Origin of the sequence: Mesorhizobium sp. M0751 (assembly GCF_040320265.1) — a bacterium.
Taxonomy (GTDB): Bacteria; Pseudomonadota; Alphaproteobacteria; order Rhizobiales; family Rhizobiaceae; genus Mesorhizobium.
Genome location: NZ_JAMYPH010000020.1, coordinates 54,322 through 108,574, shown reverse-complemented (window position 1 = coordinate 108,574; position 54,253 = coordinate 54,322). Strand labels below are relative to the sequence as shown.

The window sequence follows — 54,253 nt, the reverse complement described above, 5'->3', positions numbered from 1 at the left end:
GCGATCCTCGACATCGATCTGGCCTGAGCCGGGAGTTTAGCTGGCCGGACCTGCTTGTTGCAGGCGGATCGCCTGATGGCGGAGCGCAAACCTCGGGGACTGGCTGGAGCATCCCCAACTTCGTCATCCCAGGGCGGAGCAAGGAGCGAAGCGACGAGGCGCAGACCCTGGGATCCATGCCGTTACCCCGCGGCAGTGCTCCGCTCTGACCAGAATTGAATGCTTCTTGGCACCGGCTGGGCGTCCTCTACCAACCTGTTCCGCGAAAAAGTTCGAACCACTCAGGGTTGGTCTTCTCGATCAGTTCGATCTTCCACTGGCATGGCCAGCGCTTCAGCGACTTCTCGCGCTGGATGGCGTCGCGAATGTCGAAATGTTCCTCGTACCAGACCAGACGCTGTACGCCGTAGCGGCTGGTGAAGCGCGAGCCTTCGCCAGATTTGTGCTCCGGCATGCGGCCGAGATCGTTGGTGACACCGATGTAGATCGTGCCGCGCTTCTGGCTTGCAGCCATGTAGGCATAGCCGGTCATGGTTGAAGGGTAGCTTGCGCCGGCGCCGACGCAGTGCCGTTCTGAACCGCTGCATTCCTCGGCTGAGGTAACGGCATGGATCCTAGGGTCTCCGCGACGTCGCTTCGCTCCTGCTCCGCCCTAGGATGACGAAGGCGTGGTGGGCCTACAGCTAATCGCAAACCCTGGAGATTGGTAGCCCGATTGGCGGGGCTCCAGCCCACAGCCCTTCAGGCCGGTCAAAGGATCAAGCTACCGCCCAGTCTTCAGCACACGCGCTGCCTCGTCCGAAATCGCCGCGTCGAGCGCCTGCCAGTCGCCGAGGAATTCCCGGGGGAAGCGGTAGGTGAGGCTGAGATTGTCGCCGACCAGGATGTCGCGCTCGCAGGGCGCCAGCGATTCGTCCGCGCTCGGGCCGCTCAGGCAGCGGGCGACGAACGGATCCCTGCCGGGGCGGTCGGCGACCGCCAGCACTTCGTTGAGATAGCCTGATTTTTCGCTGAAGGCGTAAAGCGTGGTGCCGCCAGGGCCGGGCGTACCCGGCTTGGCGATCAGCGCGCTGTAAATCGGCGCGAAGCGGCCGCTCATGTCGCGCGACATCATCTGCGGCTCGAACGACAGGAAGACAATGTCCTTGCTGGGTCCGGTGTGGTTGAAGTCGTTGCGGGCAGCCTCGCTGTAGCCGTCCATCTCGGGATAGCGCAGATAGAGGTCGAGCCGCGAGGCGATGCCGTCGCGCCGGGCCTGGGCAAAGCGGATGACGTTGGCCGGCACGGCGATGATGTTGTTGCCGATGACGACTTTGTGGACCGTGGTGTCGTCGGTGTACCCGGCCATGGCGATCGAGCGGCCGAACCATTTGCCGCCAAGGCTGATCGCCACCGAAAGCAGCGCCAGCGTCGCGAACGCATAAAACACCCGCTTCATCAGCGTCGAATCGACGACGCTGAGTTGCGGGCCCTCTGTGGCGGTTGCCTGCTTCATCGTGACCCTCGTTTACCGTCCCGTCGGGTGTACCTGAGCGGCACATCTCGGCGCGGCACGGCTCTTGCTTCGCAGCTTTTGCAGGCGACTGTGCGATTTCACGGTAAACGGAGGGTAAAGATGGCCGGTCGAACAAATCATATTCAGTTTTATGGCTGGGCTGACGGCTTGCGGCCTGGTCGGATCGGCGATGGAGCTGGTCGCCGGCCGCAAGCTTGCCTTCATCCAGCCCTATGTGTCGTCGAAGCACATGCTGCGCTCGCTCGCCGCGACGGCTTGCGCCGGGCCGCTGATGTTCGCCAACGAGGCGCTGGACGCTTGGCGCGAGCGTCGCATCTCGGTGCTGGGGCTGATCTCCTGCGGTTGTACTGCGACCATCTGGGCGCTGGCACTGGGCATGGTGGTGATCGCCATTGCGTCCTGGGCGGCTTCGCTTCTAGGGTCTGGCAGCTTGTCGGTGTGAGACGATCTGGAGACAGCAATGCCGATCTATGCGATTGACGGAAAAGCGCCCGCCTTCGAGGACGCCGACAGCAACTGGATCGCGCCCGACGCCACTCTGATCGGCAATATCAGGATCGGCCGCAATGCCGGCTTCTGGTTCGGTGTCGTCGTCCGCTGCGACGACGAGCCGATCGTCATCGGCGCCGACACCAACGTGCAGGAGCACACAATCATGCACACCGACGCCGGCTTTCCGCTGACCGTCGGCCAAGGCTGCACGATCGGCCACCGTGCCCTGCTGCATGGCTGCACCATCGGCGACAACAGCCTGATCGGCATGGGCGCCATCGTGCTGAACGGCGCGAAGATCGGCAACAACTCGCTGGTCGGCGCCGGTGCGCTGGTCACCGAAGGCAAGAAATTTCCCGACAATTCGCTGATCGTCGGCTCGCCCGCGCGCGTCGTCAGGATGCTCGACGAGGCCGCAATCGCCAGGCTGCGCGCCTCGGCCGCGCATTATGTGGCCAACGGCAGGCGGTTCAGGGCGGGGCTGAAGAAGGTCTAGCCGACCCAGAAATGGTGGAGCCGGGCCCAACGATACCGAAAGCATAGCCCCTTCCAAGTCAAACCGGCTGGGCGGTCGGCCGGAACAAGATCTCGTTGATATCGACGTCCTCGGGCTCGTTGATCGCGAAGGCGACCGTGCGGGCAAACGTATCTGGCCCCACGGCGATCTTGCTCACGAAGTCCCTGGTGCCCTGCTGGATATCCTGCTCGCTGATATGCTCGAGCAACTCTGTGCTGACAGCGCCCGGCGAGATCACGGTGGTGCGGATATTGTAGGGTTTGACCTCTTTCCGCAGACCCTCGGACAGCGCACGCACGGCGAACTTGGTGGCGCAATAGACCGCCGCACCCGGGTCGACCACATGGCCGTATACGGACGAGACATTGATGATGTGCCCCGATCGCTGCTCCTTCATGTACGGAAGCGCGGCCGCGATGCCGTAAAGGACGCCCTTGATGTTGACGTCGATCATCCGGTCCCATTCGTCGACCTTGAGCCGTTCGAGCGGGGCCAACGGCATGAGGCCCGCATTGTTGAGCATCACGTCGATGCGGCCGAATTCCCGGACCGCTGTGTTCACCAGGTTCTGGACCTGACCGGCGTCGGTGACGTCCGTAGTGACGGCCTTGGCTTTGAACCCAGCGGCGGTCAGTTCCTGGACAAGTGCGTCGATGCGGTGTGACCGGCGTGCACCCAGGACCACGGAAGCGCCTCGCGCGGCAAGATGGCGTGCCGTCGCTTCACCGAGGCCACTGCTGGCACCGGTGATGACGACGACCTTGTTCTCGATTCCTTCGGACATGCGATTCTCCTAGACATGAATTGAAAGAGTTCAGGTGCGGGGGCCGGCCGAGGCAGCGAGCAAGGCCGAGCCCGTGAGCAGGACGGCCGCGAGAAGGAAGGCGCTCCACCAGCCGGCCGCGTCGAACAGCAGGCCTCCTGCGATAGCGCCGCCCGCGATCGCGAGCTGGATCAGGGCAACCTGCAGTCCGCCGCCGGCCTCCAGGTCTTCAGGGATGAGCGCGGTCATCCAGGTGTTCCACGCCACCGGGATCGGAGTCGCGAACAATCCCCAAAGAACCAGCAGGCCGGCCGTCGCGCCAGCAAACGGTCCAAAGGCAATCAGCAGTAGAGCGAAGACCGCGAGTGCACTCGGCAGCCCGATCAGCACGGCTGTGAGGTGCCGCCGGAGTATGAGGCCGATGATCGACAGTCCCGCCACGCCACCAAGGCCGACGCCCAACAGAGCCATTGAGAGGGTGTTGACCTCGAGGCCCGTCACGCTTTCCAGAAACGGCCGCAGATAGATCGAGAGCGCGTTCTGCCCGATGAAAGCGAGCCCGGTCGCGCCCATGCCGATGGCGAATCTGCGATTCCGCAGCAGGCCGAACATGCTCGACACCGAGGCGGCCTCCATGGGTGGCATCTTCGGGAGAACGGCGAACTGCCACACGAGCGCCGCGAGGCCGATGGGGACAGTCACGAAAAAAGTTCCCCGCCATCCGATCAGCGATCCGAGGAGGCTGCCGACGGGCGCAGCGATCACCAATGCGAAGGCGGTGCCGCCCTGGAGCAAGGCAATGGCCTTGGGCAGGTCGGGTCCCGCGGCCAGGCGGGCCAGAATGGCCGTCGACAGTGACCAGAAACCGCCGATCGCGATGCCGACCAGCGCCCGCCCGGCCAGGAAGACCAGGAAGTTGGGAGCAAGCGCCACCGCCAGGCTCGATGCGGCCAGCACTGCCGTATAGAGCAGAACCACCGTCCGTCGATCGACGTTTCGCAACAGCGAGTTGCCGAAGAGGCTGGTAACCACGGCGAAGAATCCGGATACCGCGATTGCCTGGCCGGCCTGACCCTCGGAGACGGCCAGATCCTGAGCGATCGGGGTGAGCAGGCTCACCGGCAGGAACTCCAGTCCGACCAGAAGGAAGGTCAGCAGCGACAGGCAGACCACCGCAGACCATGGGGTCGTCGTGCTGTCGCCTGCTGCGGCCTCGCCCAGCGCGAGTTCAATGGTCATAAGGCAGTCTCCTGTCCGTTGCCGAACTAGTAGTCGAGCTGGCCAAATGCGACTAGCGGGTATAATTTTGATGTGGTTGTGAATGAGGCTCATCAATGCCACGCGACGAGTTCGCCGAAATGCGCGCGTTCCTGGAGATCACCCGGACGCGGAGCTTTACCCGAGCAGCCGCCAAGCTCGGCGTCACTCCTTCGGCTCTTAGCCACACCATCAAGTCGCTGGAGTCGCGGCTTGGTGTTCGTCTTCTGTCTCGCACCACGCGCGACGTGGCCCCGACGGCGGCCGGTCAACGCCTCAAGGAAGGCATCGAACCGCACTTCGAAGGGATCGCGGCTGAGGTCAGCGCTCTCGGCGTCCTGCGCGACAGGCCGTCCGGCAACATTCGCCTGGTGTGCACCGACGATTCGGTCGACATCGTCTTCCGCGCCCGGCTGCCAAAGTTCCTGAGCGACTTCCCCGATATCAATGTCGAGCTGGTGGTCGACAACGCCTTCACCAACATCGTCGAGCGCCAGTTCGACGCCGGTGTGCGGCTGGGCGAGTCCATTGCCCGGGACATGGTAGCCGTGCGCATCGGAGCCGACGTGACCTACACTGTCGTCGGCTCACCCCATTACTTCGCCCACCGGTCGCCGCCTGAGACACCGCAGGAGCTGACCGACCATAACTGCATCAACTACCGGCTGCCGACGTCAGGATCGGTCTATGCCTGGGAATTGCGGGACGGAGCGCGCGAGTTCAGCGCTCGGGTCGAGGGGCAACTGACGCTTAACAACATGGGGCCGGCGATCCAGGCCGCGCTTGACGGAGTAGGCTTGGCCTATCTGCCGCGCGAACTCGTCCTTCCACACATTGAGAGTGGCCTTCTCCAGGAAGTCCTGACCAAATGGTGCCCGACGTTCCAGGGTTACCACCTGTACTATCCAAGCCGACGCCATCCCTCTCCGGCGTTTTCCGCCTTTGTCGACGCGTTCCGTATCAGGGGCAAGTAACGGCGTTTCGACGGCAAACGGCAGCTCGTATCTCATAAACGATCGTGAGACAGCTTGGATGATAAAGCGCAATTGGAGGCAAAGCGGAGATAACTGTACCGAGATGTGTTCCGCCGGAAATGGTGGAGCCGGCCCGGGGACGGGGCCGGCTCCTTAAACCCGGTCGTTGGGGACGGGGAGGGTGGGGACTCGACCGGGTTTTGCGTCGCGTCCTTAGCGGACGCTGGCGACCGCGTCGGAGCGGCCGTCGTTGATCGTCACCCAGGCGCCGGAATTCCGCTCGGACTGGCGCTTCAGGTAGGTGTAGCCGGTATTGGTCCAGGACAGCACCTTGGGCTGCAGATTGTCGAGGATGAACTCGCCAAGGCTGGTGCGCACGGTCAGCACCGCATGGCCGTCGCCATTGCGCTGGCGCACCACCGTCATCAGCAGATCGCCGGCCGGCACGCCGATGCTCATCAGCTCGCGGCGCTTTTCCAGCGCATAGTCCTCGCAGTCGCCGAAGCCGCTATTGGGAAAGGACCAGACTTCCTCCTTGCCCCACATTTCCATGTCGGTGCGCGGCGCGACCTTGCTGTTGACCGAATTGTTGATCCTGACGATCGTCGCCCACAGCTTGCGGGTGAGCTCGACGGGTGCCCGGCCAGGCGTCCTCTGATTGCATTCCTGCGGAAGCTGCTGGCACAATTCGTAGTGACCGACCGGCTGCGTGGTGCGGCCGCCGGTGTGCATGAAGGCCGGCTCCGCCGCGTTTACAGTCCCCCAGCCGAAAAGCTGCATCGCTATTGCCGCCAGCAACAGCTTGCCCCTCATCCTGTTCATTATTCAGTCTCCCCGTTTGAGGAGACAATGACACGGCTGGATTTATTTGACGCAAAAGCGCGAAGTAGACATTAAGTAAAACGCCCATAGAATAAACATAAAATTTGACGCAATTGAGTATAGAATTGTTTAAGGATTCTAGCCGGGTGCGTTCCCATGCTTCGTCGCGCCGTTCGAACAGCTAGGATGGTAGGACAGAGGGGGCGCGAAGGATCGCAAGCCTCTTCCCGATGGCGCTAAGGCTTCTGCGTCAGCCGCGCGGTGAGCTGAATTCGGTATCGAGCGTTTCCGGCCGCTGGATGACGGCGAACTCGATGGCGACGCCATCTTCGAAATGACGCACTATCTGGCCGCGCATGGTGCCCAGCGTCACCTGGACGCCGATGGCCGGCTTGACGTCGATCTCGATCGCCGCGCCCGACAGCGACAGGTCGATGATGCGGCACTGGTACTGGCGTCCGTCGGCAAGCTGCAGCACGCTCGTCGGGTTGCGCGGTGCGACGCGTTCATGGCGGCGGTCTTCCGGCAGGTCGAGCTCGTGCTTGTTGGCAAGCCAGGTCAGTTGCGCGGCGAGCTTGTCCCTCTTGCGGTCGGACGCGATGACGGTCATCGCAAAGCCATCCTGCAGGGTGCGGGTGATGACGCCTTCGATGCGGCCGATGTGATCGATATAGGCAATGACCTTTTCGCCAGCCAGGCCGGCGCGCTCGGTGCGCAGCGCAACGTTGCCGGGCGACATGTCGACCACCTGGCAGGGATGTTCGGTGCGGTCTTCCAGCATGAAGCGTCCGTAAATTTTCACGCGGACGCGCTGAAAGTTACGCCTTTCAGCTTGGGACGGCGCATGGTCGACCGCCGCTGACCTCATCACTGCCATACCCCATTCGGCATTCCGCGCATGGATGCGGGGAATTTCAGCGGAAAACTACAACAAAGCAGGTTAACAAAGGGGAAAGCCCGGCGCTGTTGCTTTAAGCTTTGGGCATCATTCCTCGCGTCCGCCGTCGAAGACGACCAGGTGACGGATGCGGCGGGCCTGGCCGAGCGCCGAAATCGTCTCGGGCGGGTCGAATTCCGACGGGGCGAGCGAGGGAACCTCTATCGCCGGCCGGTTCTTCAGGAACATCGGCTCCTTGTCGGGATCGACGACACGGATCGAATCGATCAACGCGTCGAGAACCGGGTCGGCACCCAGCCAGAAGGGTTTTTCGACGGCGCTTATCACGCCGAGGCAGCGCGGGCTCTCGACCCCGCCGTCGAGCGGCAGCGCGAGCAGCTCGAACCTGTTGGACCGGCCGTTGCGGCTGAAACCCTCATAGGTGATGAGCATCACCGATTTCAGGTCGAAGACGCCGTCGGTCAGCTTCGAGATCAGCCGCTGGTCCTTCTCGCGCCACAGCGAAGGGAATGAAAACCCCTTGAGTTCGCGACCATAGACCGCGCAAAGCCTGGTGCCGGCCAGCCGGAACACCGCTTCGCCGCGCGTGTCCTTTTCCAGGATGAACGTGTCGGCCAGCAGCGACTTGATATCCGCGGGTTCGACTTCCGAGCGCTTCGGGGCAGGGCGTCCGTCACGCAACCGGTTCCAATAATGGAACAGCGTGATCGATCCGGTCTGGTTCATGCTAATGCTGCTCCGCGCATTCTGTCTTCTGATGTCCCATCGGTGAACAGAAGGGCGCCCTCCGAAGACCTACATGCGTTGCGGAGCAGGATGCGTGCCAGCATCGTTAATACTTGTTCACGGGTCGGGGCGGTTAAGGTTAACAACTGGTTTACGTTGCGCGCCTGCCAGCCCTGTGGCACACCAAAACCACTCCAGAAGCGGTCGTTTTGCGACGATCGGCAGCACTTCAGTCAAGAGTTCAGGGGGAGCAAGGGGGCTCGACCAGCCGTTCAAGGGAAACCTTGGACGGCTTCTTTTTTGATTCGGGCCTGCTGATTCGCCGTTTGTGATTCGGTTGGCCGTGATCTACATGCTCGCGAAGTCCAATCCAGCGACTGAGTGCAAGCCATATGAGCGACCCAGAAAGCCCACCGGAGATCGAGCAGGGCGAGGGCGGGCCTGTCGCCCGCGAGCCGGAGCAGCGCCGCGAGCCGGTGTTCAACCTGCCGCCCGTGGTGCAGGCGGTGATCGGCATCTGCGTCGCGGTTCATCTGATCCGGGTCTATTGGCTGACTGACGACCAGGACTTCGAACTGCTTGTCAGGGCTGCCTTTGTGCCGATCCGCTATTCCGGCCGCTTCGACCTGGATTTCTTTGCGTTTTCAAGCCCTTTCACCTACACCTTCCTGCATGGCGGCTTTGCCCATCTTGCCATCAACATGGTGTGGCTCGCGGCCTTCGGCTCACCGCTGGCGAACCGCTTCGGCGCGCTGCGCTTCAGCCTGTTCTTCGCCGCGACCGGACTGGCGGCGGTGGCATTGTTCTGGGCCATGCATCCGCTTGGCGAGGCGCCGCTGGTCGGCGCGTCCGGCGCGATTTCCGGCATGATGGGCGCGGCGGCACGCTACGGCTTCCGCATCGATCGCTCGTCGGGCAAGGCCGCCTTCACCGGCCAGCCTTTGCCGATGGCGGCAGTGCTGCGCTCGCGCGGCGTCGTCACCTTTCTCGCCATGTGGATGGTGATCAACCTCGCGACCGGCCTCTTCGGCCTGGCGCCCGGCATTGACGGCCAGATCGCCTGGGAAGCCCATATTGGCGGCTTTCTTGCCGGCTTCTTCGGGCTGCGGTTTTTTGATCGGCGAGAGCAGGCACCCCGGCAGGCGGACGAGCCGGAGACCTGAGACCTCCGCACTTGAAAAGCAACCGATCGCGGCGCACCATGTTCATTCCCAGGGAAAGCCGGCCAGGGCAGGAGCCGGCAAGGAAATGCAGAGGAGGACGCCATGACTGTTAAGGCAATTCTCGAGGCAAAAGGCCACGACGTGGTGACGCTCGGGCCGAACGAAAAGCTCAGCGAAGCCATCCGCATGCTTTCCGAACACAGGATCGGCGCGCTGGTCATCACCAACGGCGATCACAAGATCGTCGGCATTCTTTCCGAGCGCGATGTGGTGCGGGTCCTCGCCAAAGAGGGGGCCGCGGCGCTCGACCTCGCCATCCGCTCGGCGATGACGCCCAAGGTGAAGATCTGCAATGAGAACCACACCGTCAACGAGGTCATGGAGATCATGACCAAGGGCCGCTTCCGCCATCTGCCGGTGGAAAAGAACGGGCTGCTCGACGGCATCGTGTCGATCGGCGACGTAGTCAAGCGGCGCATCGAGGATGTCGAGCGCGAGGCCGAGGAGATCAGGGCCTACATCGCCACGGCATGAGGCGACGGCGGCCGGGTTGCCGGCCATTGAATTTTTTCAAGCCGCTATAGCAGTCCATCGCGGCAGGTGCGGGCCTGTGCCGCGTCGGCGCCTGCGGCTTTGCGCTTGTCTCTTTTGGCGGTTTGCACTAGCGAAGTTGCACATCAAAATATGCGTTCTCGCATATCCGCAATTTCAATATGCAGGCCCTTATGAGCATCATCGATACCCGCACGCCCGACGCCAAGCGCCTGGTTCCCGGCGCCACCGGCGACTGGGAGATCATCATTGGCCTCGAGGTCCACGCGCAGGTGACCTCACAGGCAAAGCTGTTTTCCGGCGCCTCGACCATTTTCGGCGCCGCGCCCAATGCCAATGTCAGCCTGGTCGACGCGGCGATGCCCGGCATGCTGCCGGTCATCAACGAGGAATGTGTCAAGCAGGCGATCCGTACCGGGCTGGGCCTGAAGGCTGAGATCAACCACAAATCGGTCTTCGACAGGAAAAACTATTTCTATCCCGACCTGCCGCAGGGCTACCAGATCTCGCAGTTCAAGCAGCCGATCGTCGGCGAGGGCAAGGTGATCGTCTCGGTCGGCCCTGACCGGCAGGGCGAGTTCGAGGACATCGAGGTCGGCATCGAGCGCCTGCACCTTGAGCAGGACGCCGGCAAGTCGATGCACGACCAGCATGCGACGATGTCCTATGTCGATCTCAACCGCTCCGGCGTGGCGCTGATGGAGATCGTCTCCAAGCCGGATATGCGCTCCGCCGATGAAGCCAAGGCCTATGTCACCAAGCTGCGCACTATCGTGCGCTATCTCGGTACGTGCGACGGCAATATGGACGAAGGCTCGCTGCGCGCAGACGTCAACGTCTCGGTGCGCCGGCCCGGCGGCGAATTCGGCACGCGCTGCGAGATCAAGAACGTCAACTCGATCCGTTTCATCGGCCAGGCCATCGACTATGAGGCGCGCCGCCAGATTGCAATCCTCGAGGACGGCGGCAGGATCGAGCAGGAAACGCGGCTGTTCGACCCCAACAAGGGCGAGACGCGCTCGATGCGCTCCAAGGAAGAAGCGCACGACTACCGCTATTTCCCCGATCCCGACCTTCTGCCGCTGGAATTCGACCAGGCCTATGTCGACGCGCTGGCAAAGGACCTGCCGGAACTTCCGGACGCCAAGAAGGCGCGGCTGATCACCTCGCTCGGCCTGTCGACCTACGATGCCTCGATCCTGGTTTCTGAAAAGGCGATTGCCGATTATTTCGAGAAGGTGGCGGCCGGGCGCGACGGCAAGCTCGCCGCCAACTGGGTCATCAACGACCTCCTGGGGGCCTTGAACAAAGCCGGCAAGGATATTGAAAACGCTCCTGTTTCGCCCGACCAGCTTGGCGCGGTCATCGACCTGATCAAGGAAGGCACCATCTCCGGCAAGATCGCCAAGGATCTGTTCGAGATCGTCTGGAACGAGGGCGGTGATCCGCGCCAGCTGGTCGAAAGCCGCGGCATGAAGCAGGTCACCGATACCGGCGCCATCGAAAAGGCGGTGGACGAGGTGATCTCAGCCAACCCGGACAAGGTCGAACAGGCGCGCGCCAAGCCGACCATGGCCGGCTGGTTCGTCGGCCAGGTGATGAAGGCGACCGGCGGCAAGGCCAATCCGCAGGCGGTCAACGAGCTGGTCAAGGCCAGGCTCGGGATCGAGTAGGATGTTCGTTCGCACCGCCAGCGAGCGCGATCTTGCGGCGGTGCGCGCATTGCTGGTCGAGACATGGCATGCCACCTATGATGCAATCTACGGCGCGGCGCGGGTCACCGAAATCACAGATGAATGGCATTCTATCGCCGCGCTCAAAGCACGGCTGACGCGGCCGAACTCGGAGTTCCTGCTCGCCGACGACGGCAAGAGCATCGGCGGCATGGCATTCGCCGCCGCCACCACGGATCCCGGAATCGTCATGCTGAACCAGCTTTACGTGCATCCGGCCTGGCAGAGGCAAGGCATCGGCCAGGCGCTGCTGGACGAGATCGAGGCCAGCTTTCCGGAGGCCCGGACGCTGCGCGTCGAGGTCGAGGAAGCAAACGCTCCGGCCATCGCCTTTTACCGCGCGAGAGGTTTCTTGCCCGCCGGCAACACGGCCGATTGCGGCGGCGCCTCGGGGTTGCCGGCGCTGGTCTTGGAGAAGGCGATCGGCTAGCTCGTTCGCCTGACGCTCAATTGCGTTTCACTGGCAGGTTTGAGCAGCCGGCGGCGAGAAACTCGCACGGCAGGCTGCCGCCGCCGCCCGACGTATGCGGGGGCGTGGCGGCTTCGATCTTTTCGACCTCGTAATATTTCGAAGTGACGCCCCATTTTTTGACGCCCTGGCACGTCGAGCGCACGCCAACCTCGGTCGCCTTCGCCGCAGTCTTGAAATAGGTGGTGATGCGGCAGGATTGGCTGACCGGCAGGGCGTTCGCCGGGCTCGTGACCGGCGGCAGGAAGTTCGGGAAGGCAAGCAGCGAGATTGCCGCAATGATCCGGACGGCGGGCATGGTGTGGGGAAGGTGCAGCATCGTTCGTCTCCATCGATGGCGCCGCTCGCTCGTGGCGCAGCGGTGCGTTTGTTCCCGCAAGATCAGGCCATGATGCCGGCGCTGCCGCATCTGCCGCGCGGGGGAAGGCGGCGGTCTGAACCGCCGCCGTCATCCGCAAGCGGCCGCGTCAGGGCGTTTTCGGCTTGATGAGCGTCTTTATCGGAACGCCTACTTTGGAGGCCGGACCGTGCTGGTTCCACCATCGACTGCCAGCCCGCCGCTGTTGAGATAGCGTACCGTATAGTGCAACTCATAGCCGGGAACTCTGATCCATGTAGGCTTGGGATTGAACTGGTCCGGCGGCCTCGAATACCACTTCGGGATCTGCATGGTCTTGGAACCGGCGCCGAATCCCACAGTCTTGGCCGCAACTGCGAAGGCGCTGTCTCTGGGATCGTTCGGCGGCTGGTCGACATTGCCGATGACGACCAGGGAATCGTATTTTCGCGCGTCGAGCCTGAGTGCGGGAAGGTTCAGCGCAGCCACGTCGCCTTCGCGCATCGTCAGCGCCTTCTGACGGCCGTCCTCATTGGCGTAGACGTTGAGGTTTATGGCCTCGGATTCCGCATAGACGACATTGTTGTGGAAGTCGCGGGCTGGCAGGCGTGTGAGGCTGTCGAAGGTCACTTCAACCGTCGGCTTGGCTATGGCGTCCGTCACTATCAGGTTGCGCCGCGGCACCGTCCAGAAGATGAGATCATCGCCGGTGGCCTGCGTGCCGGCATCGGAGCCGTCTATGGCCGAGCATTTCGAATTTGGAACCGGCGTCGTCACCGGCAGAGGTGCCGAAAACGAGCTGCGTACCTGGGCGTCGATGTAATTGCCGACGTTGAAAACGTCTTCGAGGATGTTGCCGCCCTCGAAGCTCGCCGGGCCGGGTTGCGAGCGGATGATGACCTGGCTGGAATCGGTCTGCCAGCCGCTGCAGAAGACGTTGACGTCTATGGGAATGCCGATGTGGCGGTCGGAGGTCACCGGGATCGAGACTTTGATGGTCAGGATGTAAGGAACCTTGACGAACCAGCTGTTCGGCTGGTTCAGCATCTGCGTCGCAAAACGCGACGGCCGCCATTGCTTCAGCGATTCGATCGATGCGCGTGACGATCGTCCCTGGGCGGCCAGCTGTGCGTTGGTGGCGTCGACCTTGGCTTGCGCCAGGTTGCGGACGGTGTTGGTGATCAGGAACACGCCGAGTTCAGCTTTGCAGGGCCTGTTCGATTGTGTGGGGTTGCATGGGGCAAGTGCCGCACTGGGAACCGGCGGCCCCGAAGGCGGCGGCTGGGCGGCTGCGGTGGCCGCCATCAGGCAGAAGAACAGCATCGTGCAGGTTTTCAACATGGTATCCTCGCTCTGTCGTTGGAAACCACCCTCCGGCTAGACAGCAGCATTTCTTCGATGGCGGTTCATCGCCCGCACGGGGGATGAACCGTGAAACATCGGGCGGGCCTAGCGAGTCAAGCCGCCGTCCTTTCCGATTGGATGGCTATTGCTTCACGGCGCCTTTGGTTGTCGCCTTCGGTGCGACGACCTTCGGCTTGGGGGTTTTCGGACCGGGGTCGACTACCAATGCGGCCGTGCAGGAGCATTTGCCCGAACCGCAGTTCAGGTCGCCCTTGCACATTTTGGAATGCCGCATGTCGGTGCAGTCGGCGGTCCCTGAGCAGGAGCAACTGCCTTGCCCGATCGTTCCGGACTGACATTTGAAGCTCCATGCCGGATCGGCGGCAAGGCCGGCCACAGCGAGCGATAAGACGAAAAGCGTCGTCGAGATAAGCTTGCGCATGAATACCTCCCGGTTCTATCGAGCGATGGAACCACGAAGCAGCAACGCCTTCATCTCCCGTGCGGGGGACGAACTCGCGTACCGGTGACGATCGTCAATGCTGTCCCTTCAGCACGACGAGATAACCGCGTTCGACGCGGAGCCGGAACGCGATTTGCCCTGCAGTGCCCGGATCCTTGGAAACCTTGTCGATGACATAGCCGCTGGGATGCGAGCCAAGCCATTCTTCCGGTTTGTCGGTGGTTTCGAATGGCTTTTGCAGCCGGGCCAGGAAGCCGACTTCGCCTTGATAGTCGAAAGCCACGGCCCAGTCCGCATCCTTTCGCTCGTCGATGAAGTTAGCGAGCGGCGTCAGGTCATAGCGTTTGAACGCGGTTGCCGATGCCACCGCGTGGCCGATGCCGAAAATGACAAGCATGACAATGGCCGAGCTCTTCAGCCTGGCGAGCGGGATCTCCGCCATGAAATAGCCGAACAGGATGACCACGAACGGCAACATCGGCACGACGTAGTGGGGCTGTTTGCCGGATATCGCGCTGAACACCAGAAACACGGCAACGAACGAGAACGATAGCAGGCGCAAGGCGCGCAGGTCCGGCGACTTCGTCTCGATCAGGCTGCGTATCCGCGTGCGCAGCTTCAACCGCCAGACCTCGGGTATGAAGATCCACGGTATGAACATGACCGGCAGCAGCAGCAGATAGAAATAGAATGGCCGGCCGTGCGAATTGCGCAAATTGCCGGTGACACGCCCCGCCGACTGGTTCCAGACGAGATCATAGACGAAATTGCCTTTTGTCAGGATGGTCGCCGGCACCAGCCAGATCGCCACCGGAATCAGCGCGGCGAGCACTGCCAGGCCCACTCCAGCGAGGAAGTTCGGTGTCGCCAGTCCCGCCCGCCGGTCGCGCCAGAACGGGTAAAACAGGATGGGCGCGCCGATATGGATCAGCACCACCGGGCCTTTCGTCAGCACGCCCATGCCGATGAACAGCCCGGCCAGAACGGCCTGCCAGCGGTTGCCGCTGCGGCCAAAGGCAATCAGCGACAACAGCGCGGCAAGCACAAAGACCGTCAGCAACAAGTCGAACAGGATCAGCGTCGAATAGATGACGAACACGCTGCTTCCGGCGACCAGCCAGGGGATGCGCCGGGCGATGTCGTCGCGGCCCGGAAATAGGGTCTTTGCCAACGCCGTCGTCAGCCAGATGACGAGCGAGGAGGCGGCGAAGATGACCAGCATCGCCGCCGGCCGGCTGGCGCCGAAAACGGTCCAGACAAGGTCGATAAGCCAAAACAGCAGCGGCGGCTTCTGCAGATAGGGCGCGAAATTCATCGTCGGGACGAAGATCTGTCCGCTCAGATACATTTCCCAGGTGACGCTGAGATATCGCGTTTCGTCGACGGGCAGCAGTGGCCGGAAAGCGACCGCGATTGCGATCAGCCCAAGCAGAAAGAGGTAGGGGAGCAGCCGCTCGGTAGATGTCGGTGTCAAAGATTGAGATCCGCGCCAGAAACCATTTTCATTCCAGCCGAGCGTAGTGCCGCGTTTCTGGACCGCGAACGACCGCACCATGATTTTGGCCGAATTGCAACGATGCCGGGTTCGTTTCGCAGATTTTGCGGACGATGGTCTCAAGGGCTTGGAAAAAACTTGCCGGCCGAGTCTTTTGGACCGCTGCCGGTCCGGGGAACCCAGCGCAAAATCAACTGGAGCGCAAGGGCGGCGACAATTCGCGCATCAAGAGTTCGAGCTCGCGTTGATCGCCGGTACCTGTCTTGTCGAAGATCGTCGCCAGCTGCGACTTGACGGTGCCGTCGGAGACGCCGCCGGCGGCGGCGATTTCCTTTCGCGTCAGGCCGGCGGCAACGTGACCGGCGACGCGCCTTTCTGCCGCGGTCAGTCCGAACAGCGCCGCAATGGCGTCAAGCGCCGGGATTGGTGCCGAACCGGCCGCCGCGATGAAGATCGCTGCGGCGGCGCGCTGCGCGATGCGCGCCGAGATTTCACGCCGCGCCAGCGGCATCACATGGGCCACCGCCGGAACGGCCGTCTTGGCCAGGGGAATATTGATGCCGCAAGGTCCGAGCGCGAATTCGTCGCGCGTGCCGAGCTGGACGGCGCGGCCGATCGCGGCATTGGCATTGGCGTAGGTGAAGGAAAGCTGGCCGCGCACGCAAGCGACCGAAATGTTTTCGGCGAGCAACGCTTCGGCTGACGGATTGGCGAAGATGATGGTCATGTCTTCGGCGACGATCAGCACCGGATGGTCGAGGCTTTCGATGATGGAGCGAAAGATTTCGGCCTTGCGCCGCTCGGCCTCGAACAGGTCGCCGATGGTCACCGCGCGCCGCACATGCGGGGCCAGCAGGCCGACAAGATCGAGATCCTCGCGGGAAATCTGGCGCCTGTCCTTGTCGGTGACCACCATCAACGTGCCGATCCGGGTCGGCCGCTTCATCAACGCCACCCAGAAGAAATCGTCCAGCCGGTTGGGTTGTACCCATTCGCGCACGATGCGGCTTTCGAGCCATCTCTGTCGCGTATCCGGGCCTTGCAGGGCGTAGATCGAATCGACGGTGAACGGCACGTCGATCTCCATCTTGGGAACCGCCGCATAGAACGGCACTTGCGAGCCATAGTCATGCTTCAACGGCTCAAGAACTGCGGGATCGCCGCAGGACACCGAAAACCGCGCGGAGCTGCTGATCGTGTCGATGACGGCGAGCATGGCAAGCTGGCCTTCCGCCAGGTTGCAGATGGCCTCGAGTGTCGCCTGCCAGCGGTCGACGTCGGCAATCGAATCGTAGATCGCCTCAACGACCTGCGGCAATGCGCGACCGGCCGTGCCCGCCAGCGATGACATGAGCCCCTCTCATTTGCCGTCCTTGAGGCAACGAAGCTTCAACTCTTAGAATAACGCTGCGTAAGGTTGCCAACAACCCATTTCATCTGCTTCGGGCGGCCATGGCCATGGGCATGCGGAGGATGAGCGTGAGGTTACCGATATTCGCAAGCCAAGCCGACAAGATCCCTTTTGAAGGATTGAAGAGGCAGAATGGCATCCTCGGCTCCCTCATAGATCTCTTCGAGATTTCTCCACATAGACTCGACGACAACCTGAATTGCCCGACTACGCAGCGGCTTGATCACATCTACAATCGACTTCATGTGAGCCGATCGCATTTGAAGGTATTGATATGTCATCGACATTTCGGGACCGAAAAGTTTTCGGCAGTCGAAAACCGCTTCGCTATCGATGAGCTTCGCGAACATCTCGACCGTTTCAACTGCTTCATTCGCAATAGCCGGTTTGGGAAAGGCGTTACGTTTCTGCTTTTCGTAGTTGGCTACGAACAGAGTTGCACACCCAATAACGGCTTCAATTACTTGAACAAATTGAGCTGCTCGGCGAACAGCTGCGCCGTCAGCGCGAAGGGTGAGCGCAACCAAATCGTCATGTCGTTGTTGTTGACGCTCGTCGCTGCGCCTCATTTCGAAGACGGTCCATCCGGCAGCAATGATCGCCAGAATGCCCGCGATCATCGTCTGATATCGGTAAAGCCAAAATTCGGATGTCGTCGAATCGGTCAGCGCAACGCCGATAAAAATGCCGGCGAGAACGGCCGTCACCGCCTGCATCGCATTCAATCTGTCGTCGGTTGTCAAAGCCCCGTCCCTCCCGTCGCGCTCATACCTGTTAGGGTGTCACCGCGGGTTTGTCATTCTCAGCACGTCGGGCAAACTAGGCGGGTCGATTGTATCTCCACCGTGCCCCGGCGTTCGACGGAACAGGGCTTCGAGGATAAGTGGTCTCTCGCCCTTGGTATCTTTGTCCCTTTCGACGAGGTGCAGGTAAGTTTCCAGCATCGTATTGCGCTGTCGCGCGTCATCCATCAGCAGGAGCGATCTGGTGTTAAATCTGACTACGATGCGAATAAGCCACAAATACATCGCGATCGGCACTGTCACCAGGAACAGCCGCGAAATAGCGGAAATCACCGCTACCGTATCACTTGCCCCCACAGGTATGTCTTTGAATATGCCGACACTGACTTGGTGGAAGAAGTCGATGATCGCCTGATATTGCGAAATCGCAAAGGCAGGCACACCAATCAACAGTACGATCAGAATAAGCCAGGAAATCGAATAGGCTTCCTGCGCCTTCGCTGCGCTACCTGTCCAGAGTTTTCGGGCGTCTTGCAATTGGAGTTCTTCGCGGATCGAAGCCTTGAAAGCATCGAGCGCTTTGTGCGGCTCACCAATGTTGTCATAAAAATTTTGAAGCCTGGATGCCATGTCAGCGAGCTTCTTCTCACTTCCGATAAGCGACCGGCTCATGGCCTGTTGCTGAAAGGAGGCTTCGGTTATCCACTGATCAATATCCCGCCGCTTCGTTTCGAAATAGGCGCCGAGAACATCGTCGATCATCCGAAGTGTCTGATTGGGCTCGCGCTTGGCTGGAACCGGCTCCGCAAAATAGGCCAGCGCCTTTTCCCGCATGGGGCTACCATCGGCGGCGAGCAAAGCGGGCGTGTCTTCAACATAGAGCTTTTGCAGCTTGCTCAATGTGTCGATAGGTGTATCTCGCGCTTCGGCGCCATCTTCGTCTGCCATCGTCTCCGCCCTCCCAATATTCCGGATCATGAAGACTGGCTACGCCATTGGCAACGGCCGGTTTGGCCGAATGGTGCCGCATGCTGACCTACGGCTCAGTCTGCTCCGGCATCGAGGCGGCATCCGTCTCGAGGCGTTTCCGTCCGCCGTGCTGGCGCATCACTACGATTCGAACCTGCTGGGCGAGCCGCTTTCCAAGACCGGAGTGCCAAACTATGGGGATTTCATCACCATTCGATCTCTTTCCCGCCACCCATTTGCTCCTCGGTTGCGGCAAGACGCTTGCCTTCGCAATGCCGTGACGCCATAAGCAGGAACAGGCGCCGCAGCCGCCGCGAGGACTTGCTTCAAGGACTTGCCACGAGGATTTGGATGAAAACTTTCCTTCTGCAGTTTTTCACCTGGTGGAATAGCCAGACATTGGGAACGCGCTTCCACACCTGGCGGCACGGCAAGAAGGTCGGGCAGGACGAGGTCGGCAACGTCTACTATGAGGGCGGCGTCGATTCGGAAGGCCGCACCCGCCGCTGGGTCATCTACCGCGACTATTCGGAAGCCTCGGCGATTCCGCCCGGCTGGCATGGCTGGATCCATCACCGTGTCGACGTTGCGCCGCCAAGCGAAGACTACAAGCCACGCGACTGGCAAAAGCCGCATGTGCCGAACCTCACCGGCAGCCCTGCAGCCTATCGCCCGAAGGGCTCGGTGCTAACCAACCAGCATCGTCCGCAGGTGACGGGCGACTACGACGCCTGGACGCCTGGTTCGTGATCGATCGCTGCGACACGCGCGGTCTCCACTTGCGCGGTCCCCACGGGGCGGTCCTTTGTCGCCACAATTGCTGTTTAGCTGTTTGCTGATCCGACAGCAGCAACTAGCCTTGGCGTTAAGAGAATCACCCGGGCGCAAACCACCGGACCTTGCATGAGCATGTTCAGCCGATTTTTGACGGGCGGATTAACCGCGGTCGTTCTCGCTTCTATGGTGGCGCTTGCTGCTGCGCAGGAGTTGGCGCCGCCTGCGCCGGACGCCTCGGTGGCGCCTGCAGCACCCGCAGTATCCGAGCGCATCACCAATCCCGTCGCTGAATTCGCCGGCATCGACAAGATCACCGGCCGTATCATCACCTTCGATGTCTATATCGACGAGACGGTGCAGTTCGGCGCTTTGCAGGTAACGCCGCGCATCTGCTATTCACGGCCCGAAAACGAAGAGCCGAAGACGGATTCGTTCGTCGAGGTCGACGAGATCACGCTCGACCGGAAAATACGCCGTATCTTCACCGGCTGGATGTTTGCTGAAAGCCCCGGGATCAACGCCGTCGAGCATGCCGTCTATGATATCTGGCTGAAGGGCTGCAAGCAGAAGTCCGACGTGCCAGCACCCGCCGCCCCCAAAACCAACTAGAATCTGTCAGCGTGCGGCGGATACCGCGTCTTGCGGAACCGCCGTGTTGCCCGAGCGTTGGTGCCACTCTACGGAGGAGGTTGCCATGATGACGGCCAACAAGAACGAACTTCTCGACATCGAAAGGGGATTCTGGAGCGGCGGCGCCGACTATTTCAAGGCCAATGCCGATAGCGAATGCCTGGTGGCCTTCCCGCAGATGGCGCGGGTGATGAGCAATGCCGATCTGGCCGCAACTGCCACGGACCCGAACCGCTGGCGCGATCTCGACATCGACCTCAAGGGCATCATCGAGCCGGGCAGCGACATCGTCATGCTGACCTACGAGGCGCGTGCGACCCGGCAAGATGGCGAAGCCTATGCGGCGCTGGTCAGCACCGGCTATGTCCACCGCGTCAATGGCTGGAAAATGATGTTTCACGCACAGACGCCGCTGGCGACGGCAGCAAAAGGCTGACCGGCCGATAGAGCAATTCCAGGAAAGTGTGAACGGGTTCCGTCCGGAATTGCGTTTCTGTGAAACGATGAACCATTCCAGGTTATGGAAAAAACACGGCCTCGCCCTTCAGCGCCTCGGCCAGCATCTTCTCGTATTTGCCGCGCGGCACGTCGATCGCGCCGAAGCGTTTGAGATGCTCGGTGGTGAACTGCGTATCGAGCAGTGCAAAACCGCGCGCCTTCAGGCGTTCGACGAGGTGAACCAGGCAGGCCTTTGACGCGTCGGTCTCCCTGGCGAACATGCTCTCGCCGAAAAACACGCGGCCGAGCGATACGCCGTAGAGCCCCCCGACCAACCGGTCGTCGTGCCAGGCCTCGACCGAATGGCAATGGCCCATCCGATGCAGCTCGATATAGGCTTCGCGGATCGGCGCGTTGATCCAGGTCGACCGACGTTCCTCGCGCCTTTCGGCACAGGCCTCGATCGTCGCCTCGAAGTCGAAATCGATGCGGAACTCGAACAGGTTCTTGCGGATCGTCTTTCTCAGGCTTTTCGGTATGTGGAACCCGTCGAGCGGAATGATGCCGCGCGTCTCCGGCCGCACCCAGAATACTTCGGGGTCATTGGCGCTTTCGGCCATCGGGAAGACGCCGGAGGCATAGGCTTTGAGCAAAAGATCGGTCGGGATGCGATAACCGGGTGCGTAGGGACGGGTCATCGCTTCGCCCCTGTATCACTCGCCTTCGGCCAGGTATTTTTCCAGCCAGTGGATGTCGTAGTCGCCATTGGCGATGTCGGCGTTGCCGACGAGGTCGCGAAACAGCGGCAGCGTCGTCTTGATGCCGTCGACAACGAACTCGTCGAGCGCGCGCCGCAGCCGCATCATGCATTCGACTCGGTTGCGGCCGTGCACGATCAGCTTGCCGATCAGGCTGTCGTAGTAGGGCGGGATCTTGTAGCCGGAATAGACGCCGGAATCGACGCGGATGCCGAGGCCGCCCGGCGTGTGGAAGTGGGTGATGGTGCCCGGCGACGGGGTGAAGGTGCGCGGATCTTCGGCGTTGATACGGCATTCGATGGCATGGCCATGGAAGCGGATATCTTCCTGGCGCACCGAAAGCCCGCCGCCCGAGGCGACCCGGATCTGCTCGTGCACGAGATCGATGCCGGTGATCGCCTCGGTGACCGGATGTTCGACCTGCAGGCGCGTGTTCATCTCGATGAAATAGAACTGGCCGTCCTCATAGAGGAATTCGATCGTGCCGGCGCCGGAATAGCCGAGATCGGCGATCGCCCTGGCGCAGACGCCGCCAATATGCGCGCGCTCCTCGGCATTGAGCGCCGGCGAGGGCGCTTCTTCCCAGACTTTCTGGTGGCGGCGCTGCAGCGAGCAGTCGCGCTCGCCGAAATGCACGCCGCGCCCGGCGCCGTCGCCGAACACCTGCACTTCGATATGGCGCGGCTTCTGCAGATATTTCTCGATATAGACGGCGTCGTCGCCGAAGGCCGCACCCGCCTCCGAGCGTGCCGTCTGCAGCGCCACCTCGAGGTCGGCCTCGCTACGCGCCACTTTCATGCCGCGCCCGCCGCCGCCGGCCGACGCCTTGATGATCACGGGGTAGCCGATCGCGGCGGCAATGCGCTTGGCTTCCTTGTCCTCGGTGACCGCGCCGTCGGAGCCAGGCACCACGGGGATGCCGAGGCGTTTTGCGGTACGCTTGGCCTCGATCTTGTCGCCCATGATGCGGATATGGTCGCCGGTCGGGCCGATGAAGGTGATGTTGTGCGCGGCGAGGATGTCGGCGAACTTGGCGTTCTCCGACAGAAAGCCGTAGCCGGGATGCACCGCGTCGGCGCCGGTGATCTCGCAGGCGGCGACGATCTGGTGGATGTTGAGATAGCTGTCGCGCGACGGCGGCGGGCCGATGCAGACGCTCTCGTCGGCGAGACGCACATGCATAGCGTCGGCGTCGGCGGTCGAATGCACCACCACCGTCTGGATGCCGAGCTCCTTGCAGGCGCGCAGCACCCTGAGGGCGATTTCGCCGCGGTTGGCGATGAGGATTTTCTGGAACATCTTTCGCCTGTTCCCGGCTCTACTCGATCACGACGAGCGGCATGCCATATTCGACCGGCTGTGCATCTTCAAACAGGATCGCCGTCACCGTGCCGGCGCGCGGCGAGGGGATCTGGTTCATCGTCTTCATTGCTTCAATGATCAGCAGCGTCTGGCCTTCCTTGACCTTCTGGCCGATTTCGATGAACGGCCTGGCGTCGGGCGACGCTGCCAGATAGGCGGTGCCGACCATTGGCGAAGCGACGGCGTTCTTCGACACGTCGGGCGTCGCCGGCGCGGCCGCTGCCGCGGGCTGCGCGGCTGCCGGCGCATAGGCCGGCTGAGCTGCGGCGACCGCATGAACGGCCGGCGCCTGCCGCGAGACGCGCACCTTCAGATCGCCCAGCTCGACCTCGATCTCGGTCAGGTTGGTGTCGTTCAGTATGCCCGCCAGGTCGCGGATCAGCTGCTGGTCAACACCGTTCTTCTTTATCGACATTTTCGAGCCTTCTGTTTGTTGGCCGGTCATAGGCGTGCAGCCAGCGCCTGCAGCGCCAGCGTGTAGCCGAGCGGCCCGAACCCGCAGATCATGCCGACGGCGACCGGCGCGACCATGGAAACGTGGCGGAATGGTTCCCGCGCGTGGATGTTGGAGAGATGCACCTCAGCGACCGGCAGCGGCGCGACAGCGCGGATGGCATCGTGAATGGCGATCGAGGTATGGCCGTAGGCGCCCGGATTGATGACGATTGCGGCGGCCTTGTCGGCGGCCTCCTGGATCCAGTCGACGAGGTCGCCCTCATGGTTCGACTGGCGGAAATCGATCTTCAGCCCCAGTGCAGCACCTGCCTGCTTGCAGTCGTCGGCGATCGCGGCAAGCGTCTTACCGCCATAGATGCCTGGCTCGCGCTTGCCGAGCGCGTTGAGATTGGGGCCGTTCAGGACGAAAACCGTTTTCAAAAAATGCCGACCTTTCCCGGCGCGGCTCAGCCGGCGCGCCGGACCCTCTATAATGGGCATAGACGCTGGCGAAAAGAGCGCAAGTGCGTTCTTTCGCCGTCCACAACAGCCGGAAAACGGTCCGTGCCGGAAACCCGCAGCCTAATCGAAACCCGAACGCTGATCAGAGCGCGGCCTTCGCCGCCTCGATCTTTTCGGCCAGCACTTCCTCGCCAAGCGCGCCGAACACCACCTCGTTGCCGACCACATAGGACGGCGTTCCGGTGATGGCGAGCTTGGTGGCGAGATCATAGGTCTTGGAGAAGGCCTCAGAGATGCTCGGGTCCTTCATCTTTTCGCGCAGCGCCGCCTCGTCGGCGCCGAGCGACAGCGCCACCTTGATTGCCGCCGCCTCGGTGGCGCGCCCCTGGCCGCCGAGCAGCGCGTTGTGGAACTCGCCGTATTTCTCCGGCTTCATCAAATGGAAGGCCATCGAGACGACGCTCGCCTTCTGCGAATCCGGGCCGAGGATCGGAAACTCCTTGAGCACGAAACGCAGGTCCGGATCGGCCTTGGTCAGCGCGCGCATGTCGTCGATGGCGCGTTTGCAGTAGCCGCAATTGTAATCGTAGAACTCGACGATGGTGACCTTGCCGTTCGGATTACCGACAACACCGTCGAAGGAGGAATTGAAGATCTGGTCCTTGGCGTCTTTGATGACACCGAGACTGGCGACGCGCTGTTCCTCCTTCTGCTTGGCCTCGAGTGCCTGCTGGGCCTCCAGAAGCACTTCCGGGTTCTTCAGCAGATAGTCGCGGACGATGCCTTCGACTTCGGTTCGGTCGAGCTTGGTTTCCGAGGATGCCATCTGGACAAGCTGCGCCGTGCCGGCCTTCGCCGTCTGCGGATTGCCGGCGACGAAGCCGAACGCCAGCATGGCGAGGGCCGCTGCCACTCCTGTAGTGCCCAGCAGAATTGCCTTGGTCATGATCCTCGATCCTCTTGCCTGTGTTCGGGTCCGCTCGGTTTGGCTGTGTCGCAGCGTGCGTCCGAAAGGTTCACTTCTTCTTACCTGATGGTGCGTAGTTTATTATGTCCTGCGCGCGAAGCCAGCCCGGCTCGCCCCGCTTCATGGTCTGCTGCGCCCGCATGGCGAAGATTTTCGCATTCTTGTAGTCGCCGGAATAGAAATGCCCTTCGGCGGTTGCAAGCTCGGCGGCCGGGATGTTGCCGAGTTCCCCGTAGGCCTGTGCCAGATAGCGGTATCCGTCGGCGTTTTCGCGATCCCGTCCGAGGCCGGTGTTGATCTGCGTCACCGCCTTCTTCAGTGAATCCTGCGTGCCGATGGCCATCAGCGCTTGGCCGTAAGAGACCGGCAGCAGCCCGGATCGCGCCGGATCGAGGCTGACCGACTTGGCATAGGCGTCAGCAGCATCCTTCGGCCTGTTCGCCTTCATCAGGATGTCGCCGCGCAATTCCTGGAAATAGGGATTTTTCGGCTGTTCCTTGATCAACGCGTTGGTTTTGGTGAGCGCCGAGGCCAGATTGCCGAAAAGATAGGTCATCTGCGCGTCGCCATAGCGCGAGGCGAGGCTGCCGGGGTTCTTGCGCATCAATCGCGACGCCGCGGCCTGGCCCTGCATATAGGCGGCGATCTTGATGCGCATCATATCGTGGCGCTGCTGCAGTGCCGGCGGGTCGACCTTGTCGACGTAAGGGCTCTGCTTCACCAGCACTTCGAGATTGGCGATACGCTCCTGCGGCATCGGATGGCTGATCCTGTAGGGATCGACTTGCGCGCCCGAGAGCGACAATGCGTTCTGGAAGCGGCCAAACGTCTTCAACATGCCCATGCCGGACTGGCCGGTTGCATTGAGATAGGTGATCGCCGAGCGGTCGGCAGTCATCTCCTCAGTGCGCTGATAGGCGAGGATGCTGCGTTGCGCCATCTCGCCGCCGCCGGCCACAACGCCCATGCCGGCCCCGGCGAGGCCGCGGCTGTTGCTGGTGGCGCCGGCCACCATGGCGCCGGCGCCAAGCAGCGTCGCCAGGATCGCCATCGTCTTGGCGCGCTCGAGCTGTTCGCGCAACTTTTGCTGGTGTCCGCCGGCGATATGGCCGGCCTCGTGGGCGATGACGCCGATGATCTCGTTGGGCGTTTCGGCCGTCATCAGCGCGCCGGTGTTGATGAACAGGCGACGGCCGGCAACGAAGGCGTTGAAGCTCTGGTCGTTGACCAGCACGATGTTGATGGCGTCGCCCGACAAGCCCGCCGCCTTGAAGATCGGCCGCGCGTAATCGCGTACCAGCGCCTCGATCTCGGCATCGCGCACCACCGGCACATTCTGCGCAAACGCGTTGACCGAGCCGGCCATGGCGACCACCGCGGCAAGCGAAAGCGTCGCGAGGGCGCGCGCTGTCCTGGCGATCGTCGATCTGGGTCGGCTCAACATGGCAGGTCCACTGGTAGACGAGTAGGCGAAGGATGAAAAGTCGGCAGCCTAAACTTACCGAACTTGTGATCCCCACACCAATCGGGCATTTGTGCGGCGCGGCCAGCATGGCCGGCACGTGCGGACAAGTGTGGTGGATTGAAAAATGGTAGTTTCGCTTTCGCGCCGCGGCGCGGTCGAACCGTTCCACGCCATGGACATCCTGGCCGAGGCGAATCGGCTGAAAGCCAAGGGCCTGCCGGTCGTTTCCATGGCCGTCGGCCAGCCTTCCGATCCGGCGCCAGCCGGGGTTCGCGAAGCAGCGGCCAATGCCCTGAAAGCAGGCCGCATCGGCTATACCGACGCGCTGGGCCTCGCCGGCCTGCGCGGGGCGATCGCGGCGCATTATGGCGAGCATTACGGGCTTGACGTTTCGCCCGAGCGGATAGCTGTCACCACCGGATCGTCGGCTGCCTTCAACCTCGCTTTCCTGGCAATGTTCGATCCAGGCGACCGCGTCGCCATCGCTGCGCCCGGCTATCCTGCCTATCGCAACATCATGGCCGCGCTTGGCATCGACATCGCCGAGATCGAGCTCGACGGCGCTGCCTATCTCCATGCCGAGCACCTGCAAGCCGCGCAGCGCGAAAAGCCGCTGAAGGGCGTGCTGTTCGCCAGCCCGGCCAACCCGACCGGCGCGGTCATTCCCGCCGGCGATCTCGAGGCGCTGGTCAAGACGGCGCAAGAGCTCGGCATCGCGGTGATCTCAGACGAAATCTATCACCGGCTGGCCTATGCGGCACCCGACACGACCGCGCTTTCTTTCGGCGCGGATGTGACGGTGATCAATTCCTTCTCGAAATATTATTGCATGACCGGCTGGCGCATCGGCTGGATGGTGCTGCCGCAGGAACTGGTGCGGCCAGTCGAGCGCATCGCCCAGAGCCTCTACATCTCGCCGCCCGAGCTGTCCCAGATTGCCGCGATCGAGGCGTTCAAGGCGACGCCAGAGCTGGAAGCGGTGAAGGCGCGCTATGCCTGGAACCGCGAGCTCCTGATGCACCGCCTGCCGGAGCTCGGCTTTGCTTTGGCCGCGCCCATGGACGGCGCGTTCTACGCCTTCTGCGACGTCACCAGGCACACCAATGACAGCATGGCGTTTGCGCGCCGGATGCTGGCCGAGGCGCACGTGGCGGCGACGCCCGGCCGCGATTTCGATCCGCTGCAGGGCCATCGCACGATGCGCTTTTCCTATGCCGGCAGCCACGACGACATGGTCGAGGCGATGGCGCGCATCGAACGCTGGCTGAAGTAGCGGGGGCGACGATGCCGGAGTTTGATCAGGCGCCGCAACTTGGACAGGCGCCCCAACTCGAATATGCGTTGCGCGAGGTCGCTGCCGAAATGGCGGAGCGTACCGATCGCGGCGACGTCGCCAGCTATATTCCCCAGCTCGGCAAGATCGATCCGAACAAATTCGGCATTGCCGCGGTGACCAATGACGGCCGCGTGCTGACCGCGGGCGATGCCGACGAGGCGTTTTCGATCCAGAGCATCTCAAAGGTGTTCACGCTGACGCTGGCGCTCGGCAATGTCGGCGACGCGCTGTGGCAGCGGGTCGGGCGCGAACCTTCGGGCAATCCGTTCAACTCGATCGTCCAGCTCGAGCACGAGAACGGCATTCCGCGCAATCCATTCATCAATGCCGGCGCCATCGTGGTCTCAGATATCCTGCTTGCCGGCCATCAGCCGCGCGAGGCGATCGGCGAGATCCTGCGCTTCATCCAGTTCCTGGCCGATGACGACACGATCATCATCGACCGCGAGGTCGCCGCGTCCGAACGCGCCACCGGCTTTCGCAATTTCGCGCTTGCCAATTACATGAAATCGTTCGGCAATCTCCACCATGCGCCGGAACTGGCGCTGGGCGTCTATTTCCACCATTGCGCTATCGCCATGAGCTGCCGGCAACTGGCGCTGGCCGGCCGCTTCCTCGCCAATGGCGGCAAGAACCCGGCGACCGGGCATTCCGTCGTGTCGGCCGAGCGCGCCCGCCGCATCGGTGCGATGATGCTGACCTGCGGCCACTATGACGGCTCGGGCGACTTCGCTTTCCGCGTCGGTATCCCCGGCAAGAGCGGCGTTGGCGGCGGCATATTGGGGATCGTGCCGGGCGTCGCCTCGCTTGCCGTCTGGTCGCCCGGCCTCAATGCCAACGGCAATTCCAGGCTGGGCTCGATCGCGCTGGAAAAACTGGCGAAGACGATGAACTGGTCGATCTTCGCGCCATAGCGCCTGTCGCCTGGAATTCGGACAAAAAATCCCGCGCAGCCGATCGGCAACGCGGGATTTTTTTAATCAGAAAGTCTGGCTAATGCACGGAAAGGCTTAGAAAAAGCCCTTCCGTTGCCACCAGCCGGCACGCTTTGGCTTGTCCTCGGCCTTTGCTTCCTCGGTCTTTGCCTCTTCGGGCACGATCGAGGAGACGACCGGCACGACCGGAGCATCCACCGGTGCGGGCTTGCGCCGCGACGGCCGGACCTTCGGCGTTTCCTCGGCAGCCGCCACTTCGGTCTCCTGCGGAACCGGCGCGGCGGTCTCGCCGGAAGCCACCGACGCCGCCTCGGCAGCCGATGTCTCGGCACCCGCAATCTCGGCAACTGCTTCCGCCGCAACCTTCTTCGGCTTGGCGGCGCGGCGCGGCTTCTTCGGTTTTTCGGCGCTCGGCATGTCGTCGTTCGCCGGAGCAAGCACCGCAAGCTCTTCGGCCGGCGGCGCACCTTCCGGCTCGCCGGTTACGGGCTCTGCTTCCGACACGGCACCTTCCGTCATGGCGGCTGGCTCGCCGGCGCCGGCTTCCAAGCCATCCTCGCCGTCCTCGCGGCGATTGCGCTTGCCGCCGCGCTTGCCGCGCCGGCGCTTCTTGCCGTGACCGTCGTCCGCCGCTTCCGCCGTTTCGGCAACACCGGCCGGCGCTTCACGTTCCGCTTCGGCGGGTTGGTCGCCCGCGGCTACGAAGGCGTCGTCCGTCGGCGCCGAAACGGAAGCACCTTCAACGGCAGCGCCATGCTCGCGGTCCGCGTGTTCGCGATCGCCATGTTCGCGTTCCCCGTGTTCACGATCCTTGCCGCCGCGCCGTCTGCGGCGCTTGCGGCGCTTGCGATCGCGGCCTTCGCCGTCCTCGCCGGACCTTGGCTGCTGCGGCTGCTGGACAGGATGTGGCTGCTCGGCCTGCACCGGTGCCTCGTCTTCCTCCTCGATGACGATCTCGTCCTCGGGTTCTTCGGGCTCGACATAGGCCGGGAACGTGCGGGCCTCGACAAAGCCTTCAGGCTTTTCGGCCAGCGCACCGCGGAAGATGGCATAGTGTTGTGCACCGACCGCATCGTCGGCTTCGATGGTGATGGTCACGCCGAAGCGGTGCTCGAATTCCACCAGCGTGCCGCGCTTGTGATTGAGCACATAGAGCGCGGTCGCTGCCGGCGTCCGCACCGTGATGTGGCTGCGCGAATCCTTGAGCAGGAATTCCTCGATTGCCCGCACCACCATCAGCGCGACCGACGAATCGGAGCGCACATGGCCGGTGCCGCCGCAATGCGGGCAAGGCTTCATCGTCGATTCCAGCACGCTGGCACGGATGCGCTGGCGCGACATCTCCATCAGGCCGAAATGCGAGATGCGGCCGACCTGGATGCGGGCACGATCGTTCTTGAGGTGATCCTTCAGCCGCTTCTCGACGGAGCGGTTGTTGCGGTTCTCCTCCATGTCGATGAAGTCGATGACGATGAGGCCGGCGAGATCGCGCAGCCTTAATTGCCGGGCGACTTCCTCGGCCGCTTCCAGATTGGTGTGAAGTGCGGTGTCCTCGATCGAGTGCTCCTTGGTGGAACGGCCCGAATTGACGTCGATGGCGACCAGCGCTTCCGTCTGGTTGATGATGATATAGCCGCCGCTCTTCAGCGTCACCTGCGGCTGCAGCATGCGGTCGAGCTGCGCTTCGATGCCGTTGCGCACAAAGATAGGCGTCGTGTCGCGGAACGGCTGAACCACCTTGGCGTGGCTCGGCATCAGCATGCGCATGAAGTCCTTGGCCTCGCGGTAGCCTTCTTCGCCGGAAACCAGGATCTCGTCGATATCCTTGTTGTAGAGGTCGCGCACCGAGCGCTTGATCAGGCTGCCTTCCTCGTAAACCAGGGCAGGGGCCGTGGATTGCAGCGTCAGATTGCGGACGTTTTCCCAAAGCCGCATCAAATATTCGTAGTCGCGCTTGATCTCTGCCTTGGTGCGGCTTTCGCCGGCCGTACGCAGGATGACACCCATGCCCTGCGGCACTTCGAGATCGGCGACCACTTCCTTCAGCCGCTTGCGGTCCTGCGCATTGGTGATCTTGCGCGAAATGCCACCGCCGCGTGCCGTGTTCGGCATCAGCACCGAATAGCGGCCGGCCAGCGACAGATAGGTGGTCAGCGCTGCACCCTTGTTGCCGCGCTCTTCCTTGACCACCTGCACCAGCAGGATCTGCCGGCGCTTGATCACTTCCTGGATCTTGTACTGGCGGCGCACCGGCTTGCGGCGGTTGCGCACTTCTTCCAGCGCGTCTTCGGCGCCGACCGATTCGACCTCGTGATCGTCCGGATGCGAGGATTGCACCTCTTCCAGCATGCCGCGGTCATTGTCTTCGGAGGTTGCTTCGCCGCTTGTCTCGGCCCCGCTTGTCTCAGGCCCGCTTAGCTCGACTTGCGGGACGGCTTCCGAGATTACGTCGGCATCGACGCTGGCAGCGATGGAACTGGAACCGCCTTCGGACGGCTCGGTCTCACCGCGATCGGCGACTTCATCGCTCTGCCCGGCGGCACTCTCGCTCTGTCCGGCAATGTCGGACATGGTGTTGTCGGCAGCGGCATCCAGCTTTTCTGCGACGGCATCTTCGCCGTTCTCGCCATTCTCACCGTCGGACGCGCCTGCCTCGCGCCTGTGCTCGCCGCGGTCGCGGCTCTTGCCGCCGCGCCGGCGTCCGCGCTTGCCACGGTCGCGGCTCTGGCGGTCCTCGCCTTCGGCGATTTCCTCGTCCTCTTCGTCCTGGGCCTCCTGTGCTTCCGCACGCAGCAGCGCCTGACGGTCGGCGACCGGAATCTGGTAGTAGTCGGGATGTATTTCACTGAAGGCGAGGAAACCGTGACGGTTGCCGCCATATTCGACAAAGGCTGCCTGGAGGGAAGGTTCGACGCGCGTTACGCGGGCGAGATAGATGTTTCCTTTGAGCTGCTTCTTGTCCTGGGATTCAAAGTCGAATTCTTCAATACGGTTACCGCGAACGACGACAACGCGTGTTTCCTCCGGGTGGGAGGCGTCTATCAGCATTTTGTTGGGCATTATTTCGTTTCCTCCCGGCAGCCGTCGGCCGCAGCTTGCAGGACAATGCCCGCTGCCGTGGACCTCGAACATGGGTGCCGGACAATTGAACGTCCGCCGGCCGCTGCCTGAGCGCCATGGCGGTGCCGCCCGCAGCCGTAGTGGCGCGGTTTGTTGCGGACCTTTCCATGATTGCGCTTGAAGCCATCGTCACCAGCAGAACCTTTTGAACCAAAGCCCGGGAAAAACCGGACCAGCTTGTTTGCTCATACAGAGCCGGCACGGGACAATCCCGGCCGTTTTGCTCACGCAGGCGATTCCCCCGCCACGGGAGCACGCCTGCGAAAATCGTCGCGATCACCGATGCCTTCTTCGCCTGAAACGAAAGGAGCCGTCTTGCGTCTGACCTGTAGCAGGAAGCTGCGGAGGAGGACGGTTCCAGGATTGCAGTGATCCACCATCGCTTTTATGATTTGGCGGGTTGGAAGGCAACCCCGATTCCCGATGCCGGCAAAAAGCCGTTCCGCAGCGGAAGCCCCGGTCCCAAGCCTTCCATGAAAAGGCTTGGTTAACCTTCTCTGGATACCAATCGTTAATCGAGTTCGCGGCCTGCCAGAACTTTGATAAGCAATAAGGCACTTCGACAAGCGATCCGGCATGACGCCAAACGGGAGCGACTGGTAGAAAGATGGGACTGGCAGGCTTCGCAGACAAGGGCCGTCATCATGGAGGCCGGTTCTTCCGCACCGCCTGCCTGCTGCCGCTGATCCTGGCTTGCCTGGTCTTTTCGCCGCTTTCGCGTGCTGCCGACGCACCGCTCGGTGCCATAAGCTACAAGATGGCCGGCGATGCCACCAAGATGCGCATCGTCATCAATTTCGACCGCGAGCCCGACATCAAATGGTTCCTGCTGCGCGGCCCCAATCGTCTGGTCATCGATCTGCCGGCCACGAGATTCGCCCTCAATGCCAAGGATGTGAAGCCGCGCGGCCTTGTCCGCGCCGTGCGTTACGGCGAACTCGGCGAGGGGAAATCGCGGCTGATTCTCACCGGCAAGGGACCGTTCGCCGTCGACAATCTCGACGTGCTCAAGAACGATGACGGCAACGGCTACCGCATCGCCATCGACATGTCGGCGGCCTCGCAGCGGGAATTCGATGCAGCGCTCGCCAATCAGGCGCTGACCACCGGCTCGACGGTCTCCGCCGACAAGGCCGGCAGGGTCGGTACCGGGCCGGTCTCCAATCCGGGCCATCGTTTCACCGTCGTCATCGATCCCGGCCATGGCGGCATCGACGGCGGTGCCGAGGGCCTGAACGGTACCGTCGAGAAGAACGTGACGCTCGCCTTCGCCATGGAACTGCGCGACAAGCTCGCCGCCGGCGGCAAATACGACGTGTTCCTGACGCGCGAGACCGATGTGTTCCTGCGGCTCGACGACCGCGTGCGCATTGCCCGCCAGCGTGAGGCCGACCTGCTCATCTCGATCCATGCCGACACGATCAGCCTCAAGGGCATCCGCGGCGCTACGGTCTACACCGTGTCCGACAAGGCTTCCGATCCCGAGGCGCAGGCGCTTGCCGACCGTGAAAATCTTTCCGACCAGTTCGCCGGCATGGAGATCAAGGACGACAGCAAGGAAGTGACCGATATCCTGATCGACCTGATCCGCCGCGAGACGCATAATTTTTCGATGAGCTTCGCCCATACTCTCGTCGGCCAGCTTTCCACCAGCGTCGGCCTGATCAACAACCCGCAGCGTTCTGCCGGCTTCAAGGTGCTGAAGGCGCCGGATGTTCCATCCGTGCTGGTCGAACTCGGCTATCTGTCAAATGCCAAGGACGAAGCGCAGTTGCTCAGCGCCGATTGGCGCAACAAGGCGACCCAGAGCATAACCAACGCCGTCGCACTGTTTGCTTCGGCCAAGAGCGGAACGGGGGCCGGAGGCTGAAATGCCCGCCGGCGCCCACAACCTGAAGCAGCGTTGCACGGCGACAACACCCTGTGCTTTTATTTCCGGCATTCGAAACCGAAATTCCATGCTGCCGTATTTTGCCCACATGGTCGCGACATGGATTTTGCGATTACGGTTTGGGATCGTCCCGAAAGCTTGCGCGAAGGGCGGCTTCGTTTAGGAAATTCCCGAACCAAGGACTGGAGCGGGTATGATTCGTCTCATTGGCTATTTCTTCGGCATCGGCACGACGCTGGCCCTTTTGGTCGCGGCGGGCGTGGCGATCTATATCGGCCATTTGTCGAAGGACCTGCCCGATTACGAGGTGCTGGCCAAATACGAGCCGCCGGTGACGACCCGCATCCACGCGTCGGATGGCGCGCTGATGGCCGAATATGCGCGTGAGCGGCGGCTTTATCTGCCGATTCAGGCGATCCCGGATCGTGTCAAGGCGGCCTTCCTGTCGGCCGAGGACAAGAACTTTTACAACCACCCCGGTATCGACGTGACCGGCCTTGGCCGCGCCATTGTCGTCAACCTGCAGAATGTTGGCTCGGGAAAGCGCCAGGTCGGCGCCTCGACCATCACTCAGCAGGTGGCAAAGAATTTCCTGTTGTCTTCAGACCAGACCTACGAGCGCAAGATCAAGGAGATGATCCTCGCCTTCCGCATCGAGCAGGCCTACTCGAAGGATCGCATTCTCGAGCTCTATCTCAACGAGATTTTCTTCGGCTTCGGCGCCTATGGCGTCGCCGGTGCTGCGCTCACCTATTTCGACAAATCGGTGAACGAACTCACCGTGGCCGAAGCTGCCTATCTCGCCTCTCTGCCGAAGGGTCCGAACAACTATCATCCCTTCAAGCATGCCGATCGCGCCTTGGAGCGCCGCAACTGGGTCATCGACCAGATGGTCGAGAACGGCTACGTCACGCATGAAGAAGGCGAGAAGGCCAAGGCCGAGCCGCTCGGCGTCACCCCGCGCCGCACCGGCAATTATCTCTTCGCCGGGGAGTATTTCACCGAGGAAGTGCGTCGCCAGATCATCGCGCGCTATGGTGAGAACGCGCTCTACGAGGGCGGCCTTTCCGTGCGTACCACGCTCGATCCGAAGATGCAGCTGATCGCCCGCAAGGCCATGCAGAACGGCCTCATGAAGTTCGATACGCTACGCGGCTACCGCGGGCCGGTGACGAGCATCGACATTTCCGGCGACTGGGGCGTGCCGCTGGGCAACGTCAAGCGATTGGAGGACGTGCCGGAATGGTCGCTCGCCGTCGTGCTCGACAGCTCGGCCACCGGCCTGTCCATCGGCCTGCAGCCGACGCGCCAAATCTCCGGCGAAATCGTCAAGGACCGCGTCGAAGGCACTGTCAGCAAGGAAGACATGAGCTTCGCCATGCGCCACGTGGTCGACGGCAGGACCGTCAAGGCGAAGTCGCCGGCCGACGTGCTGAAGCCTGGCGACGTGATTTTCGTGCAGAAGAACGACGGCTCGGACAACAGCTACAGCTTGCGCCAGGTTCCCGAAGTGGAAGGCGGCCTGATCGCCATGGACCCGCATACCGGACGCGTCCTGGCCATGGTCGGCGGTTTCTCCTACGCGCAGTCGGAGTTCAACCGGGCGACGCAGGCCATGCGCCAGCCGGGGTCGTCGTTCAAGCCGATCGTCTATTCGGCCGCCCTCGACAATGGCTATACGCCTGCCTCCGTGATCATGGACGGGCCGATCACCATCCAGAGCGGCAACACGACCTGGACGCCCAAGAATTACGACGGAACGGTTGCCGGCCCGGCGACCTTGCGCTCCGGCATCGAGAAATCGCGCAACCTGATGACGGTGCGGCTTGCCAACGACATGGGCATGAAACTGGTCGTGGAATATGCCGAGCGTTTCGGCGTCTACGACCATCTGGCGCCGTATCTGCCGATGGCGCTGGGATCCGGCGAGACGACGGTGATGCGTATGGTGTCGGCCTATTCGATCATGGCCAATGGCGGCAAGTCGATCAAGCCGTCGCTGATCGACCGCATCCAGGACCGCTATGGCAAGACCGTCTTTAGGCAGGACGAACGCGGGTGCTCGAACTGCAACGCCGCCGAGTGGCAGAACCAGCCCGAGCCGGAGCTGGTCGACAATTCCGAGCAGGTGCTCGATCCGATGACCGCCTACCAGATCACATCGATGATGGAGGGCGTCGTGCAACGCGGTACCGGCGCCACCATCAACGAACTCGGCCGTCACATCGCCGGCAAGACCGGAACGACCAACGACGAAAAGGATGCCTGGTTCATCGGCTTTACGCCGAACCTCGTTGTCGGCCTCTATATGGGCTACGATCAGCCGAAAGGTCTTGGCAAGGGCGCGACCGGCGGCGGCCTTGCCGCGCCGATCTTCAAGGACTTCATGCGCGTGGCGCTGGACGGCACGCCCAATGTCGACTTCAAGGTTCCGGAAGGCATGAAGCTGATTGCGATCAATCGCAAGACCGGCATGCGGGCTAACGCAGGCGACGCCGGAGCCTTCATCGAAGCCTTCAAGCCGGGTACCGGTCCCGCCGATAGCTATTGGGTGATCGGCATGGGTGCGGACGGCTCCAACGCCACCGGCGGGGCGCTATCGCCGCAGGCCAACCAGGCCATCCAGTCGGGCGGCGGCGGGCTCTACTGACAGTCGCTACATTGGGTCGGGCCGGCTTGACGATGATGGTCGAGCCGGTCCATTCCGCTTTACAGAGGCCGGTACTTTACAGGGGCCCGCGCTTTACACGAGACCGTGCCGTCCCTATGTATCGCGCCACCAAACCGCCATCCAGCAACAGGACAGAACAGCCAGCCATGCGCGCGGAAACGCAAAATATTGTCGACGAGATCAGGCAGGCGATCACCCTGCTGAGGAGGCATCTTTGACTGGGACCAAGCCATAAAGCGGCTTGAGTACCTGAACGTCCGCGCCGAGGATTCCAGCCTCTGGAACGAGCCGCTGGAAGCGCAAAAGCTGATGCGCGAGCGTCAGGGCCTCGAGGAAGGCATTGCCGCGGTCAAAGGCCTCACCCAGGCCCTGGAAGACAACATCGGCCTGATCGAGCTTGGCGAGGAAGAGGGCGACGAGGGCGTCATCGCAGAGGCCGAAGCGGCGATCCGCTCGATGCGCGGCGAGGCCAAGGCGCGCCAGATCGAAACGCTGCTGTCGGGCGAGGCTGATGCCAACGATAGCTATCTGGAAATCCATGCCGGCGCCGGCGGCACCGAAAGCCAGGACTGGGCCTCGATGCTTCTGCGCATGTATACGCGCTGGGCCGAGCGCCGCCGCTTCAAGGTCGAGGTGCTGGAAGTGCATGACGGCGAAGAAGCCGGCATCAAGTCCGCCACGCTGCTGATCAAGGGCCACAACGCCTATGGCTGGCTGAAGACGGAATCTGGCGTGCATCGTCTCGTGCGGATTTCGCCCTATGACAGCAATGCGCGCCGCCACACCTCCTTCGCCAGCGTCTGGGTCTATCCCGTCATCGACGATACGATCGACATCGACGTTTCCGAATCCGACGTCCGTATCGACACGTATCGTTCCTCGGGATCAGGCGGCCAGCACGTCAACACCACCGATTCGGCGGTGCGCATAACCCATCTCGCCACCGGCATCGCGGTCGCCTGCCAGGCGGAGCGCTCCCAGCACAAGAACAAGGCGAAGGCCTGGGAAATGCTGCGCTCGCGGCTTTACGAGGAAGAGCTGAAGAAACGCGAAGCGGTGGCGAACGCCACGGAAGCGTCGAAGAGCGATATCGGCTGGGGCCACCAGATACGTTCCTACGTGCTGCAGCCCTATCAACTGGTGAAGGATCTGCGCACCGGTGTCGAGAGCACCAGCCCGTCGAGCGTGCTCGACGGCGACCTCGACGATTTCATGGAAGCCTCACTGTCGCAGCGGATCGAGGGTGGCGCTGGTGAAACGGTGGCCGATATCGACTGAGGCTGGCGGCACCAGTCCGGCAGTACCTGGTTTCATCACGCGAGAGTTACGGCCGTCGGGCGAGAGTGACGAGCTCTCAATTTGAACTTACCTGTCGTTCTACAACTTTGTTTTTCATCGAATTTTTCAAAATCGATTTACGCTTTTGACGCGGATGCCTCGGGCCTGCCGGTGCCAAGCCTGGAACCAGCGCGAGCCGATCCCGTTATTGGCGATCCCACTGCCGGGGTTGACCAGGTTTCGTCGATCAGGACGGCAGGTTGGTTCCGGTTGCAGAGGTCGGCGTTCGGTTGCGACAGCAATTACTTGCGCCAACCAAGGAATCAGCCCAGCATTCATGCGCTGGGGAGGAAAAAAGCATTTATGGCCGGACGCGGCGTATCTGCGACCTGACGATCCGGCCACTGGGAAGACACGTTCCGGGAACGGGCAAGCGAGATGCTTGACAACCGTTGATAGGAACTGCGCTCATGCCTGCTCTCACAACCAGACCGGCCCCAGTCGCCCGCACGGCGCGCCGACTCCTGAATTCACTTGTCGCGGCAGTGGTTTTGATAGCTGCCGCCATTCCATTTGCAGCGCCTGCTCTGGCGCATGATGCCAAGCCGACCGCGGCCATGCCGCAAGGCTGGAGCTATCCCTTCTCCTGCTGCTCGGGCTATGATTGCCGCGAGGTCTCTCAGACATCGATCAGCGAACGTCCCGAGGGCTATGTCATCAAAGGAACCGGGGAAGTCGTGGCCTATAGCGACAAGCGGATCAAGAATTCGCCCGACGGCGAATATCATTGGTGCTCCGTTGCCGGTGCCAATGACGGAAAGACCATCTGCCTGTTCGTGCCCCCGTCGTCCTATTAGCGCATGACGCCCAAAAGCTTGCCCACGGGGTGACACCGAGGGCGTGCAGCGGTTTCGTATCGATGGGCCTTCGATCGGCACTCCAGCACTTTTAACCTGTGCATCGCAGACTCACAGGTCGCTGACAGGCAGTTGTCAGGAGCGTTTCTTTATGCTGCCTTTGCTTACGGGCGGCGGCATCGTGAGGGACTAATCCATGACCATCAAGGCAAGCTGCCACTGCAAGGCGACGACATTCGAGGTTTCGCAAGCGCCGCAGACAGTGACGCGATGCACCTGTTCCTTCTGTTCGAAACGCGGTTCGTTGTGGGCCTATTACACCCCATCGCAATTCAGACTCACCAGTCCGGCGGAGAATGTTTCGTTCTACCAGTGGGGATCGAAAACAATAAAACACGGTTTTTGCGCCACCTGTGGCTGCGGCACCTTCACCGAGACGCCGGACTGGTCGACAGGCGAGCCGAATTTCGACAATCCGAAGATCAGCGTGAACTCGCGGCTGTTCGACGACTTCGATCTCGACAAGGTCGAAGTGGTGGTCATCGACGGCAAGAATCTCTGGTAGCCGGTCGAATTGCGGTGGTCGCGCGAGCCGCTGCAGGCGCGTGGAATTGAGCCGGGGAAAGCCGCGGCAGCGGCTTTCGCTGGTCCGCTTTTCGCCGCATTTCATGTTACAAGTCGCTGGAAGGGCTGATGCGGTGCGCCGTTGCGCGGCCGTGGAATGGAGAGGGACCACCATATGAAAAAGATTGTGCTCGCCGTCGTGGCGACGGCTGTGCTCGTGAGCGCATGCACCACCGATCCCTACACCGGGGAACAGAAGGTTTCCAATACCGCTGCCGGCGCCGGTCTCGGTGCTTTGGCGGGTGCCGGGCTCGGTATGCTTGCCGGCGGCAACGACCGCCGCAACGCGCTGATCGGCGCGGGCATCGGCGCGCTTGCCGGCGGTGCCATCGGTGCCACCATGGACCAGAACGAGGCCGAACTGCGCCGGCAGCTTCAGGGCACCGGCGTCAGCGTCACCCGCACCGGCGACCAGATTATCCTCAATATGCCGTCCGACATCACCTTCAACGTCGACCAGGATGCGGTGAAGGCCGGTTTCTATCCGGTGCTGAATTCGGTGGCCCTTGTGCTGAAAAAATTCCGCCAGACCACGGTCGACGTATTCGGCCACACCGACTCGACCGGCAGCGACGAGCACAATTTCGACCTGTCGCAGCGCCGCGCTTTGGCGGTCGCCAACTATCTGTCCGGACAGGGCGTCGATTCCCGCCGCTTCGCCGTCACCGGCTTCGGCAAGACGCGTCCGATCGCCTCCAACGCGACCGCTGCCGGCCGGGCCCAGAACCGCCGCGTCGAGATCCAACTGTCGCCGCTTACCTGACGCAAGCGCACGAACCGGGAGCGGCCTCGCAAGGGGCCGCTCTAAATGGTTGTGGCGGATCGCCGGCCGCCGACGCCCTTCGTTCGATGTCAGGACCGGGCCGGCTGATCGACAATCGCGGCAACGATCCGGCGCACGACCGGAAGCACGATCAGCAGACTGGGAAACGCGACAAGCCATGAAGCGCCCCATGCATAGCTCCAGGCCGCTATAAACCCGTTCGTCCAGCCTGCGCCGATTGCCGTCGAAACCGCCGAGACAATCGAGGACATCAGAATCGAAAGAACCAACGGCATCACCACCGCGCCGTAGGAGGGTGGCAGCTTTCTCAATTTGAAGGCTCGGTCCGGTGATGCTTGCATCGAAATCTTCCAATCAAAAATGTGCGTAAGCGTTGTGAGGACGATCAGGCGGCATATGCCGTCTGCAGCGCCAATTCCCGAATGAAGCTTCGCAGCGAACGCGGCTCGCGGCCAAGCGCGGCGCGCAACGTCAGGCTGTTCCCGCCGAGGCCGTATTTGGCGTAGTGGCTGTGTACTTTGGCCAGCATCTGCAGCTGGCGGTCGGTATAGGGAAGGCGGGCCTTCGCCGCCCAGTCCTGAAATGTCGGCTCGCCCGCCGAAACCGGCCGGCCAAGCGCTTGGCTCATCATGGCGACGACCTCTTCGCGACTGTGCATACCACCGGCGCACAGCTCGAGGGTCGCATAGGACAAACGCGCTTCGGTCAGTGCGATCGCCGCCACTTCAGCGACATCGCGGTAGTCGACGCGGGCGAGCTTCGCCGTCTTTGGAAACGGCTCGGCGAAAACCCCGTGCTCGACGACGGACGGCCAGGCGGCCGCGATATTTTGCATGAAATTGGCCGGGTGCAGAATGGTGTATTCCATGTTCGTCGAATAGAGGGCAGCTTCGACGGGTATCTTGCTTGCATGGTTTTCCAGCCTCGTATTGGTGGGCTGGATCACCGACGAAAAGACGAACTTCCGAACGCCCGCTCGCGCCGCCGCCTCAACCATAGCAACCCCCATGGCGGCTTCGTCGGGAGCAAAGGCCGGTCCGATGTGAAAGACACCGTCGACACCTTTCATGGCCTGCTCAAGGCTCTGATGGTTGCGCAGATCTCCAATCGCGACCTCGGATGCGCCGGCTTTCCGGGCTTTTTCGGCACTCGCGGCGTCACGAACAAGCGCTCGAATCCTGGTATTGCGGCGGACGAGTTCAGGCACCACCAAACCGGCAACGCGGCCTGCGGCGCCTACGACCAGGACGGTTGGACTGGGTGTTCGCATGACGATCTCCTTCCCTCGACTCTGCCTTTCGGCCTGCAGGGAAGATAAAATCTGGCGAACTGCGTTACAATTCATCGATTTTGCGATAGTTTCTCCCGATTTTCGGGAGAAATACTCGATGAGCCGGATAGATGATTTCGAAGCCTTCATTGCCATTGTCGAGCATGGCAGCCTGACCGCTGCCGCACGCCGGCTGAACCGCTCGCTGCAGTCGGTCAGTCGGTCCCTGGCGACATTGGAGGAATCAATCGGGGTCGAGCTTCTGCACAGGACGACACGCCGCTCGACGCCGAGCGAAGCCGGAGCGGTCTTTTTCCAGCGCATCAAACCCGCCGTCGAGGAAATTAACGAAGCCAGGCTTCAAGCAGCCAATCGACGGTCGGAGCCATCCGGCATCCTGCGTGTGAGTGCCCCGGTTCTGTTCGGCCCGGACTTCCTCGTGCCGGCTATCGCCGACTATATGCGGACATATTCCCGGGTCGAGGTTGACCTCCAGCTTTCCGACGAATTTGTCGATCTCGATGCCGAGGGTCTCGATCTGGCGGTAAGGATCGGCAATTTGCCGGATTCCAATTTACGTGCGAAGCGCCTGGGGGCGCTGCGGCGCGTGGTGTTCGGCGCACCTGCCTACTTCCAGCAACACGGCCGACCGGCCCATCCGCTCGAATTGCGCGAGCATGAATGCATCGTACGAACCGTTGACGGCCGCCGAGGCGAATGGATGTTTCAGATTGAAGGCAAGCCCCGGCCGGTGAAGGTCGCGGGCACCTTCCGGTCGAATTTGATGATATCGATCTATGCGGCCGCGGTTCACGGATTGGGTTTGGGCTACTCGCCGCTTTGGCAGGTAAAACACCTGGTGGACGATGGCCGCCTGGAACTGGTTCTGACCGAATTTGAGCCGGTGCTAGTGCCGATACACGCCGTATGGCCGGAAGGCAGATCATCCTCGGCCAAAGTCCGCGCTTTTCTGCATCTGCTGGCATCCCGCCTGGAACTCAAGAACCTTTAGGACAAAGCGATCCAAGCCCTGGAAATGTGCCACGGAAGGGTGTCATTTGGAAGGAACTGCGCGGCCATGGGACGCGCGCGAGCGCCGTATCAGACCTTGGCGACTATACGCATAAAGGCCGGCATGTCGTCGCCGAAGCCGACGGTCGCGTCGTTGTCTTCCTGGCGCTGGCGGGCCGGGCGCTCGCGCTGTGGCCTGGTGTCGCCGCGTTCCGGCGCGCGCCGTTCGTTGCGATCGGGCGAAGCCTTGCGTTCAGGTGAAGCCTGGCGCTCGCTGTTTTCCGAGCGGATGGCCTCTTTGCGGGTACGCCGCTCGTCGATGTCGGCGACGGTGGCTTCGGCCACGACCGGCTGTTCCTCGCTGACTGCTTCCGGCGCTGCTTCTTCGCTGCGCTTGGCGTGGCGTTCACGCGGCTTGCGCTCGCCCCTGTCCTTGGCGTCGTCCTTGCGGCCGGCGCGGCGTGGCGCACCGCGGCCACGGCGCGGGGCCTCATCCTCGCCGCCTTCGCTGGCGACGACTGTCGACAAATCGCCGTCATGCCACTCGATCTTGGTGCCGATCAGCCGCTCGATGGCGTCGATGTATTTGGTGTCCGACTTGGTCGCGATGGTGAAGGATTTGCCGGAGCGTCCGGCGCGGCCGGTACGGCCGATGCGGTGGACATAATCCTCGGCGTGGATCGGCACGTCGTAATTGAAGACATGGCTGACATCGGGAATGTCGAGGCCGCGCGCCGCGACATCCGAAGCAACGAGGTAGCGCAGCTTGCCGTCACGGAAATTGGCCAGCATCTGCATGCGCGCGCGCTGGTCCATGTCGCCGTGCAGGGCACCGGCGTCGAAATCATATTTCAGCAGTGAGCGGAACAGCTCCGATACTTCGATCTTGCGGTTGCAGAAGATGATGGCGTTCTTCAGCTCGGCATCCTCGGCCTTCATCAGATTGCGCAGCGTCTCGCGCTTGTCCCAGGGCTTTGGCCCGGATTTCACCAGCCGCTGGATGATGTTGGTGGCGGCGGACGCAGCCTTCGACACTTCGACGCGCACCGGCGCGTGCAGGAATTTCTCGGTGAGCTTGGTGATCTCCGGCGGCATCGTCGCCGAGAAGAACAGCGTCTGCCTGGTAAACGGGATCATCTCGCAGATGCGCTCGATATCGGGGATGAAGCCCATGTCGAGCATGCGGTCGGCCTCGTCGATGACGAGGATCTCGACGCCATTGAGCAGGAGCTTGCCGCGCTCGCGATGGTCGAGCAGGCGGCCCGGGGTCGCGATCAGCACGTCGGCGCCGCGCTCGAGCTTCTTGTCCTGCTCGTCGAAGGACACGCCGCCGATCAGCAGCGCGATGTTGAGCTTGTGGTTCTTGCCGTATTTGACGAAGTTTTCCTCGACCTGCGCGGCGAGCTCGCGCGTCGGCTCGAGGATCAGCGTGCGCGGCATGCGGGCGCGGGCGCGGCCCTTTTCCAGCCGGGTGAGCATCGGCAGGACGAAGGACGCCGTCTTGCCGGTGCCGGTCTGGGCAATGCCCAGCACGTCCTTGCCGAGCAAGGCGTGAGGGATGGCGCCAGCCTGGATCGGCGTCGGCTCGGTGTAGCCGGCATCGGTAACTGCGGAAAGGACCTTCGGCGACAGGCCGAGGTCTGCGAAGGTCAACGCTTCTTGAGCGATCTGGGTGTCTGAGGACAAGTTTGGCTGTCTTTGGCTGGTTCGGGGGCGCAACATAAGCAGTCGCGGCAAGCGCCGCGCGCCTGCAAGATTGGTATTGCAGGTAGGCGCAAGCCCACGATTTGTCAACACAAACGGGCGGCATTGGCGCGATTGTGAAGTCGTAACCTTAATCGCGATGCTTAATTTGCGCAGTGGCTGCCGCGCCGCCTCAATACCTGAACTGTTCGGCGAGAATGCGCTCGTTCCACGAATGGTTGGGATCGAACAGCAGCGTCGCCGTTGCCGTCGGCGATTCCCTCACCGTGACCGTCGTCACCGCCTTGACCTCGGTGTGGTCGGCGGCGGCATTCACCGGCCGCTTTTCCGGCTCCAGAATGTCGAAACGCACGATCGCCTTGTTGGACAGCAACGCGCCGCGCCAGCGCCGCGGACGAAACGGGCTGACCGGGGTCAGCGCCAGCAGCGGAGCGTCGAGCGGCAGGATCGGCCCGTGCGCCGACAGATTATACGCGGTCGAGCCGGCCGGCGTCGCAATCATCACGCCGTCGCAGTGCAATTCCTCCAGCCGCTCTTGCCCATCCACGGTGATGCGGATCTTGGCGGTCTGGTAGGACTGGCGCCAAAGCGCGACCTCGTTGATCGCCAGCGCCGAAATCGTCTCGCCCTCCGCCGTCACCGCCTGCATCTCCAGCGGACGGATGGTTTCGGCAACGGCCGCCGCAATGCGCCCGGTCAAACCGCTGGCGCGGTATTCGTTCATCAGGAAACCGATGGTGCCACGGTTCATGCCGTAGACCTTCTTTCCCGTGCTCATCGTCTCGCGCAGGGTCTGCAGCAGAAAGCCGTCGCCACCGAGCGCCACGACGATCCCGGCGTCTTCGACGGATGCCTGGCCGTAGCGTGCCGAAAGGCTTTCCAGCGCCGCATTGGCGTCGGCTGTACCGGATGAGACGAAGGCGAAACGGCTGGCGGTTTTGCTCATGGCTCTCAACGACAACCGATTGGCGACGACCGTTTGGCGACCGATTGGCGGCGACCGGTTGCTGGGCCGCGCCAGCGCCGGGTTAGCATGGGTGGGCATTTCTGCAAAGGGAGGGAGGTGCCTTGAATTGGCGACCAAACAAGCCGCACTCGCGCATCATGTCGCGGGACAAAATGATGTGATGGTTAAGATCCGCCTTAAACTCTCGTAAAGCCGGATCGATCATGTTAGCCGGCAGCGGACGGGCGGCGTGGGGGCTAACCAGTCGAGGCCGATCTATTGCCGCTGGCACGCTTGATTATCGTATTCCTGATGCTGGCAAGTTTTGCCCTGGCTTTCGCGGAACTGGTGCGCCAGTCGGAGGAAAAGAGTTTTAGACCCGAGCCCACGGCCTCACGCTGCGGCGACGCGGCGGGGACACCCTGTCCGCAAAGGGCGCTTTGACACTGTAACGCTGGTCCTTATCGGGCGAGCAGATGGCAGCCGGCCTGGCGCTTTTGCGCGAGATACTCGTCGACAAGCTGGCGATAGCGGACTTTGCCGAAGCTCGGGAAATGGCCGCCATGCACGACCGAGACGTCGAGATCGCGCATGCGCAGCAGCGTTTCCACATAATCGTCGATATCGGAGTGATAGACGTCGTCGATCAGCGGGCCGTCATAGATGATGTCGCCGGAAAACAGGATGCCCGTCCTGTTTTCGTAGAGCGCAATGCCGCCGGGTGAATGACCGGGCGTGTGGATCACCTCGAAGGCACGGTCGCCGAGATCGACGATATCGCCTTGCTCGAGCAACCGGCCGGCTGGTGCGGGCAGGATCCGGTAGCGCTTCGTGTCCCAGCCTTGCGGCATGCCGTCGAACATCGCATCGGTGGCATAGCGGTCGGCAACCGTCCACTCATTGCGCGGGTCGGCGAGGATCTCGGCCTCGGCCGGGTGCACGCAGCGGTCGGGAAATTCGTGATGGCAGCCGATATGGTCGAAATGCGTGTGGCTGGCCACGCAGGTGAGCTTGCGCTCCGTCACCAGCGGCACGTGGCGGCGCAGGCTGAAATGGCCGAGGCCGGTGTCGAACAGAAGATCGCGGTCGCGGCCGCGCACATGCCAGATGTTGCAGCGGAAGAACGGCTTGATCCACGGCTCGTGGATCAGCGTCACGCCATCGCCCATGCGGATGGTTTCGTACCAGTGGCCGGCGTCGATGGTTGGAAGCGTGCTCATGTTCAGTCCGCAAGCAGGATGATGTCGCCAGCATCGCACGATACCGCGACCACGTCGCCTGGCTGGACGGCCGATGAGGAGGGAAGCTTGGCGATGAAGTGCAGCGCCGGGTCGGTCGTGGAGGTCCCCACCACGCGCTTGAAGCTGCCCTGGAAGACGACATCGTTCACCTTGATCATGCCAAGTGCCACAGCACCGCCGGCAGCGCCGAGGACAAGATGCTCAGGCCGGATGGCCAGCGCAACGGTCGAGCCGACCGGCAATGTGCCGGCCAGCGAGAGCTGCCCAAGCTTCGTGGTGACGGTGATTTTGCCGCTCTTCGCCTCCGTCACCGTTCCCGATATCAGCGTGCTTTCGCCCATGAAAGTCGCGGAAAAGCGCGTCGCCGGCCGTGCATAAACGCGCTCGGGCGGTCCTTCGTCCTCGATGCGCCCGTCATTCATCACCACGCAATGATCGGCCAGCGCCATCGCTTCTTCCTGGTCGTGGGTGACGTGGATGAAGGCGGTGCCGACGCGTTTCTGGATCGCCTTCAGTTCGTCCTGCATCTGCCGGCGCAATTTCAGGTCGAGCGCGCCGAGCGGCTCGTCGAGCAACAGCACCGCCGGCTCGACCACCAGGGCGCGCGCCAGGGCCACGCGCTGCCGCTGACCGCCGGAAAGCTGGTGCGGCTTCTTGTCGAAGGCGGTGGCCAGCCCAACCAGCGCCAGCGCCTCGCGCGCCCTTGCTGCCCGGGTTGCGCCATCGACGCCCTGCATGCGCAGGCCGAAGCCGACATTGCTGCCGACGCTCATATGCGGGAACAGCGCATAATCCTGGAACACGGTCGTCGTCGGCCGCTTCGCCGGTGGCACGGCGGTGCAGTCCTCGCCGCGGATCAGCACCTTGCCTTCGCTCGGCGTGACGAAGCCGCCGAGGATGGACAGCAGCGTCGTCTTGCCGGAGCCGGACGGCCCGAGCAGGATCGTGTAGCTGCCCGGCTCGATCGTCAGCGAGACGTTCTTCAGCACCGTGTGCTGGCCGAAGCGATGCGAGACGGAGCTTATATCGACCAGTGGCGCACTCATGCCGGCTTCCTCCGCAACAGCATCAGCTCGAACAATACCACCAGTACGATGGAGACGGCGAAGACCAGCGAGCCGACGGCGTTGGTCTTGGGATTGAGGCCGGAGCGCAGCAGGTTCCAGATCTCGACCGGCAGCGTCGTGTCGAAGCGCGTCAACAGGAACGAGATGACGAATTCGTCCCAGGAGAAGGTCATCGACAGGAAGAAACCGGCGAAGATAGCCGGCGCCATGACAGGCACCGTGATCAAAAGCAGCACCTTCCATTCGGGCGCGCCGAGGTCGCGCGCCGCGCGCTCGATATTGATCTGGTGGTCGCCCATCTGGCTGTAGACGATGGCAAAGCAGAGCGGCAGGTTGATCACGACATGACCGATGCCGGCGGCAGTGAGCGACTTCGGCACGCCGGCCCAATTGAACAGCACCAGCAGCCCCATGCCGATGATGAGATAGCTGACGGTCAAGGGCAGGGTGATCAGCCCGCGCATCAGGCCCGAGCCCGGCAAGGCGAAGCGCGCAAAACCCCAGGCGGAGAGGAAGCCGAGCGTGACGGCGGCAGCCGAGGAGACGACCGCCACCAGCAGCGAATTGACCAGCGCCGAGGTCAGCCGCGTGTCGGCAAGCACGGCCTCGTACCAGCGCAGCGACGGCCCGGTGAAGGGCGGGATCGGAAACGACGTCGCCTGCAGCGAAAACAGCACCAGCACCACCACCGGCAGGAAGATGAAGCCATAGATGGCGAGGGCGTAAAGGCCGGAGACGAGGCGGATGAAAGCGCGCATGGTCAGGCCCGCTCGATCTTCAGCCAGCGGGCGCAGGCGAGATAGCCGATGGTGACCACCGCCATCAGGATGATCGACAGCGCCGAGGCGAGCGGAAAGTCGCCGCGCCGGCCGATCTGCATCATGACGAGTTGCGGCATCAACAGCTCGTTGTTGCCGCCGAGGATCTGCGGCGTGATGTAGTCGCCGATGCACAGCACAAAGGTGAGGAAGGCGCCGACCATGATGCCGGGCAAGGTCAGCGGCAGAACGACATGCAGGAAAGTCCAAACCGGCCCGGCGCCGAGGTCGGCGGCGGCCTTGCGGTAGCTGGGGCTGAGCTGCTTCAGATTGGCGAAGATCGTCAGCGTCAGCAACATGACGAAGAAATGCACGAAGCCGGTGATGGTGGCTAGCCGCGTATTGGCGAGCTGCAGCGGTTCGCCGAACAGGCCGGAGCCGGTCAGCGCGCGGTTGACGACGCCGTTCTGCGCCAGCACCAGCAGCCACGAATAGGAGCGTACGACATAGGAGGTCCAGAACGGCAGCACCGCCAGCATCAGCGCCAGCCGCTGCCAGCGCTCCGGCACCTGCTCGGCCAGGATCCACGCGAACGGATAGGCAAGCAACACGGAGATCACGGTGACGATGGCGGTGACCTGCAGCGAATTCACCATCGCCTGCCAGTAAGATGGATTGGCAAAGAACTGGCTGTAGTTGGACAGCGTGAAGCCGCCGCCTTCATGCGCCGTCAGGCTGGATACGGCCATGGCGACGAAGGGCAGCACGAAGAACAGCAACGTCCAGCCGAGCGCCGGCGTGACCAGCGCCCAGGGCAGGGCACGCCTGCTTTTGACGGCGTTCACGACCGGCAGCCGGTCATTGCGCCTGCAGCATTTCGGTCCAGACGTCTTGCATCTTCTTGTCGAGATCGGCGTTCGGCGCCGGATAGGACTGGGCGCGGGCGAGGAACTCCGGCTGCTCGTCGAAGCGCAGGATCTTCTTCTGCTCGTCGCTCAACGCCGCCTTGCTGTTGGCCGGCATGCCCCAATAGCAGGACGAGGTGGCGAGCCGCGCCTGGCCTTCGGGGCTCATAATGTACTGGATGAATTTAAGCGCCAGCTCCTTGTTCTTGGAATCCTTGAACATTGCCAGCGACTGCGACCACAGCACGGCGCCTTCCTTCGGAATTGAGAAGTCCAGCGCAGGGTTTTCCTTGGCCAGCCCCGCCGTCACCCATTCGCCGCCGCCGACCAGTATGCCGACCTCGCCGGTCGCCAGCGCCGTCTGGCTGGCGGTCACTTCGCCGACCAGCTTGGCATTGGCCTTCATTTTGAGCAGCTCTTCCTTGATCGCGGGAAGGTCGGCCTCGGTCAGTTCCGCCGTCTTCTTGCCGATCGCCAGTGCGGCCATGCCGATGACCGGCAGGTAATAATCGTAGATGGCGATCTTACCCTTGTATTTGTCGCCGGTCAGCGCGGCAAGCGACTGCATGTCGGCCGGGTCGACCTTGGTCTTGTTGTAGCCGATCGTGTTGTAGCCGAACTTTTCGGTGATGCCGTAGCGCTTGCCGTCGACGACGGTGGAGCTATCCATCTTAACCTGCGGAAACAGGTCGGCCAGCGGCAGCTTGTCTTCCGGTAGCGGTTCGAACAAGCCTTTTTCGACGCCGCGCGGTACGTCGATGCTGTCGATCACCATCACGTCCCAGTCGCCGGGCTGCGACTGTTCGACGATGGCCAGGCCGGCGCCGGTGCCTTCGAACTCCTTGACATTGACCTTGACGCCGTTCGTCTCCTCGAACGGCTGCAGCAGCGCCGGATCGGCATGATCGCACCAGATCAGTGCGTTGAGATCCTGCGCCTGAGCGAAGCTGCCCGCCGCCAGCAGCAGTGCTGCCGCGGCACAGGCGCCTTGGAGATGGCTCTTCAGAACGGAAAGCGGATTCCTGACGGTTGGATTGGGGGTCTTTGGATTGACGGACATCGAGTGTTCTCCCTTGCCTTTTTGGCTTGTAGGAAAAAATTGAACCAATTCTAAAATTGAGTCAATTCTGTTTTTGTGGCAAACAGCCGCTATGAGCGGATTGCGGGCAAGACAGAAGGCGGATCGGCACCGCCGCATCATCGAGGCGGCGGCGGCGCTTTTCCGCGATGCCGGCTATGAAGGCGCCAAGATCGAGACCATCGCGGCGCAGGCCGAAGTCTCGGTCGGCACGATCTACAACTACTACCGGAACAAGGGCGACATCCTCGGCGCCATCGTTTCGATGGAGGTCAACGAGGTGCTGAATGCCGGGCGCGGCGTGGTGGCCAACCCGCCGGCCAATGTCGGCGACGCTTTCGATACGCTGCTCGGCATCTATATCGAGCATTCGCTGCATTATCTCAGCAAGGAGATGTGGCGGCAGGCGATGGCGATCTCGACGCAACTGCCCGACAGCCCGTTCGGCCAGGCCTATACCGCGCTAGACCGCGCCCTGACTGAGCAGATCCGCGCACTGATCGCCCGCCTGCAGGCGCTCGGCCTGGTACGCCGCGACATCGACGGGCCGGCGCTCGGCGAACTCATCTTCAACAACATGAACATGATGTTCATCGAATTCGTGAAGCGCGAGGAAGCGAGGATTGCCGAGTTGCGCACGGCGATAAGAAGGCAAAACAGGATCTTGGTGGCGGCGATCGGAGTGTAAGAAGATCAAGGGCGAGTAGGGCCTGCAACACTAATCGCCGCAACGGAGCATCGCCTAACGGTTGATCAGCCATAGAATGGCCGAGAGCACGATGCTGACCAGTACCCCCGTGGTGATAGGGACATAAAGCCTGAAGTTCTCACGCTCGATCACGATATCGCCGGGCAGCCTGCCAAGGCCGGCCCGGGCCAACCAAGGCCACAGCAGGCCTATGGCGACTATGCTGAGACCAACGACGATCAGAGTTCGCGACATGGCAGCATCCTGCCGGAAATAGCATCGTGCCAGAAATATGGTGTTGACGGGTCTTGCAAGCAGCGCTTCCTCTCGATGTTGCCTCTTGAGTTGAGGTTGAAATCTGTTACAACCTAAAAGGGTATCAAGGGAGGGTTGGATGCAGATTTCCATCTGGCATTGGGCAATACTGCTGCTGCTGATCGGCGTGCCTGTCTTTTTTGCTGTCCGATCTGCGACAAAGCCCTCAGGGAATCCAGCAGCCCCTGTGGGAATTGGCGGCTGGCTTATGCTGCTGGCGATCCTTCAGGCTCTCTCCCCGCTACGCACGCTCGTCTCATTGGGCTCATCGAGTGAAGGCTACCGACAGCTCAGGACGCTCCCGAATGGCACTTTGGCGGTCTACGGCGAGATTGCCCTCTTGCTGGCGTTTATGGTGTTCCAGGTGGTTGTGCTCTTTGCGATGCTGCTGCGGAGTTACCGCTTCAAGCTGCTGTTCCTGTATCAGTGGCTTGCAATTCCAATCGTGTTTATTCTGGACGCGGTGTGGATCTCAGCGGTTATGAGCGCTCCTGTGAGCTTGGTGCTTGCAGGGGGTGCGCTGGTAATGCCCGCAGTTTCTTTTGTACTGACCGGGATCTGGGTCGCCTACGTCTACAAGTCGGTCAGGGTGAGAAACACGTTCGACAGGGTCGCGATATCCGGTCAGGTCGCGAGTGCGTCATAGAGCTTGCCGCGAGTCCTATGTATCGCTGCCGACAAAAATGCCGGGTGCCTAGTATGGACCCGAATCAGCCAGCCGTTAGGCCCGCTCGAGCGAGGATTTCAGGAGCCGGCGTAACATGCCCGTGCGGCTTGCAGTAGACGGGGTCGATCGCGCGATAGCCGAGCAGATGGCCGAGTGGCGCCAGGATCGCCAGCGCCACTCGCTGAATCGCAGGTGGCGGGTGCGTGAAGACGATCACGTCGGCAAATTCCCTGGCAATGACCGCCGCCTGAAGCGGCGAAGGCCTGCCTTTTCTGTCCACCTTGCCGGCATTGGCCAAGCCGAAGAGCATGCCGATCAGCAGCTCGAAACGGTTCGGGTCGACATTGTCCGCACCTGGCGCCCGGTCGACTTCGACCAGGACATGCGCTTCTTCGGTTTTGCTGCTGTTCCACCAATCATGTGCGACGCCTGCTTCGACCGTGGCGGATTGGTCGGGCCCCAGGGACAAAGTCTTCCCGGCGATGCTAGCGTCGAGTTGGCCACGAAGGACGGTAAACCGTTCTGTCAGGTTCGGGTGGAAGTGCTCGCCCACCACGGCGGCTCCCGGCCGGGCGGTCAGATGAGCGATGCCTGGCCCCTGGCCGCGGTCTTCGGTGCCACGCAGGATGACTGCATATTCGCCGGTCACCTTGTTCTCGTAGACATCTCCACAGCGTGACATAGATCAGCTCCGGGTTTCAGAGCACCAGGGCCTGGCAATTTATCGTCAAAGGGTCGGTCGTTCAACGACGCTTGAACGGGCGATTGCGGAAACACCAGCCGCCGGCTCCTCGTCAATGCGGGCGATCAGCGCTCTACCGAATATGCTTGGGCGGCCGCGCTCGTGGAAACGGCACGACCGTCAGTGGCGCCTTGCGGAATTCCGCGATGGCTATTTCTTCAATCAGCGCGTCGAGGGCCTCGTTGACGCGTCGGCTCGTTTCATCCGCGCCGCAGAGGCGGTTTTGTGTGCACTCCAAAAGCTCGCGCGCCGCGGCGAAATCACTCCGCATGACAACACCCGTTGGTTTTGGCCCGCCGCACGAACATTGTCGGCGCGCTTAATTGAGCGAGTGCTAATATACACAGGGGTAATTTAATCGAATGCTGTTAAAATGGCCCGGAACCCGGAGAGAGGCCGAAATGACGGCCCTATAGGGGCCAGACACGAATAGGTTTGGCGTCTCCTAGTATGGGACGCCAAAACGCAATCTGGCGTCAGATTAAGCCGGCAATCTCAGGCAAAGTTTGTGGCTCCCCGACGGGGACGGAACGCGCGGGCCTAGTAGGTTCTTGGGCGGCTTAGAAATTCTCGGGCGGCGGCAATCTGGCGTCGATGCTCGCGAAGGAATGCCGCGCCGAAACAAATGGCGAATGCCAGTACCGAAAGGCTTGTCGTTGCTCTTGATGCAGGATCGGGATCGGGACTTATCAGGAAACGGAAGCCGAACGCGAAGGCGAAGACGACAACGCCACCAAACATGCCGCTGACGAAGGGGGCGGTCGTGCGTCTCTGCTCCAACGAAGACTCCTATGGTTTCCCCTGGGGTTTTTCCGCTAGGGAACTATGGTTTCCGCTAGGGAATATATGCGTTGAAGCTGATGTGCCACCGATCCTGACGGCCCCGGCCTGTGGATATCGGGGATGAGCAGATATCAGGCGCCCCGAGGTCTCAAGCAGCCCGTACTGGTGCCCCCGGACGGGATCGAACCGCCGACCTTCGGTTTACAAAACCGCTGCTCTACCAGCTGAGCTACAAGGGCACGGCGCTCCGGTTAGCATATTTGCTGCGCCAGTAAAGACAAAACTCCGTTTTTCGGTTCCCGGCGAACGCGCCGGTTCTGCCGCCAGGGCGTCCTGAAAACGGCCAATTCGCTTCCTATATTGATCGAAGGTGCAATCGCATCAGCGAGGCAGTCGCATGATCAGGTTTGTCATCATTCTCCCGCTCGTCGTCGTGGCCTGGGTTCTCCTGGTGAAGCTCATCAAGGATCTGAAGCGCGCCAATATCGACTGGACCGGCGTCACCACCATCATCGGCTTCATCGCGCTCGCCTTCTGGCTTCGCCATATCACCGGCATGGGCTGAGGCCTGCCGGTTGTTCCGGTGAACTGTCGACGGTGCGACCGTTCGTACGCGCGGCTGATGGCATCAGGGCGTGCGATTTCCCCCCGTCGAGAAAAAATCCAAAAGATCTTCGAACCTTTTTCCATGTTGCGACGACTGACGGTCAAGAGGCGGTTGGATCGCCTCCCACAACAAGGAGATCGTCATGTTCAATCGCACCGTCGTTTCCGGCCTCGTCGCCACCACTGTCGCCGCAGCCATGCTGGTCGGCACGGTTCAGCCTTCGGCCGCCCATCACAAGCACAAGCACCTCGGCATCGGTATTGCCGCAGGCGTCGGCGGCTTCCTGCTCGGCAGCGCGCTGGCCCAGCCGCGCACCGTCTATATCGAGGAAGACGGCGGCTCCTGGCACATCCGGCGCTGCCTCAACCGCTACCAGAGCTACGACCCGTACTCGGACACCTATGTCGGCTACGACGGCTATCGCCATCGCTGCCGGCTTTGAGAGCCACTATGCCAGCTTTGAGAGGAGGTGACCGTTTCAGGCAACCGGAAGAAGGGGCACCCCACTGCCCCTTTTTCTGTGTGAACGGCGGGAGCACCCTGCGTGCGTTTGCGCTGCCCCTCACCCTTACCCATTCCGGGGCGAGCCGCTTGTCTCGCCCGTCCTCCGGACCCCCGTGAAGAACGGGGAGAGGGGTCGCCAGCGTTGCGTCCAAGCCCCTTCTCCCCGTTCTCCACGGGGAGAAGGTGGCGGCAGCCGGATGAGGGGTGGCGCCGCGACCGATAATGATCGTATTCAGCCGATGTACAGCGATTTCCCAACAGCCTAATCTACTGCCGAGCCGAAACAGGGAGAGGGCGCTTGGGCGAGCACGATCCGAACGAACAGCCGATCGAGACGGATTTCCGCAACGGCACAATCACCACAGTCGGCATCCTGCTGGCGTTCTCGCTGGGCTTCATCACGCATTGGGCCGCCAACCCGATACAATGGGAAATCTATCACCTGGCCGCCGTCGCGCCGACTTTGATCGGCATTGCCCTGCAGATACGAGCGCTGCGGTTGCTGCTCGACACAACGTCTCTACAACGGCGCG

The 54,253-nt window shown here is 62.2% G+C and carries 61 protein-coding genes and 1 tRNA gene (2 of these 62 running past the window's edge); 27 read left to right on the top strand and 35 right to left on the bottom strand.

All coding sequences use genetic code 11. From position 1 onward, the window contains the following. A protein-coding gene (locus NKI19_RS26120) for a DUF3126 family protein (protein WP_023674799.1) crosses the window boundary here: on the top strand, positions 1–27 show its end. Its footprint begins 177 nt before the window's first position; only the last 27 of its 204 coding nucleotides appear in the window; the start codon falls outside the window, past its left edge; the stop codon is at positions 25–27. Between the two features lie 220 nt (positions 28–247). Here the strand turns inward: NKI19_RS26120 and NKI19_RS26115 are convergent, their stop codons facing one another. Continuing rightward, positions 248–532: a GIY-YIG nuclease family protein gene (locus NKI19_RS26115; RefSeq protein WP_352492553.1), complete on the bottom strand. Its 285-nt coding sequence runs from the start codon at positions 530–532 to the stop codon at positions 248–250. Positions 533–763: 231 nt separating this feature from the next. Further along, positions 764–1,495 (bottom strand): hypothetical protein, encoded by a 732-nt coding sequence (locus NKI19_RS26110; RefSeq protein ID WP_352492552.1) that lies wholly within the window; start codon positions 1,493–1,495, stop codon positions 764–766. A 136-nt stretch (positions 1,496–1,631) separates the two neighbouring features. Between NKI19_RS26110 and NKI19_RS26105 the strand changes: the two genes are divergently transcribed. Together NKI19_RS26105 and NKI19_RS26100 are read left to right on the top strand one after the other, a co-directional pair. Then, a complete protein-coding gene (locus NKI19_RS26105) occupies positions 1,632–1,958 on the top strand; it encodes a DUF6949 family protein (protein ID WP_502899337.1) in 327 nt (108 codons plus the stop codon). 18 nt (positions 1,959–1,976) lie between these two features. After that, entirely contained in the window at positions 1,977–2,504 is a 528-nt protein-coding gene (locus tag NKI19_RS26100) for a gamma carbonic anhydrase family protein (RefSeq protein ID WP_352492550.1), read from the top strand. A gap of 58 nt (positions 2,505–2,562) precedes the next feature. Here the strand turns inward: NKI19_RS26100 and NKI19_RS26095 are convergent, their stop codons facing one another. Next, positions 2,563–3,309, bottom strand: a complete 747-nt coding sequence (locus tag NKI19_RS26095) for an SDR family oxidoreductase (protein WP_352566636.1) — start codon at positions 3,307–3,309, stop codon at positions 2,563–2,565. 30 nt (positions 3,310–3,339) lie between these two features. Next, positions 3,340–4,527 (bottom strand): MFS transporter, encoded by a 1,188-nt coding sequence (locus NKI19_RS26090; RefSeq protein WP_352492548.1) that lies wholly within the window; start codon positions 4,525–4,527, stop codon positions 3,340–3,342. A 95-nt stretch (positions 4,528–4,622) separates the two neighbouring features. Between NKI19_RS26090 and NKI19_RS26085 the strand changes: the two genes are divergently transcribed. After that, positions 4,623–5,519 carry a LysR family transcriptional regulator gene (locus tag NKI19_RS26085; RefSeq protein WP_352492547.1) on the top strand — a complete coding sequence of 299 codons (897 nt, stop codon included), beginning with the start codon at positions 4,623–4,625 and terminating at the stop codon, positions 5,517–5,519. A 213-nt stretch (positions 5,520–5,732) separates the two neighbouring features. Here the strand turns inward: NKI19_RS26085 and NKI19_RS26080 are convergent, their stop codons facing one another. The 3 genes from NKI19_RS26080 to NKI19_RS26070 form a co-directional block, all read right to left on the bottom strand. Continuing rightward, positions 5,733–6,332 carry a transglutaminase-like cysteine peptidase gene (locus NKI19_RS26080; RefSeq protein ID WP_352492566.1) on the bottom strand — a complete coding sequence of 200 codons (600 nt, stop codon included), beginning with the start codon at positions 6,330–6,332 and terminating at the stop codon, positions 5,733–5,735. 259 nt (positions 6,333–6,591) lie between these two features. Continuing rightward, positions 6,592–7,209 (bottom strand): PilZ domain-containing protein, encoded by a 618-nt coding sequence (locus tag NKI19_RS26075; RefSeq protein WP_352492546.1) that lies wholly within the window; start codon positions 7,207–7,209, stop codon positions 6,592–6,594. 117 nt (positions 7,210–7,326) lie between these two features. Then, positions 7,327–7,965, bottom strand: coding sequence for a PAS domain-containing protein (locus NKI19_RS26070; protein ID WP_352492545.1), 639 nt, complete (start codon positions 7,963–7,965; stop codon positions 7,327–7,329). Between the two features lie 392 nt (positions 7,966–8,357). Between NKI19_RS26070 and NKI19_RS26065 the strand changes: the two genes are divergently transcribed. The 4 genes from NKI19_RS26065 to NKI19_RS26050 all read left to right on the top strand — a co-directional run bounded on the left by NKI19_RS26065 (position 8,358) and on the right by NKI19_RS26050 (position 11,843). Further along, a complete protein-coding gene (locus NKI19_RS26065) occupies positions 8,358–9,128 on the top strand; it encodes a rhomboid family intramembrane serine protease (RefSeq protein ID WP_352566634.1) in 771 nt (256 codons plus the stop codon). 102 nt (positions 9,129–9,230) lie between these two features. Beyond that, complete coding sequence (locus NKI19_RS26060) at positions 9,231–9,662, top strand: CBS domain-containing protein (RefSeq protein WP_023717464.1); 432 nt, start codon at positions 9,231–9,233, stop codon at positions 9,660–9,662. 191 nt (positions 9,663–9,853) lie between these two features. Then, the gene (gene gatB, locus NKI19_RS26055; RefSeq protein ID WP_352492542.1) at positions 9,854–11,353 is read left to right on the top strand and encodes an Asp-tRNA(Asn)/Glu-tRNA(Gln) amidotransferase subunit GatB; all 1,500 of its coding nucleotides are present in this window, start codon (positions 9,854–9,856) and stop codon (positions 11,351–11,353) included. Between the two features lies 1 nt (position 11,354). After that, entirely contained in the window at positions 11,355–11,843 is a 489-nt protein-coding gene (locus NKI19_RS26050) for a GNAT family N-acetyltransferase (RefSeq protein ID WP_292662477.1), read from the top strand. 16 nt (positions 11,844–11,859) lie between these two features. Here the strand turns inward: NKI19_RS26050 and NKI19_RS26045 are convergent, their stop codons facing one another. The 7 genes from NKI19_RS26045 to NKI19_RS26015 all read right to left on the bottom strand — a co-directional run bounded on the left by NKI19_RS26045 (position 11,860) and on the right by NKI19_RS26015 (position 18,623). After that, a complete protein-coding gene (locus NKI19_RS26045; protein WP_352492541.1) occupies positions 11,860–12,201 on the bottom strand; it encodes a hypothetical protein in 342 nt (113 codons plus the stop codon). Positions 12,202–12,390: 189 nt separating this feature from the next. Then, entirely contained in the window at positions 12,391–13,557 is a 1,167-nt protein-coding gene (locus NKI19_RS26040) for a hypothetical protein (RefSeq protein ID WP_352566632.1), read from the bottom strand. Positions 13,558–13,705: 148 nt separating this feature from the next. Next, positions 13,706–14,005 (bottom strand): hypothetical protein, encoded by a 300-nt coding sequence (locus tag NKI19_RS26035; RefSeq protein ID WP_352492539.1) that lies wholly within the window; start codon positions 14,003–14,005, stop codon positions 13,706–13,708. Positions 14,006–14,099: 94 nt separating this feature from the next. Beyond that, positions 14,100–15,500: an ArnT family glycosyltransferase gene (locus NKI19_RS26030; protein ID WP_352566630.1), complete on the bottom strand. Its 1,401-nt coding sequence runs from the start codon at positions 15,498–15,500 to the stop codon at positions 14,100–14,102. Positions 15,501–15,711: 211 nt separating this feature from the next. Next, positions 15,712–16,872: a helix-turn-helix transcriptional regulator gene (locus tag NKI19_RS26025; RefSeq protein ID WP_352492537.1), complete on the bottom strand. Its 1,161-nt coding sequence runs from the start codon at positions 16,870–16,872 to the stop codon at positions 15,712–15,714. 134 nt (positions 16,873–17,006) lie between these two features. Continuing rightward, positions 17,007–17,675 carry a hypothetical protein gene (locus tag NKI19_RS26020; RefSeq protein ID WP_352492536.1) on the bottom strand — a complete coding sequence of 223 codons (669 nt, stop codon included), beginning with the start codon at positions 17,673–17,675 and terminating at the stop codon, positions 17,007–17,009. A gap of 39 nt (positions 17,676–17,714) precedes the next feature. Beyond that, positions 17,715–18,623, bottom strand: coding sequence for a DUF6161 domain-containing protein (locus NKI19_RS26015; protein ID WP_352492535.1), 909 nt, complete (start codon positions 18,621–18,623; stop codon positions 17,715–17,717). Between the two features lie 28 nt (positions 18,624–18,651). On the opposite strand from NKI19_RS26015, the gene NKI19_RS26010 reads away from it, so the two are divergent. The 4 genes from NKI19_RS26010 to NKI19_RS25995 all read left to right on the top strand — a co-directional run bounded on the left by NKI19_RS26010 (position 18,652) and on the right by NKI19_RS25995 (position 20,487). Next, positions 18,652–18,933, top strand: a complete 282-nt coding sequence (locus NKI19_RS26010) for a hypothetical protein (RefSeq protein ID WP_352710597.1) — start codon at positions 18,652–18,654, stop codon at positions 18,931–18,933. Between the two features lie 62 nt (positions 18,934–18,995). Then, positions 18,996–19,394 carry an NADH:ubiquinone oxidoreductase subunit NDUFA12 gene (locus NKI19_RS26005; protein WP_023674818.1) on the top strand — a complete coding sequence of 133 codons (399 nt, stop codon included), beginning with the start codon at positions 18,996–18,998 and terminating at the stop codon, positions 19,392–19,394. Between the two features lie 153 nt (positions 19,395–19,547). Further along, positions 19,548–20,030, top strand: a complete 483-nt coding sequence (locus tag NKI19_RS26000; protein WP_352492534.1) for a DUF2155 domain-containing protein — start codon at positions 19,548–19,550, stop codon at positions 20,028–20,030. An 88-nt stretch (positions 20,031–20,118) separates the two neighbouring features. After that, a complete protein-coding gene (locus NKI19_RS25995; RefSeq protein WP_352492565.1) occupies positions 20,119–20,487 on the top strand; it encodes a hypothetical protein in 369 nt (122 codons plus the stop codon). Between the two features lie 82 nt (positions 20,488–20,569). Here NKI19_RS25995 and aat read toward each other — a convergent pair whose 3' ends face one another. The 6 genes from aat to NKI19_RS25965 all read right to left on the bottom strand — a co-directional run bounded on the left by aat (position 20,570) and on the right by NKI19_RS25965 (position 25,917). Continuing rightward, positions 20,570–21,187, bottom strand: a complete 618-nt coding sequence (gene aat / locus NKI19_RS25990; protein WP_292662502.1) for a leucyl/phenylalanyl-tRNA--protein transferase — start codon at positions 21,185–21,187, stop codon at positions 20,570–20,572. 15 nt (positions 21,188–21,202) lie between these two features. Continuing rightward, complete coding sequence (gene accC / locus NKI19_RS25985; protein WP_352492533.1) at positions 21,203–22,546, bottom strand: acetyl-CoA carboxylase biotin carboxylase subunit; 1,344 nt, start codon at positions 22,544–22,546, stop codon at positions 21,203–21,205. A gap of 19 nt (positions 22,547–22,565) precedes the next feature. Next, positions 22,566–23,024: an acetyl-CoA carboxylase biotin carboxyl carrier protein gene (gene accB / locus NKI19_RS25980; RefSeq protein WP_352492532.1), complete on the bottom strand. Its 459-nt coding sequence runs from the start codon at positions 23,022–23,024 to the stop codon at positions 22,566–22,568. Positions 23,025–23,050: 26 nt separating this feature from the next. Beyond that, complete coding sequence (aroQ, locus tag NKI19_RS25975) at positions 23,051–23,485, bottom strand: type II 3-dehydroquinate dehydratase (RefSeq protein WP_352492531.1); 435 nt, start codon at positions 23,483–23,485, stop codon at positions 23,051–23,053. 163 nt (positions 23,486–23,648) lie between these two features. Continuing rightward, complete coding sequence (locus NKI19_RS25970; RefSeq protein WP_352566628.1) at positions 23,649–24,452, bottom strand: DsbA family protein; 804 nt, start codon at positions 24,450–24,452, stop codon at positions 23,649–23,651. A gap of 70 nt (positions 24,453–24,522) precedes the next feature. Next, positions 24,523–25,917: a M48 family metalloprotease gene (locus tag NKI19_RS25965; protein ID WP_352492529.1), complete on the bottom strand. Its 1,395-nt coding sequence runs from the start codon at positions 25,915–25,917 to the stop codon at positions 24,523–24,525. Positions 25,918–26,062: 145 nt separating this feature from the next. On the opposite strand from NKI19_RS25965, the gene NKI19_RS25960 reads away from it, so the two are divergent. Together NKI19_RS25960 and NKI19_RS25955 are read left to right on the top strand one after the other, a co-directional pair. After that, on the top strand, positions 26,063–27,211 hold the full coding sequence (locus tag NKI19_RS25960) for a pyridoxal phosphate-dependent aminotransferase (RefSeq protein ID WP_352492528.1): 1,149 nt from the start codon (positions 26,063–26,065) through the stop codon (positions 27,209–27,211). 11 nt (positions 27,212–27,222) lie between these two features. Further along, on the top strand, positions 27,223–28,188 hold the full coding sequence (locus tag NKI19_RS25955; protein ID WP_352492527.1) for a glutaminase: 966 nt from the start codon (positions 27,223–27,225) through the stop codon (positions 28,186–28,188). 96 nt (positions 28,189–28,284) lie between these two features. Here NKI19_RS25955 and NKI19_RS25950 read toward each other — a convergent pair whose 3' ends face one another. Further along, entirely contained in the window at positions 28,285–31,269 is a 2,985-nt protein-coding gene (locus tag NKI19_RS25950; RefSeq protein WP_352492526.1) for an Rne/Rng family ribonuclease, read from the bottom strand. A 667-nt stretch (positions 31,270–31,936) separates the two neighbouring features. On the opposite strand from NKI19_RS25950, the gene NKI19_RS25945 reads away from it, so the two are divergent. The 7 genes from NKI19_RS25945 to NKI19_RS25915 all read left to right on the top strand — a co-directional run bounded on the left by NKI19_RS25945 (position 31,937) and on the right by NKI19_RS25915 (position 39,413). Beyond that, entirely contained in the window at positions 31,937–33,199 is a 1,263-nt protein-coding gene (locus NKI19_RS25945; protein WP_352566627.1) for an N-acetylmuramoyl-L-alanine amidase, read from the top strand. A gap of 214 nt (positions 33,200–33,413) precedes the next feature. After that, positions 33,414–35,870 carry a penicillin-binding protein 1A gene (locus NKI19_RS25940; protein ID WP_352492524.1) on the top strand — a complete coding sequence of 819 codons (2,457 nt, stop codon included), beginning with the start codon at positions 33,414–33,416 and terminating at the stop codon, positions 35,868–35,870. Positions 35,871–36,037: 167 nt separating this feature from the next. Beyond that, positions 36,038–37,169, top strand: a protein-coding gene (gene prfB, locus NKI19_RS25935) for a peptide chain release factor 2 (protein ID WP_352492523.1) whose coding sequence is annotated in 2 segments (ribosomal slippage) — positions 36,038–36,103 and positions 36,105–37,169 — 1,131 coding nt in all. Because the reading frame shifts where the segments join, the coding sequence is not laid out codon by codon here. 81 nt (positions 37,170–37,250) lie between these two features. Next, the gene (locus tag NKI19_RS25930; RefSeq protein WP_352492522.1) at positions 37,251–37,562 is read left to right on the top strand and encodes a hypothetical protein; all 312 of its coding nucleotides are present in this window, start codon (positions 37,251–37,253) and stop codon (positions 37,560–37,562) included. Between the two features lie 77 nt (positions 37,563–37,639). Continuing rightward, on the top strand, positions 37,640–38,026 hold the full coding sequence (locus NKI19_RS25925; RefSeq protein ID WP_031212810.1) for a hypothetical protein: 387 nt from the start codon (positions 37,640–37,642) through the stop codon (positions 38,024–38,026). 196 nt (positions 38,027–38,222) lie between these two features. Further along, on the top strand, positions 38,223–38,591 hold the full coding sequence (locus NKI19_RS25920; protein WP_352492521.1) for a GFA family protein: 369 nt from the start codon (positions 38,223–38,225) through the stop codon (positions 38,589–38,591). A gap of 174 nt (positions 38,592–38,765) precedes the next feature. Further along, a complete protein-coding gene (locus NKI19_RS25915; RefSeq protein WP_254817106.1) occupies positions 38,766–39,413 on the top strand; it encodes a YiaD family glycine zipper/OmpA-like lipoprotein in 648 nt (215 codons plus the stop codon). Positions 39,414–39,502: 89 nt separating this feature from the next. On the opposite strand, the gene NKI19_RS25910 is transcribed toward NKI19_RS25915, so the two are convergent. Both NKI19_RS25910 and NKI19_RS25905 read right to left on the bottom strand, forming a co-directional pair. Next, positions 39,503–39,775 (bottom strand): DUF2798 domain-containing protein, encoded by a 273-nt coding sequence (locus NKI19_RS25910; RefSeq protein WP_352492520.1) that lies wholly within the window; start codon positions 39,773–39,775, stop codon positions 39,503–39,505. Between the two features lie 44 nt (positions 39,776–39,819). Beyond that, complete coding sequence (locus NKI19_RS25905) at positions 39,820–40,704, bottom strand: NmrA/HSCARG family protein (RefSeq protein WP_352492519.1); 885 nt, start codon at positions 40,702–40,704, stop codon at positions 39,820–39,822. Here NKI19_RS25905 and NKI19_RS25900 point away from each other — a divergent pair. After that, on the top strand, positions 40,703–41,716 hold the full coding sequence (locus tag NKI19_RS25900; protein WP_352492518.1) for a LysR family transcriptional regulator: 1,014 nt from the start codon (positions 40,703–40,705) through the stop codon (positions 41,714–41,716). The genes NKI19_RS25905 and NKI19_RS25900 overlap by 2 nt on opposite strands. A gap of 89 nt (positions 41,717–41,805) precedes the next feature. Here NKI19_RS25900 and NKI19_RS25895 read toward each other — a convergent pair whose 3' ends face one another. The 7 genes from NKI19_RS25895 to NKI19_RS25865 all read right to left on the bottom strand — a co-directional run bounded on the left by NKI19_RS25895 (position 41,806) and on the right by NKI19_RS25865 (position 49,396). Continuing rightward, positions 41,806–43,401, bottom strand: coding sequence for a DEAD/DEAH box helicase (locus tag NKI19_RS25895; protein ID WP_352451079.1), 1,596 nt, complete (start codon positions 43,399–43,401; stop codon positions 41,806–41,808). Between the two features lie 190 nt (positions 43,402–43,591). Beyond that, positions 43,592–44,365 carry an NAD kinase gene (locus NKI19_RS25890; protein ID WP_352492517.1) on the bottom strand — a complete coding sequence of 258 codons (774 nt, stop codon included), beginning with the start codon at positions 44,363–44,365 and terminating at the stop codon, positions 43,592–43,594. A gap of 461 nt (positions 44,366–44,826) precedes the next feature. Then, positions 44,827–45,585: an MBL fold metallo-hydrolase gene (locus NKI19_RS25885; RefSeq protein WP_352492515.1), complete on the bottom strand. Its 759-nt coding sequence runs from the start codon at positions 45,583–45,585 to the stop codon at positions 44,827–44,829. A gap of 2 nt (positions 45,586–45,587) precedes the next feature. Continuing rightward, entirely contained in the window at positions 45,588–46,652 is a 1,065-nt protein-coding gene (locus tag NKI19_RS25880) for an ABC transporter ATP-binding protein (RefSeq protein WP_352492514.1), read from the bottom strand. Continuing rightward, the gene (locus tag NKI19_RS25875) at positions 46,649–47,431 is read right to left on the bottom strand and encodes an ABC transporter permease (protein ID WP_352492513.1); all 783 of its coding nucleotides are present in this window, start codon (positions 47,429–47,431) and stop codon (positions 46,649–46,651) included. Before NKI19_RS25875 ends, NKI19_RS25880 begins: the two co-directional genes overlap by 4 nt. Before the next feature lie 2 nt (positions 47,432–47,433). Further along, positions 47,434–48,276 carry an ABC transporter permease gene (locus NKI19_RS25870; protein ID WP_352492512.1) on the bottom strand — a complete coding sequence of 281 codons (843 nt, stop codon included), beginning with the start codon at positions 48,274–48,276 and terminating at the stop codon, positions 47,434–47,436. 13 nt (positions 48,277–48,289) lie between these two features. Beyond that, entirely contained in the window at positions 48,290–49,396 is a 1,107-nt protein-coding gene (locus NKI19_RS25865; RefSeq protein WP_352492511.1) for a polyamine ABC transporter substrate-binding protein, read from the bottom strand. A gap of 91 nt (positions 49,397–49,487) precedes the next feature. On the opposite strand from NKI19_RS25865, the gene NKI19_RS25860 reads away from it, so the two are divergent. Further along, a complete protein-coding gene (locus NKI19_RS25860; protein ID WP_352492510.1) occupies positions 49,488–50,102 on the top strand; it encodes a TetR/AcrR family transcriptional regulator in 615 nt (204 codons plus the stop codon). Between the two features lie 54 nt (positions 50,103–50,156). Here NKI19_RS25860 and NKI19_RS25855 read toward each other — a convergent pair whose 3' ends face one another. After that, the gene (locus NKI19_RS25855; protein WP_352492509.1) at positions 50,157–50,357 is read right to left on the bottom strand and encodes a DUF2905 domain-containing protein; all 201 of its coding nucleotides are present in this window, start codon (positions 50,355–50,357) and stop codon (positions 50,157–50,159) included. Between the two features lie 139 nt (positions 50,358–50,496). Between NKI19_RS25855 and NKI19_RS25850 the strand changes: the two genes are divergently transcribed. Then, a complete protein-coding gene (locus NKI19_RS25850; protein WP_352566626.1) occupies positions 50,497–51,063 on the top strand; it encodes a DUF2569 family protein in 567 nt (188 codons plus the stop codon). Positions 51,064–51,127: 64 nt separating this feature from the next. Here NKI19_RS25850 and NKI19_RS25845 read toward each other — a convergent pair whose 3' ends face one another. The 4 genes from NKI19_RS25845 to NKI19_RS25830 form a co-directional block, all read right to left on the bottom strand. After that, positions 51,128–51,766 (bottom strand): cupin domain-containing protein, encoded by a 639-nt coding sequence (locus tag NKI19_RS25845; protein WP_352492507.1) that lies wholly within the window; start codon positions 51,764–51,766, stop codon positions 51,128–51,130. A gap of 133 nt (positions 51,767–51,899) precedes the next feature. Continuing rightward, positions 51,900–52,097, bottom strand: coding sequence for a hypothetical protein (locus tag NKI19_RS25840; protein WP_352492506.1), 198 nt, complete (start codon positions 52,095–52,097; stop codon positions 51,900–51,902). A 269-nt stretch (positions 52,098–52,366) separates the two neighbouring features. Beyond that, positions 52,367–52,606, bottom strand: coding sequence for a hypothetical protein (locus NKI19_RS25835; protein ID WP_352951249.1), 240 nt, complete (start codon positions 52,604–52,606; stop codon positions 52,367–52,369). Between the two features lie 166 nt (positions 52,607–52,772). Then, positions 52,773–52,848, bottom strand: a tRNA-Thr gene (locus tag NKI19_RS25830). 158 nt (positions 52,849–53,006) lie between these two features. Here NKI19_RS25830 and NKI19_RS25825 point away from each other — a divergent pair. The 3 genes from NKI19_RS25825 to NKI19_RS25815 form a co-directional block, all read left to right on the top strand. Beyond that, positions 53,007–53,174 (top strand): hypothetical protein, encoded by a 168-nt coding sequence (locus tag NKI19_RS25825; protein WP_352492505.1) that lies wholly within the window; start codon positions 53,007–53,009, stop codon positions 53,172–53,174. A 184-nt stretch (positions 53,175–53,358) separates the two neighbouring features. After that, positions 53,359–53,658 (top strand): BA14K family protein, encoded by a 300-nt coding sequence (locus NKI19_RS25820; RefSeq protein WP_352492504.1) that lies wholly within the window; start codon positions 53,359–53,361, stop codon positions 53,656–53,658. A 360-nt stretch (positions 53,659–54,018) separates the two neighbouring features. Beyond that, a protein-coding gene (locus NKI19_RS25815; protein ID WP_352492503.1) for a hypothetical protein crosses the window boundary here: on the top strand, positions 54,019–54,253 show its 5' portion. 122 nt of this gene lie beyond the right edge of the window; the window shows 235 of its 357 coding nt (coding positions 1–235); it begins with the start codon at positions 54,019–54,021; its stop codon lies beyond the right edge, outside the window.

Excerpts from the sequence above, each read along its gene's own strand:
- NKI19_RS26115 (WP_352492553.1), bottom strand. The coding sequence starts at position 532 with ATGACCGGCTATGCCTACATGGCTGCAAGCCAGAAGCGCGGCACGATC.
- NKI19_RS26110 (WP_352492552.1), bottom strand. The coding sequence starts at position 1,495 with ATGAAGCAGGCAACCGCCACAGAGGGCCCGCAACTCAGCGTCGTCGAT.
- NKI19_RS26100 (WP_352492550.1), top strand. The coding sequence starts at position 1,977 with ATGCCGATCTATGCGATTGACGGAAAAGCGCCCGCCTTCGAGGACGCC.
- NKI19_RS26095 (WP_352566636.1), bottom strand. The coding sequence starts at position 3,309 with ATGTCCGAAGGAATCGAGAACAAGGTCGTCGTCATCACCGGTGCCAGC.
- NKI19_RS26090 (WP_352492548.1), bottom strand. The coding sequence starts at position 4,527 with ATGACCATTGAACTCGCGCTGGGCGAGGCCGCAGCAGGCGACAGCACG.
- NKI19_RS26085 (WP_352492547.1), top strand. The coding sequence starts at position 4,623 with ATGCCACGCGACGAGTTCGCCGAAATGCGCGCGTTCCTGGAGATCACC.
- NKI19_RS26080 (WP_352492566.1), bottom strand. The coding sequence starts at position 6,332 with ATGAGGGGCAAGCTGTTGCTGGCGGCAATAGCGATGCAGCTTTTCGGC.
- NKI19_RS26075 (WP_352492546.1), bottom strand. The coding sequence starts at position 7,209 with ATGAGGTCAGCGGCGGTCGACCATGCGCCGTCCCAAGCTGAAAGGCGT.
- NKI19_RS26070 (WP_352492545.1), bottom strand. The coding sequence starts at position 7,965 with ATGAACCAGACCGGATCGATCACGCTGTTCCATTATTGGAACCGGTTG.
- NKI19_RS26065 (WP_352566634.1), top strand. The coding sequence starts at position 8,358 with ATGAGCGACCCAGAAAGCCCACCGGAGATCGAGCAGGGCGAGGGCGGG.
- NKI19_RS26060 (WP_023717464.1), top strand. The coding sequence starts at position 9,231 with ATGACTGTTAAGGCAATTCTCGAGGCAAAAGGCCACGACGTGGTGACG.
- gatB (WP_352492542.1), top strand. The coding sequence starts at position 9,854 with ATGAGCATCATCGATACCCGCACGCCCGACGCCAAGCGCCTGGTTCCC.
- NKI19_RS26050 (WP_292662477.1), top strand. The coding sequence starts at position 11,355 with ATGTTCGTTCGCACCGCCAGCGAGCGCGATCTTGCGGCGGTGCGCGCA.
- NKI19_RS26045 (WP_352492541.1), bottom strand. The coding sequence starts at position 12,201 with ATGCTGCACCTTCCCCACACCATGCCCGCCGTCCGGATCATTGCGGCA.
- NKI19_RS26035 (WP_352492539.1), bottom strand. The coding sequence starts at position 14,005 with ATGCGCAAGCTTATCTCGACGACGCTTTTCGTCTTATCGCTCGCTGTG.
- NKI19_RS26025 (WP_352492537.1), bottom strand. The coding sequence starts at position 16,872 with ATGTCATCGCTGGCGGGCACGGCCGGTCGCGCATTGCCGCAGGTCGTT.
- NKI19_RS26015 (WP_352492535.1), bottom strand. The coding sequence starts at position 18,623 with ATGGCAGACGAAGATGGCGCCGAAGCGCGAGATACACCTATCGACACA.
- NKI19_RS26010 (WP_352710597.1), top strand. The coding sequence starts at position 18,652 with ATGAAGACTGGCTACGCCATTGGCAACGGCCGGTTTGGCCGAATGGTG.
- NKI19_RS26005 (WP_023674818.1), top strand. The coding sequence starts at position 18,996 with ATGAAAACTTTCCTTCTGCAGTTTTTCACCTGGTGGAATAGCCAGACA.
- NKI19_RS26000 (WP_352492534.1), top strand. The coding sequence starts at position 19,548 with ATGAGCATGTTCAGCCGATTTTTGACGGGCGGATTAACCGCGGTCGTT.
- NKI19_RS25995 (WP_352492565.1), top strand. The coding sequence starts at position 20,119 with ATGACGGCCAACAAGAACGAACTTCTCGACATCGAAAGGGGATTCTGG.
- aat (WP_292662502.1), bottom strand. The coding sequence starts at position 21,187 with ATGACCCGTCCCTACGCACCCGGTTATCGCATCCCGACCGATCTTTTG.
- accC (WP_352492533.1), bottom strand. The coding sequence starts at position 22,546 with ATGTTCCAGAAAATCCTCATCGCCAACCGCGGCGAAATCGCCCTCAGG.
- accB (WP_352492532.1), bottom strand. The coding sequence starts at position 23,024 with ATGTCGATAAAGAAGAACGGTGTTGACCAGCAGCTGATCCGCGACCTG.
- NKI19_RS25970 (WP_352566628.1), bottom strand. The coding sequence starts at position 24,452 with ATGACCAAGGCAATTCTGCTGGGCACTACAGGAGTGGCAGCGGCCCTC.
- NKI19_RS25965 (WP_352492529.1), bottom strand. The coding sequence starts at position 25,917 with ATGTTGAGCCGACCCAGATCGACGATCGCCAGGACAGCGCGCGCCCTC.
- NKI19_RS25960 (WP_352492528.1), top strand. The coding sequence starts at position 26,063 with ATGGTAGTTTCGCTTTCGCGCCGCGGCGCGGTCGAACCGTTCCACGCC.
- NKI19_RS25955 (WP_352492527.1), top strand. The coding sequence starts at position 27,223 with ATGCCGGAGTTTGATCAGGCGCCGCAACTTGGACAGGCGCCCCAACTC.
- NKI19_RS25950 (WP_352492526.1), bottom strand. The coding sequence starts at position 31,269 with ATGCCCAACAAAATGCTGATAGACGCCTCCCACCCGGAGGAAACACGC.
- NKI19_RS25945 (WP_352566627.1), top strand. The coding sequence starts at position 31,937 with ATGGGACTGGCAGGCTTCGCAGACAAGGGCCGTCATCATGGAGGCCGG.
- NKI19_RS25940 (WP_352492524.1), top strand. The coding sequence starts at position 33,414 with ATGATTCGTCTCATTGGCTATTTCTTCGGCATCGGCACGACGCTGGCC.
- NKI19_RS25925 (WP_031212810.1), top strand. The coding sequence starts at position 37,640 with ATGCCTGCTCTCACAACCAGACCGGCCCCAGTCGCCCGCACGGCGCGC.
- NKI19_RS25920 (WP_352492521.1), top strand. The coding sequence starts at position 38,223 with ATGACCATCAAGGCAAGCTGCCACTGCAAGGCGACGACATTCGAGGTT.
- NKI19_RS25915 (WP_254817106.1), top strand. The coding sequence starts at position 38,766 with ATGAAAAAGATTGTGCTCGCCGTCGTGGCGACGGCTGTGCTCGTGAGC.
- NKI19_RS25910 (WP_352492520.1), bottom strand. The coding sequence starts at position 39,775 with ATGCAAGCATCACCGGACCGAGCCTTCAAATTGAGAAAGCTGCCACCC.
- NKI19_RS25900 (WP_352492518.1), top strand. The coding sequence starts at position 40,703 with ATGACGATCTCCTTCCCTCGACTCTGCCTTTCGGCCTGCAGGGAAGAT.
- NKI19_RS25905 (WP_352492519.1), bottom strand. The coding sequence starts at position 40,704 with ATGCGAACACCCAGTCCAACCGTCCTGGTCGTAGGCGCCGCAGGCCGC.
- NKI19_RS25890 (WP_352492517.1), bottom strand. The coding sequence starts at position 44,365 with ATGAGCAAAACCGCCAGCCGTTTCGCCTTCGTCTCATCCGGTACAGCC.
- NKI19_RS25885 (WP_352492515.1), bottom strand. The coding sequence starts at position 45,585 with ATGAGCACGCTTCCAACCATCGACGCCGGCCACTGGTACGAAACCATC.
- NKI19_RS25880 (WP_352492514.1), bottom strand. The coding sequence starts at position 46,652 with ATGAGTGCGCCACTGGTCGATATAAGCTCCGTCTCGCATCGCTTCGGC.
- NKI19_RS25875 (WP_352492513.1), bottom strand. The coding sequence starts at position 47,431 with ATGCGCGCTTTCATCCGCCTCGTCTCCGGCCTTTACGCCCTCGCCATC.
- NKI19_RS25865 (WP_352492511.1), bottom strand. The coding sequence starts at position 49,396 with ATGTCCGTCAATCCAAAGACCCCCAATCCAACCGTCAGGAATCCGCTT.
- NKI19_RS25860 (WP_352492510.1), top strand. The coding sequence starts at position 49,488 with ATGAGCGGATTGCGGGCAAGACAGAAGGCGGATCGGCACCGCCGCATC.
- NKI19_RS25855 (WP_352492509.1), bottom strand. The coding sequence starts at position 50,357 with ATGTCGCGAACTCTGATCGTCGTTGGTCTCAGCATAGTCGCCATAGGC.
- NKI19_RS25850 (WP_352566626.1), top strand. The coding sequence starts at position 50,497 with ATGCAGATTTCCATCTGGCATTGGGCAATACTGCTGCTGCTGATCGGC.
- NKI19_RS25845 (WP_352492507.1), bottom strand. The coding sequence starts at position 51,766 with ATGTCACGCTGTGGAGATGTCTACGAGAACAAGGTGACCGGCGAATAT.
- NKI19_RS25840 (WP_352492506.1), bottom strand. The coding sequence starts at position 52,097 with ATGCGGAGTGATTTCGCCGCGGCGCGCGAGCTTTTGGAGTGCACACAA.
- NKI19_RS25825 (WP_352492505.1), top strand. The coding sequence starts at position 53,007 with ATGATCAGGTTTGTCATCATTCTCCCGCTCGTCGTCGTGGCCTGGGTT.
- NKI19_RS25820 (WP_352492504.1), top strand. The coding sequence starts at position 53,359 with ATGTTCAATCGCACCGTCGTTTCCGGCCTCGTCGCCACCACTGTCGCC.